48 protein-coding genes and 1 riboswitch are annotated in these 48,211 nt (G+C 59.3%); of the genes, 35 read left to right on the forward strand and 13 right to left on the reverse strand.

Translation table 11 applies throughout. The features are described from left to right. Positions 1-715 (reverse strand): IS110 family transposase (locus ABHT90_RS07395; protein ID WP_346982094.1); only part of this gene is annotated, 715 nt, incomplete at its 3' end. A 440-nt stretch (positions 716-1,155) separates the two neighbouring features. Here ABHT90_RS07395 and ABHT90_RS07400 point away from each other — a divergent pair. Then, positions 1,156-1,890: a 3'-5' exonuclease gene (locus tag ABHT90_RS07400; protein ID WP_346982096.1), complete on the forward strand. Its 735-nt coding sequence runs from the start codon at positions 1,156-1,158 to the stop codon at positions 1,888-1,890. Positions 1,891-2,116: 226 nt separating this feature from the next. Here ABHT90_RS07400 and ABHT90_RS07405 read toward each other — a convergent pair whose 3' ends face one another. The 5 genes from ABHT90_RS07405 to ABHT90_RS07425 are packed head-to-tail and all read right to left on the reverse strand — an operon-like array spanning position 2,117 to position 9,133. After that, a complete protein-coding gene (locus ABHT90_RS07405) occupies positions 2,117-5,029 on the reverse strand; it encodes a type I restriction endonuclease subunit R (RefSeq protein ID WP_346982097.1) in 2,913 nt (970 codons plus the stop codon). Beyond that, a complete protein-coding gene (locus ABHT90_RS07410) occupies positions 5,022-6,152 on the reverse strand; it encodes a restriction endonuclease subunit S domain-containing protein (protein ID WP_346982098.1) in 1,131 nt (376 codons plus the stop codon). Before ABHT90_RS07410 ends, ABHT90_RS07405 begins: the two co-directional genes overlap by 8 nt. A gap of 1 nt (position 6,153) precedes the next feature. Beyond that, on the reverse strand, positions 6,154-7,644 hold the full coding sequence (locus ABHT90_RS07415) for a type I restriction-modification system subunit M (protein ID WP_346982099.1): 1,491 nt from the start codon (positions 7,642-7,644) through the stop codon (positions 6,154-6,156). Then, positions 7,634-7,903 carry a hypothetical protein gene (locus tag ABHT90_RS07420; protein ID WP_346982101.1) on the reverse strand — a complete coding sequence of 90 codons (270 nt, stop codon included), beginning with the start codon at positions 7,901-7,903 and terminating at the stop codon, positions 7,634-7,636. Before ABHT90_RS07420 ends, ABHT90_RS07415 begins: the two co-directional genes overlap by 11 nt. Positions 7,904-7,915: 12 nt before the next feature. Then, on the reverse strand, positions 7,916-9,133 hold the full coding sequence (locus ABHT90_RS07425) for a type I restriction-modification system subunit M (RefSeq protein ID WP_346982102.1): 1,218 nt from the start codon (positions 9,131-9,133) through the stop codon (positions 7,916-7,918). Between the two features lie 156 nt (positions 9,134-9,289). Here ABHT90_RS07425 and ABHT90_RS07430 point away from each other — a divergent pair, with 156 nt between their 5' ends. Continuing rightward, on the forward strand, positions 9,290-10,402 hold the full coding sequence (locus tag ABHT90_RS07430; protein WP_346982103.1) for a restriction endonuclease subunit S: 1,113 nt from the start codon (positions 9,290-9,292) through the stop codon (positions 10,400-10,402). On the opposite strand, the gene xerA is transcribed toward ABHT90_RS07430, so the two are convergent. Continuing rightward, positions 10,371-11,354, reverse strand: a complete 984-nt coding sequence (gene xerA / locus ABHT90_RS07435; protein ID WP_346982105.1) for a site-specific tyrosine recombinase/integron integrase — start codon at positions 11,352-11,354, stop codon at positions 10,371-10,373. The genes ABHT90_RS07430 and xerA overlap by 32 nt on opposite strands. 424 nt (positions 11,355-11,778) lie before the next feature. Next, the gene (locus ABHT90_RS07440) at positions 11,779-13,293 is read right to left on the reverse strand and encodes a serine/threonine-protein kinase (RefSeq protein ID WP_161194460.1); all 1,515 of its coding nucleotides are present in this window, start codon (positions 13,291-13,293) and stop codon (positions 11,779-11,781) included. Between the two features lie 294 nt (positions 13,294-13,587). Between ABHT90_RS07440 and ABHT90_RS07445 the strand changes: the two genes are divergently transcribed. After that, positions 13,588-14,229, forward strand: coding sequence for a hypothetical protein (locus ABHT90_RS07445; protein ID WP_346982106.1), 642 nt, complete (start codon positions 13,588-13,590; stop codon positions 14,227-14,229). Positions 14,230-14,293: 64 nt separating this feature from the next. Here ABHT90_RS07445 and ABHT90_RS07450 read toward each other — a convergent pair whose 3' ends face one another. The 3 genes from ABHT90_RS07450 to ABHT90_RS07460 form a co-directional block, all read right to left on the reverse strand. Beyond that, positions 14,294-14,716: a hypothetical protein gene (locus ABHT90_RS07450; RefSeq protein ID WP_346982107.1), complete on the reverse strand. Its 423-nt coding sequence runs from the start codon at positions 14,714-14,716 to the stop codon at positions 14,294-14,296. 8 nt (positions 14,717-14,724) lie between these two features. Continuing rightward, a riboswitch (SAM riboswitch) is annotated at positions 14,725-14,815 on the reverse strand. Between the two features lie 297 nt (positions 14,816-15,112). After that, positions 15,113-16,081 carry a hypothetical protein gene (locus tag ABHT90_RS07455; RefSeq protein WP_346982108.1) on the reverse strand — a complete coding sequence of 323 codons (969 nt, stop codon included), beginning with the start codon at positions 16,079-16,081 and terminating at the stop codon, positions 15,113-15,115. A gap of 123 nt (positions 16,082-16,204) precedes the next feature. Continuing rightward, entirely contained in the window at positions 16,205-16,858 is a 654-nt protein-coding gene (locus tag ABHT90_RS07460) for a helix-turn-helix transcriptional regulator (RefSeq protein ID WP_022094290.1), read from the reverse strand. A 277-nt stretch (positions 16,859-17,135) separates the two neighbouring features. On the opposite strand from ABHT90_RS07460, the gene dpaL reads away from it, so the two are divergent. The 5 genes from dpaL (at position 17,136) to hydA (ending at position 23,520) form a co-directional block, all read left to right on the forward strand. Next, entirely contained in the window at positions 17,136-18,350 is a 1,215-nt protein-coding gene (dpaL, locus tag ABHT90_RS07465) for a diaminopropionate ammonia-lyase (RefSeq protein ID WP_346982109.1), read from the forward strand. 238 nt (positions 18,351-18,588) lie between these two features. Beyond that, on the forward strand, positions 18,589-19,974 hold the full coding sequence (locus tag ABHT90_RS07470; protein WP_099432046.1) for a YgeY family selenium metabolism-linked hydrolase: 1,386 nt from the start codon (positions 18,589-18,591) through the stop codon (positions 19,972-19,974). Positions 19,975-20,175: 201 nt separating this feature from the next. Then, positions 20,176-21,378: a knotted carbamoyltransferase YgeW gene (gene ygeW / locus ABHT90_RS07475; protein ID WP_346982110.1), complete on the forward strand. Its 1,203-nt coding sequence runs from the start codon at positions 20,176-20,178 to the stop codon at positions 21,376-21,378. A 150-nt stretch (positions 21,379-21,528) separates the two neighbouring features. Beyond that, a complete protein-coding gene (locus tag ABHT90_RS07480) occupies positions 21,529-22,143 on the forward strand; it encodes a nucleotidyltransferase family protein (protein WP_158551151.1) in 615 nt (204 codons plus the stop codon). A gap of 9 nt (positions 22,144-22,152) precedes the next feature. Beyond that, positions 22,153-23,520 carry a dihydropyrimidinase gene (hydA, locus tag ABHT90_RS07485; protein WP_346982112.1) on the forward strand — a complete coding sequence of 456 codons (1,368 nt, stop codon included), beginning with the start codon at positions 22,153-22,155 and terminating at the stop codon, positions 23,518-23,520. 118 nt (positions 23,521-23,638) lie between these two features. Here hydA and yqeC read toward each other — a convergent pair whose 3' ends face one another. After that, complete coding sequence (gene yqeC / locus ABHT90_RS07490) at positions 23,639-24,373, reverse strand: selenium cofactor biosynthesis protein YqeC (protein ID WP_346982113.1); 735 nt, start codon at positions 24,371-24,373, stop codon at positions 23,639-23,641. A 102-nt stretch (positions 24,374-24,475) separates the two neighbouring features. Between yqeC and yqeB the strand changes: the two genes are divergently transcribed. The 23 genes from yqeB to ABHT90_RS07605 all read left to right on the forward strand — a co-directional run bounded on the left by yqeB (position 24,476) and on the right by ABHT90_RS07605 (position 39,048). Beyond that, entirely contained in the window at positions 24,476-25,270 is a 795-nt protein-coding gene (yqeB, locus tag ABHT90_RS07495; RefSeq protein WP_346982114.1) for a selenium-dependent molybdenum cofactor biosynthesis protein YqeB, read from the forward strand. Positions 25,271-25,279: 9 nt separating this feature from the next. After that, the gene (locus ABHT90_RS07500; RefSeq protein WP_270225378.1) at positions 25,280-26,323 is read left to right on the forward strand and encodes an XdhC family protein; all 1,044 of its coding nucleotides are present in this window, start codon (positions 25,280-25,282) and stop codon (positions 26,321-26,323) included. 311 nt (positions 26,324-26,634) lie between these two features. After that, positions 26,635-27,192: a 50S ribosomal protein L5 gene (gene rplE, locus ABHT90_RS07505; RefSeq protein WP_006235260.1), complete on the forward strand. Its 558-nt coding sequence runs from the start codon at positions 26,635-26,637 to the stop codon at positions 27,190-27,192. Between the two features lie 79 nt (positions 27,193-27,271). Continuing rightward, complete coding sequence (locus tag ABHT90_RS07510; protein ID WP_022094280.1) at positions 27,272-27,457, forward strand: type Z 30S ribosomal protein S14; 186 nt, start codon at positions 27,272-27,274, stop codon at positions 27,455-27,457. A gap of 119 nt (positions 27,458-27,576) precedes the next feature. After that, positions 27,577-27,975 carry a 30S ribosomal protein S8 gene (rpsH, locus tag ABHT90_RS07515; RefSeq protein WP_006235262.1) on the forward strand — a complete coding sequence of 133 codons (399 nt, stop codon included), beginning with the start codon at positions 27,577-27,579 and terminating at the stop codon, positions 27,973-27,975. Between the two features lie 33 nt (positions 27,976-28,008). Then, the gene (gene rplF, locus ABHT90_RS07520) at positions 28,009-28,545 is read left to right on the forward strand and encodes a 50S ribosomal protein L6 (protein WP_006235263.1); all 537 of its coding nucleotides are present in this window, start codon (positions 28,009-28,011) and stop codon (positions 28,543-28,545) included. A 75-nt stretch (positions 28,546-28,620) separates the two neighbouring features. Further along, positions 28,621-28,989 (forward strand): 50S ribosomal protein L18, encoded by a 369-nt coding sequence (gene rplR / locus ABHT90_RS07525; RefSeq protein WP_006235264.1) that lies wholly within the window; start codon positions 28,621-28,623, stop codon positions 28,987-28,989. A gap of 14 nt (positions 28,990-29,003) precedes the next feature. Then, on the forward strand, positions 29,004-29,528 hold the full coding sequence (rpsE, locus tag ABHT90_RS07530; RefSeq protein ID WP_006235265.1) for a 30S ribosomal protein S5: 525 nt from the start codon (positions 29,004-29,006) through the stop codon (positions 29,526-29,528). A gap of 2 nt (positions 29,529-29,530) precedes the next feature. Then, a complete protein-coding gene (gene rpmD / locus ABHT90_RS07535; protein WP_006235266.1) occupies positions 29,531-29,713 on the forward strand; it encodes a 50S ribosomal protein L30 in 183 nt (60 codons plus the stop codon). Positions 29,714-29,716: 3 nt separating this feature from the next. After that, positions 29,717-30,166, forward strand: a complete 450-nt coding sequence (gene rplO, locus ABHT90_RS07540; protein ID WP_006235267.1) for a 50S ribosomal protein L15 — start codon at positions 29,717-29,719, stop codon at positions 30,164-30,166. Further along, complete coding sequence (secY, locus tag ABHT90_RS07545) at positions 30,160-31,446, forward strand: preprotein translocase subunit SecY (protein ID WP_346982115.1); 1,287 nt, start codon at positions 30,160-30,162, stop codon at positions 31,444-31,446. The genes rplO and secY overlap by 7 nt, the downstream gene beginning before the upstream one ends. A gap of 18 nt (positions 31,447-31,464) precedes the next feature. Continuing rightward, a complete protein-coding gene (locus tag ABHT90_RS07550; RefSeq protein ID WP_006235269.1) occupies positions 31,465-32,091 on the forward strand; it encodes an adenylate kinase in 627 nt (208 codons plus the stop codon). Beyond that, positions 32,088-32,876, forward strand: coding sequence for a type I methionyl aminopeptidase (gene map / locus ABHT90_RS07555; protein ID WP_329738298.1), 789 nt, complete (start codon positions 32,088-32,090; stop codon positions 32,874-32,876). Before ABHT90_RS07550 ends, map begins: the two co-directional genes overlap by 4 nt. Positions 32,877-32,980: 104 nt before the next feature. Beyond that, entirely contained in the window at positions 32,981-33,199 is a 219-nt protein-coding gene (gene infA / locus ABHT90_RS07560; RefSeq protein ID WP_035137443.1) for a translation initiation factor IF-1, read from the forward strand. 150 nt (positions 33,200-33,349) lie between these two features. Next, positions 33,350-33,463, forward strand: a complete 114-nt coding sequence (rpmJ, locus tag ABHT90_RS07565; protein WP_006363204.1) for a 50S ribosomal protein L36 — start codon at positions 33,350-33,352, stop codon at positions 33,461-33,463. A gap of 14 nt (positions 33,464-33,477) precedes the next feature. After that, positions 33,478-33,852 (forward strand): 30S ribosomal protein S13, encoded by a 375-nt coding sequence (gene rpsM / locus ABHT90_RS07570; RefSeq protein WP_022094275.1) that lies wholly within the window; start codon positions 33,478-33,480, stop codon positions 33,850-33,852. A gap of 14 nt (positions 33,853-33,866) precedes the next feature. Next, positions 33,867-34,271, forward strand: a complete 405-nt coding sequence (gene rpsK, locus ABHT90_RS07575) for a 30S ribosomal protein S11 (protein ID WP_006235274.1) — start codon at positions 33,867-33,869, stop codon at positions 34,269-34,271. Positions 34,272-34,290: 19 nt separating this feature from the next. Then, entirely contained in the window at positions 34,291-34,887 is a 597-nt protein-coding gene (rpsD, locus tag ABHT90_RS07580) for a 30S ribosomal protein S4 (RefSeq protein ID WP_006235275.1), read from the forward strand. Between the two features lie 32 nt (positions 34,888-34,919). Continuing rightward, entirely contained in the window at positions 34,920-35,861 is a 942-nt protein-coding gene (locus ABHT90_RS07585; RefSeq protein ID WP_006235276.1) for a DNA-directed RNA polymerase subunit alpha, read from the forward strand. Between the two features lie 30 nt (positions 35,862-35,891). Then, a complete protein-coding gene (gene rplQ, locus ABHT90_RS07590) occupies positions 35,892-36,359 on the forward strand; it encodes a 50S ribosomal protein L17 (RefSeq protein ID WP_055287451.1) in 468 nt (155 codons plus the stop codon). A gap of 92 nt (positions 36,360-36,451) precedes the next feature. Beyond that, positions 36,452-37,276, forward strand: coding sequence for a tRNA pseudouridine(38-40) synthase TruA (gene truA, locus ABHT90_RS07595; RefSeq protein WP_346982117.1), 825 nt, complete (start codon positions 36,452-36,454; stop codon positions 37,274-37,276). Positions 37,277-37,479: 203 nt separating this feature from the next. After that, a complete protein-coding gene (locus ABHT90_RS07600; RefSeq protein ID WP_346982118.1) occupies positions 37,480-38,478 on the forward strand; it encodes a glycosyltransferase family 2 protein in 999 nt (332 codons plus the stop codon). A 132-nt stretch (positions 38,479-38,610) separates the two neighbouring features. Further along, positions 38,611-39,048, forward strand: coding sequence for an arginine repressor (locus ABHT90_RS07605; protein WP_006235280.1), 438 nt, complete (start codon positions 38,611-38,613; stop codon positions 39,046-39,048). 189 nt (positions 39,049-39,237) lie between these two features. Here ABHT90_RS07605 and ABHT90_RS07610 read toward each other — a convergent pair whose 3' ends face one another. Then, positions 39,238-41,442 carry a transglycosylase domain-containing protein gene (locus ABHT90_RS07610; protein ID WP_346982119.1) on the reverse strand — a complete coding sequence of 735 codons (2,205 nt, stop codon included), beginning with the start codon at positions 41,440-41,442 and terminating at the stop codon, positions 39,238-39,240. 162 nt (positions 41,443-41,604) lie between these two features. On the opposite strand from ABHT90_RS07610, the gene ABHT90_RS07615 reads away from it, so the two are divergent. The 4 genes from ABHT90_RS07615 (at position 41,605) to ABHT90_RS07630 (ending at position 48,060) form a co-directional block, all read left to right on the forward strand. Beyond that, complete coding sequence (locus ABHT90_RS07615; protein WP_346982121.1) at positions 41,605-43,563, forward strand: U32 family peptidase; 1,959 nt, start codon at positions 41,605-41,607, stop codon at positions 43,561-43,563. A 97-nt stretch (positions 43,564-43,660) separates the two neighbouring features. Then, complete coding sequence (gene tyrS, locus ABHT90_RS07620) at positions 43,661-44,872, forward strand: tyrosine--tRNA ligase (RefSeq protein ID WP_118256634.1); 1,212 nt, start codon at positions 43,661-43,663, stop codon at positions 44,870-44,872. Between the two features lie 366 nt (positions 44,873-45,238). Then, the gene (locus tag ABHT90_RS07625; RefSeq protein WP_346982122.1) at positions 45,239-47,059 is read left to right on the forward strand and encodes an adenine deaminase; all 1,821 of its coding nucleotides are present in this window, start codon (positions 45,239-45,241) and stop codon (positions 47,057-47,059) included. A 206-nt stretch (positions 47,060-47,265) separates the two neighbouring features. Beyond that, complete coding sequence (locus ABHT90_RS07630) at positions 47,266-48,060, forward strand: Cof-type HAD-IIB family hydrolase (RefSeq protein WP_346982123.1); 795 nt, start codon at positions 47,266-47,268, stop codon at positions 48,058-48,060. The last annotated feature ends 151 nt before the right edge of the window (positions 48,061-48,211 follow it).

A 48,211-nucleotide genomic window follows, 5' to 3' on the forward strand; every position in this document is an offset into this window, starting at 1 on the left:
TGAAGGCCGTCAGGGTGTCGATTCCCTTGATGCAGGAGAGCGCCTCGACGGCCGGGCGCCACCGGTCGGTCCGGGCGAGGGCGAACACCTTCTTCTCGAGCTGCCGGCGGTCCGACTCCGCGCACCTCGCGGCCGTGACGTAGTACTCGAGCACGTCGCGCTGGGGCCCCTCGAGCCTGATCCCGGATATCCACCTCCAGTGGGCGCGCGTCCAGGACCCCTTCCTCGTCCCGTCGGCGTTGCGCTCGTCCCAGACGTGGCCCAGCCTGATCAGGAACATGTTGAGTCGCTGCCTGGCGCGGCGGTACTCCGCCGTGGCGTCGTCGAGGGCGCGGTCGAGGTCCCGGGCGGCCTCGACGGCCGCATCGGGCAGCGGGACCTCCACGATGTTGTGGGTGGCGAGCATGCGGGCGATGAACTCGGCGTCGCGCCGGTCGTTCTTGCGGCGCGCGTCCGCCGCCGGCCTCTGCATCTTGGAGACGGCGGCCACGGCGCAGTCGAGGCCGAGCGCGCGCAGCTCGCGCGCCATGTGGAAGCCGGTGGGGCCACTCTCGTAGCAGGCCCTGGGCTCCTCGAACCCGAGGGCCCACTCCGCGATCTCGGCGGCGTCCGTCCCGAAGTCACGGTGCACCACCTCGCCGGTGAAGGGGTTGAACGCCGCGGCGGCGACCGATCGCGCGTGGACGTCCAGGCCGATGGAGGTAACATGGGGCATGGGAAGCCTCCTCCCCGCAGGTGCGGTAAGGGCTACCGCACGGGCCGATACTCAAAGCCCATTGTGGCATCCCGAGCCCGCGGAAAGAAGCTGCGCCGCGGGGGAGGCGGCCCAAATGGCTTTCTCATATCGTCTTTTTATGCTTCGAATGCTGCTTGAGTGCCTCGGAAAGTTCGATAAGCGCCGTGAAGAGCGAGACCAAAGCAACCAAGAGCTCTACGAGCTCTGATGGGCCCGGGATGACCTCTGATTCAAGTCACCGGGCCTAAATCTTTTTCAGGCATTTGAATAGAGCGGGCGATTCTCTTGGGGCCGTCTGCATGGCGTATGCCTGGCGCGCGTGGCATTGCGTCCCGCTTTTGTGTCCGCACGGGCGCCTATCCTTACGGCAATGTAGCCGCCTATGTAACGAGCGGCAGTTGACGGAGAAAGGCCCAACCGTGTCAGCTGAAAAGACGCCGTGTATCTCGGCTATCGATACGACGAACTTTGCGCGCCAGATCGTGCTGGACTTTGAGTTTGCGCCGGTGCCAAAGCAGCGCCAGCGCCGTGGACTGCGTAACGAGATTATCGAGGTCGGCGCCGTCAAGCTCGATTACCACGGCAACGTTATGGGCGAGTTCTCGCAGTTTGTACAGACGGAATTTACCGAAGGCGTTGCGTTCCCCGTCCGCGAGCTCACAGGGATATCGGCCGTGGGCACCGCGATGGCCGATCCGCTCTACATGATGATCAAAAGGCTCGGCGATTGGATCGGGCGCTACTCCGCCCAGGTGGTCTGTTGGAGCGGGGCGGATCGTCGACAGCTTTTGATCGAGTGCCAAGCAAAGCACATCGATCTTTCCGCATTTCCTACGGACTGGGCCGACCTGCAGGCGTTTTACACCTCGATCATGGACATGAGCAGCCACGGTTGCGTCTCTTTGAGTGACGCAGCGACGTGGTTTGGCATCGAGTTCGACGAGTCGACGGGTCACGCCCACAGCGCCCTAGCCGATGTGCGCGTGACCGTCAAGCTGCTCAAGCAGATGATGGAGGGGGACTATCACGTGAGTCCGCGCGCCCAGGAAGTCCGCCAGCGGTGGGGGATGGGCGAGCGACCCCAGACGCGCCTTTCCAGCAAGTGCCCCGAGCTGGGCGATCTGCTGCTGAAGCTGAAGGCGGAGGGGAGGTAGGCGGAGCGGACAATATTGTCGTTTTCGCCTGCGAAGAAAGAATCAATTAACTTCAAAGTGTGGCTGGCTTCTAGTGAAGACTTAAACACCAGGCTATGAAAGGGTTATCGAGCCATTGAGACTGCAACATTCGTCCATCGCAAGACGTTACTCGTTCAAATTGAGACGCTCCACATCCTATGAAATGGTTAATGCGGAGCGTCCCTAGAAGTCTGTCTTCTGTTACCTAATAGTAGAGTTCGATATACGAATATGCCTTATCAAAAAGAGCCTGGTCTTTGAGCTTGTAGCGCATCCATAGAATGGCACGGAGCTGTTTTTTAACCTCTTTCACGCCAGCTGTGGTAGCTTGCCAGCCGTCGAAGCGAGTTATCTTAACGATCTCGTCAATGTCATTGACGATGTTCTCGACGATGATAGGCGTGTCGCCGTTCTTGATGCCGTTAAAGAGCTCAGTGAGAGCAGCCTTTCCCTTGTCCTCCTCTTCCTCGGGCACGACTTCCCTTTCGGCGGCTCGTGCTTCTTTGGCGAGGTCGATGAGCATCTTGAGGAACTCGACGCTGTTGATGAGACCTTGCTCGTGACGTTCCCTCAGGTCCTCCAGGCGCTCGCCGAGCTTCTGGAACTTGCCATTCTTATCGTGCCTGCGGATTCGGGCGACGAGATCTATCTCCAGCTTACGCGTGATCTTCTCGGTATTGCTCTTGTCGTTGATGAAGTGCTCGATCATGTCCTCGTCGAGTTCAAGGATGTCGTCATCGTCTCGGACTCTCTCGACGGTGATGTTCTCGTGCACGAGCTCGATTGTCTTGGGCCCGAGCGCTGCCCAGATGAGCTTCCCGCGATTGTCTACCGGTCTCACGGAATCGTAGACCTGCGAGAGCCAGATGAAATCGGGCTTGTAGGGATTGAGACATGGGTCGGGCGAAAGCGCTTCCCACGCTCTGTTCAAGACCGAGAAGTCGGCCCCGAACTGGTCCTTCACCTTTGTCGTTGGCAGACATTGCTGGGCTTCGAGAAGGGATTCCCAATCTGCACTGCGGCGATCTTTGACCGTTGAGAAGTACTCGAGGCAGTAATGCATGAGTCTGGGCAGTTCGGCCTTTACCTCGTCGATGTTGGTTATGACCTTCTGCACCTCGGCCTCGTCGAAGTGCAGGGACTTGGCGACGTTGTCGAAGAGGCCGATATAGTCAACGATGAGACCGAATGTCTTCTTGTCGTTGTAGACGCGGTTGGTTCGACAGATTGCCTGCAATAGCGTGTGGTCGCGTAAGGGCTTGTCAAGGTACTGAGTTTGCAGGATGGGTGCATCGAACCCCGTGAGCAGCTTCGCAGTGACGATGAGAATCTTGAGCGGATCGTCCGGGTCGCGGAAACGGTCAAGGAGCTTTTCCTCGGCATCGCGATCGCGACGATATGCCTTGTACCGGTCCTCCTTGTCGTTGTTCGTGTCCATGACGATGGTGACTGCATCAGCGCCCAAGAGCTTGTCGAGCTCCTCCTTATACAGCAGGCAGCACTCTCGGTCGTAGCAGACTACCTGCGCCTTGAAGCCGTCGGGCTCAACCTTTGACTTGAAGTGCTTGGCGATGTGCTCGCATACCTTGTGGATGCGGTCGGGGGCCTTCATGACGGACTCGATCTTGACGCGCCTGGTGAGTTCCGCCTTGTCTTCTTTGCTGAGGTCTCGGGTCATTTCGTCAAAGGCGGCGTTCACGACCTCTTGGTTGACGTGGAGCTCGACGGGAACGGTTTCAAAATGGAGCGGCAATGTGGCGTGGTCGCGGATGGAGTCGGCGAAGGAATAGCGGCTCATGTAGCCGGACTTGTCCTCTTTGGCACCGAAGGTGTGGAACGTGTTCTTGTCGGTTCGGTTGATGGGCGTGCCGGTCAAGCCGAAGAAGAAGGCGTTTGGCAAGGCGAGGCGCATCTTCTCGCCGAGGTCGCCCTCTTGGGTGCGGTGCGCCTCGTCGACCATGAGGATGATGTTCTCGCGCTCGTTGAGCGTCCCCGCAACCTCGCCGAATTTGAAGATGGTGGTGATGAGGATCTTTCTCATGTCCTGCTTGAAGAAGGACTCAAGCTCCTCCTTGCTGCCGGCGCTTGCGAGGTTGGGGATATCGGATGCGTTGAAGGTCCCCGTGATCTGGGTCTCAAGGTCGATTCGGTCATCCACGATGACGACGGTCGGGTTCTTGAGTTCAGGGACCATGCGCAGCTTCTGGGCGGCGAATACCATGAGCAGTGACTTTCCTGAGCCCTGGAAATGCCAAATGAGGCCACGCTTCGGGTACCCTGCGCGGACGCGGTCCACGATGAGGTTCGCGCCCTCGAACTGTTGGTAGCGACAGATCAGCTTGATGCGTCGATGCTTCTTGTCGGTGGCGAAGAGCGTGAAGAACTGGAAGATGTCCATGACGTTCGAGGGGGTTAGCATGGACGCCATGCTTCTCTTGACGTCGGCAAGTGTACCCTCGCTCTTCTTGTCGCCCTCATGCCAGGGCCCCCACATCTCGGGAGGCATGTTCACCGACCCGTAGCGATAGCATTTTCCTTCGCTGGCGAAGTTGATGGCGCTACAGACGAACATCTGCGGGATGCTCTTCTCATATTTAGCGATGTCGCCAGCGCCGTCGAGCCAGGTTATCGAATCGCGCACCGGCGTCTTGAACTCGCCGATGACGAGCGGAAATCCATTGACAAGAAGGACGAGGTCGAGGCGCTTGCCGCTCTGCTCCTGGGGGTAGACCCACTGGTTGGTGACGATGTACTCGTTTTTGTCAAGATCGCCGTCCGCCGCTGTGCCAAAGAAGCGGATGGGGACCATGCGGCCGTCTTTGCCGTAGGGGAATGAGTTCTCCTCGATGACGAGCTTTTTGAACCGCTCGTTGGTGGAGACCAGGTTTTGCGGACTTGTGGACTGAATGAGGGCCCTGAGTCGGTAGATGATCTCGTCGGCGCGATCGGGGTCTTCTGCGATCTCCGGGTTAAGCCTGATGAGGGCGTCCTTGACCATGGGCTCGACCATGACGTCGGCATGGCGGCGCGGGAGGTCTTCGGCAGCCACGTATCTCCAGCCAAGGCTGGCAAGCGCCTCGACGCTCATTTGCTCGATGGTGTTGTCCTCGTTAAACATCTCCGAGTCCTAACTCCTGGTTCAAGATTTTCTTCGTCGTGGCGTTTAGCTCATCGAGGGCTTTTTGTACGGCAAATTTCGATTTGTCGACCGAGGCGGCGAAGTCGGCGAACTCCTGCTGGAGCTCGAGAGGCGGAACAAGAAGCTTGATATTGCCGAGAGCCGTTTGGTTGATCTTGAACGTTCCGTTGGTGGTTTTCGCCGATGCCTCGATTTGCTTGCGAGTCGAAGGCTGATTCCAAGCACACCGTAAATAAGGCAAGATGATTTGCTCTTGTTTAATCCTTGCCGCGATCATTGTGTCAGGGAAAACCATATCTTTCATTAGTACATTTGAGTATTCGCCTGTTCCAACCAGATGCTTGTTTCCATTGCCCCGGCAAACATAGAAATCTTCATTAGAGACGCGCTTATCGGCAGGAGGTTCCTCCGTAAAGAAGCCGTCTTTCCACGCTGACGAGTCGAAGTGCCCCTGGGTTATGGCGGATAGAGTAAGAACTTTCGAACGATGCGATCCTGACTTCGATGGAGACAGGCCGTTTCTCATCGACGACACGAGAGTCGATAGGCAGCTGCTCGGATATTCCTTGCCCTCGAACATCTCGACAAATTGTGATTTGACGACATCGTCGCAGGTGGCGAGGAGCCGTTTGTAGCGTCGCTTTGTCTCCTGGGCTGCCCAGAGGACGTCGGCAAGCCCCTCCTGTGCCTGGATGCACGGGAGCTCGATCTCGAAGTCGGCGAGCCCTTGCCACTTTACGCGCGGCGAAAGGGAGCCCGCCGACTTCTCGACGGCGTGCTTGAACAGGGCATCGTTCTGGATGATGAACGGCAGGAGCCTCGGCGAGAGCCCGTCTCCGGCGGCTATAACGGTGATGTCGCCCGAGCAGACCCCGTTGAACGGCGCGACGACCGCCTTGTGCAGATAGGCCCTGCGGCGGCCGAACAATACCTGACCCTTCTCGAACCCCTTTGTGAAGGTCGTCTCCACGCCCTCGTCCCAGCGCGTCAGCTCGACCTCACAGGGATCTAGGTGCTCGAGGCCAACCGTTGGAAGGTCGGAGCCCTCGAGGGTCCTCTTTCTTACCTCGCGGGCGACGTCGCCCAGACGAACTCGTGCCATTTTATTCACCGTCGCTTTCGCGGAGTTTAGCTGCTACGTCGCCGAGTAGGCCTGCCGCCCTCGCAGCCGCGGATTGCCAGCCGCAGACGACCTCGCTGATGCTGCGGTCATCCGACTCCGCGTCGCCGGCCTTCTTTACGTACAGGGGTATGGAGAGCGAGGACGCGTTGTCCTCGATCTCGTCGATCGTCGCGTAGGCCGAGAAATCGTCGTTGCCCTCGTCTGAGCGGTATGCGCCGACTATTTTCTCGATGTGGGCGTCCTCGAGGTAACTCTGGGCGTTCTTGCGTGTGACCTCGGACGAGGCGTCGACAAACAGGATGCGCCCGCGCCTCTTCGGCGCCTTCATACTGCGACAGATGAGGATGCACGCCTCCATCGGCGAGTTGAAGAAGAGGTTGGGGCCGAGTCCGATGACGGCCTCGATGAGGTCGCTCCTGACGAGCCTCTCGCGCATTTCGGACTCCTCGTTGCGGAAGAGTACGCCATGGGGAAGAAGAATGGCGCACCTTCCGCTCCTCGGGTCCATGCTCTTGAGGATATGCTGTATGAAGGCATAGTCGGCCCGCCCCTGCGGCGGGGTGCCGAGGAAGTTGCGGCCGTAGGGGTCCGACGCGAACGCCTCGCGGTCCCATTGCTTGATCGAGTAGGGAGGGTTGGCGAGCACCATATCGAAGGTGCGTAGCTTTCCCGCCTCGAGGAAGGCTGGGTGCCGCAGTGTGTCGTCGTTTGCGATTTCGAAGTCCTCGACGCCGTGCAAGAATAGGTTCATGCGTCCGATGGCGGAGGATAACTGGTTGATCTCCTGTCCGTAGGCGTGAACATTGCGCCATTCCTCTCCGTGCAGTTTGAGGTGGGCAATGGAGGAGATGAGCATGCCGGCGCTGCCGCAGGTAGGGTCGTAGATGGACTCGCCCGGTTTGGGTTGGAGGATCTCGGTCATCAGATGGACGACCGTGCGGTTGGTGTAGAACTCCTGTGCCGTGTGCCCTGAGTCGTCTGCGAACTTCTTGATGAGGTACTCGTAGCCCTGGCCGAGTTCGTCCTCGGGGCAATTGGCGATGGAGAGCGTTATGGCGCTGAAGTGCTCGATGAGGTCCTTGAGCAGGCGGTCGGGAAGTCGTTTCTTGTTAGTCCAGGCGGCATCGCCGAAGATGCCGCGAAGCTTGGAGTCATTGGCCGCCTCGATGGCGCGGAAGGCGTCGACAATGGTCTTGCCGACGTTCTCCGTGGACTCTCTGACATCGCTCCAGCGGGCACCGTTGGGGATGGCGAAGCTATGGTTTTCGGGTAGGGCTGCGAACTCCGCATCTCCGCCGGAGGCCTCCAACGCTTCGGCGGTCTCCTCGTCGTAGACGTCGGAGAGGCGCTTGAAGAACAGCAGCGGGAAGATGTGCTGCTTGTACGACCCGGCATCGATGTAGGTACGCAGCAGAACGGCCGCGTTCCATAGATGGTTGTTTAGCTCTTCCTGGGGGATTCTACTCTCCATCGACATAGCCTCCCTTCGTTAGCAGATCGAGGAGCCTCTCCTCGGATTCCTTCGTTTGCTGGAGGAGGTCGTAGAAGCGTTTTCTTGTCTCCGTCGGCGGCTCGACCTTCTCGCGTTTTCTTTCGACGTAGTTGTTCGCCGAGAGCACGTATCCCTCGCGTTCGATGTCAGCGAGCGTTGCTATGGCGCATTTCTCGATGACAGGCTCGTAGGAACGATAGAGGGAAAGCATCTCTTGCGCGTTCTTTTCTGAGATCACATTTTGCGCGCGCTAGGCGGTGAAGATCTTGCTGCCGTCGATGATGCAAATGCGTTCTTGATGATCGGCAGGCTTGTCATTACTGAGGAACAACACGCAGGCCGAGACGCCCGTGCTGTAGAAGACGCCGCTTGCGAGCGCGATTACGGCTTCGACCCTGTCAGACCTGATTAGCTCCTTGCGTATGGCGCCTTCTTTGCCGCTGTGGAACAACGCTCCTTGGGGTAGCACCACGGCGCAGCGACCGTTCTTTTTGTCCATGGAGCGGACCATGTGCTGGACCCAGGCGAAGTCTGCCGACTTGTCCGTGGGGGTGCCCCAGATATTGCGGCCCCACGGATCCGAGGAGAACTCGTCAGAGCCCCAGTTCTTAAGGGAGAACGGAGGGTTCGCAAGGACGCAGTCGAAGGTTTTGAGTGCATTGCCGTCGCGGAAGGCGGGCTCGCGCAAGGTGTCGCCCTGGGCGACGCGGAAGTCCTTCGCGCCGTGAAGGTAGAGGTTCATTCGCGCTATAGCGGACGTGCTGAGGTTCTTCTCCTGGCCGTAGAGCTTGCCGTAGGCGAGTTTTGAGTTGTCCATTTGCCGGACGGCCTCGATGAGCATGCCGCCCGTGCCGCATGCCGGGTCGTAGACGGTCTCGCCGGGCTTCGGCTCAAGCAGGGAGACCATCATCTTGACGATCTCGCGTGGGGTATAGAACTCGCCGGCGTTCTTCTTCTGCATATCGGCGAACTTCTTGATCAGGTATTCGTAGGCATCGCCCATCATGTCGGCGCTGTAGTTTTTGTTGCCGAACCTCTTTGCCGAGAAGTGCTCGACGAGGTCCTTCAGCCGCTCGTCGGAGAGCTTGCCCTTGTCTGTCCAGCTCGCGTCGTCGAAGCTGCTGAAGAGGCCGCGTAGGGTATCGGGGTTAGCGCGCTCGATACCCATCATGGCGTCAACGATTGCTTTGCCGACGTTCGCGCCGGTATTGCGGACGTCCTGCCAATGACAGCCTTCCGGCACCTCGAAGCTGTGATTCTCGGGCAGTGCGGCGAAGTCCTTGTCGCCATCCGAAAGCTCCAATGCCCCGACGGTTTCCTCGTCGTAGACGTCGGAGATCCGCTTGAAGAAGAGCAGCGGCGTGATGTAGCTCTTGTACTCGTCTTGGTTGATGGGGCCTCGCAGGATGTCGCAGGCCCCGAGCAGGTGGTTTCCCAGCTCGGATTTGCTTATTGGTTCTTCTGGCATTCAGGTACCTATGAGCTCAAAAAATGAAATTACAGCTCTAGTGATTATACCGTCATATTTGTCGCGGTAAATCTCCTGCGCATCGTCGTTCAATCAGGCGGTTTGAGCGACGGTCTGAGCTTGTAAATCACAATTTGGTTGCCGGGGGTGCGCGGCATGACGAAGTATCTATTCGGCGACCTCGTGCGTAACTGCAAAGAAAAGGTCGATCGAGACAACAACCCATACGAGTATTTTGTTGCCGGCGACCACATGGAAACAGAAAGGCCCAAACTTACGATGAGGGGGCGATTTGATGAATCCGACGTCGGCCCTGCCTTCATCAGAATGTTCAAGCCAGGGCAAGTCCTGTATGGATCTAGGCGTACTTATCTCAAGAAAGTTTCCGTTGCCGATTTCGAGGGCGTGACGTCCAACGTGACGTTCGTTCTTGAGACCAAGGATGAGTCCATTCTTCCTCAGAGGCTTCTTCCGTTCCTGCTGCTCTCCGATCGTTTCACTAGCTACTCGACTGGCAAATCAAAAGGTTCCACCAACCCTTACGTCCTGTTCTCCGATCTTGCGGACTTTGAGATAGACCTTCCAGCACCGAAAACAGTCGCCGAGATTGCCGACATTATGTGCACTGCCGAGCGGCTTAAGGAAGACTATCGTTCGCTAATTGCAACCTGCGATGACGTTGTCAAATCACAATTTGTCGAGATGTTTGGTGGACCCGATCCAACAGAAAGCGATTGTCCTCCAGTTACAATCGGGGAGCTCGCGGCTGATATACGGTACGGGACTTCAAAGAAGGCTTCTGATAGTGGCGAATTTAAGTACCTCCGCATGAACAATATGACCGACGATGGAAGGCTTGATCTCTCCGATCTTAAGTACATCGATCTTTCGGGTGCGGAGCTTGAGAACGCAAAAGTTGTAAGAGGAGATTTGCTTTTCAATAGGACAAATAGCCGCAAAAAGGTAGGCAAGACCTGCGTATTCAATAAGAACGAGCCCATGGTAATCGCAGGATATATTGTCAGGGTTAGATTCGATGATCGTGTAGAGCCCGGCTATGTGTCGGCGTTCTTGAACAGCAACTACGGCAAAGGTCTTCTTCGCAAGATGGCCAAAGGAGCCGTTGGTCAGGCCAACATTAGCGCAAAAGAAATGGCCAAAATCGAACTTCCCTTGCCGCCGATTGAGCTTCAACGTTCCTTCCTAGACTTCGCCGCCTCGGTCGACAAATCGAAATTTAAGTTAGGTATCTGCGGTGGGATGCTTTGACGTTGCGCTGGTCGACCATTGCGTACCTTAATGTGGTGTCTATTTTTTTATGGCCAAGGAGCACCTGGACTTGTTCGATGGGCATTCCTTTGTCGATTGCCTTTGTAGCAAGCGTTCTTCTGAACTTATGAGGGTGGACCCTTCCTAAATCAAGCTCGCGCCCCAGTTTTCTAAACAGCGCCTCGACGCCGCCAATTTGTAGCCTCTCGTGTGGTGCCTTGCTCGACACGAAGAGTGCTTCAGAGCTGTCCATTCGGGTTGACAGGTAATTCTCAATATGGACTTTAGTCTTTGCGTCAAAATAGACGATGCGGTCCTTATTCCCCTTGCCGTGTACGATGCACTCACGATTGATGGTGTCGATGGAGCTCCTGTCCAACGAGACAAGTTCGCCCACACGCATGCCCGTGGAGCGCAACAGGTCGATCAGGGCAAGGTTTCGGGGCGACCCGCAGTTATCGCAGAGAATCTCAACGACTTCATCGCTATACGTTTCCTTTATGGGCTGCGGAGCCTTGACTCTTTTAATGCGTCTTACCGGGCTCTTAATGATATGGTCCTCGTCTTCGAGCCATGAGTAGAAGCTTGAGATGATTCTTCGGACATTGTCGACGGTGACGCGACTGACGCCGGCTTTTTGCTGATAGTCGGAAAGATAGGATCTAGTCTCTTCGGTTCCCAGGTCGCAAGCTGGTGTATCGAATGATTCGAGCATTTTATTGATGGTGGTTTCGTAGTAGGAGATGGTCCTATCCGAGCAGCCTTCGAGGCGTTTTGCGGACAGAAATAGATCTAGGAATGATTCGCTTTCACCGTCGCCGCCGTCTTCAGCTAATTGGCTTTCATCGAAAAGGCAGTGCGATAAAACCTTTTTGAGCTGGCGGTTCTGCTGCGTGGTCAGGTAGGGGAGCATGAGACGGGTAATTTCTCTAGCCGTTTTCGTGAGATCCATGGTGGCGTCCTTCCTTGCGCGGTGGGTGGCGCTATTTCCCTTTGTTTACCCGTGCGTTATGGAAGGGATGCCGGGTGGCACTTCCGCTGGGCCGCGTCAAGGGGGTCCGTGAAAACCCGCACGGACCTCTGCATCACTCCGGTGCGGCTTTGCCCGCAGAGCGAGATGTTCAGAAGCGTTTTATTAACGGGGGACGCTTTTCGGACTCCTTTGATGGGGGTGCGGAAACACTGCTGAGGTTTGCGAATTGAGCAAGAGCGAGGGGTTCACTCGGTGCTCATCGCCTATCGTGTGCGGGTGGATGGTGCTGGCGGTTGTTTGAGATTGCAGTCGCACCGACGGGGTTGGACGGGGTCGGTACAAGGCGAGCACACCCCATGTCGTTTTGGTGGATGCATCTTTGTTGGCAGAGCGCTTGATAAGTCTACGCAGGAGCGCGGAGAAGATCCTCCAGCATCGGGTCTATTCCGGCTGCGATTATGCCCTCGATCAAGTGCTGGGCGTGGAATCGACCAACTGTCCATGCGATATATGAAAGCGTCTGACAGGCGCGCTCCTTGACATCGAATTTGGCTTTGCTCAGAACGACTGCCTCTGCGATGTCGGCAAATGCGTCGTGATCTCCCCATGTCTCACAGGCTTGTATCATGCCCTGGTCGATAGCATCCATAACAAAGGCGGCGTTGGTACTGTCGAGTCTTGCAAATTCGGCAACCGTGTTGGCGAACGCGGGAATTGAAACTATCCGTGTGCATAACTGCTCGTCAGTCATATCGAGAACCCATTCCGTAACATCTTCGTCGAGGATCCCCCGCGTCGCCTTATCTGCTAGATTCGCTTCTCGGTCCGCATCTGCCAGCAATGCTAGCTTTCGCCTTATAGCATTCAATAATTCTGCTGCGTCTTGGTATCTTTTCGACGGATCGTCTGCGGTTGCTTTCTCCGCAAGCGGACGAAGACGATGATTTGTTTTTACCGGATGCCCCGCGAGCACGAAGTTGATTATTCTTCCCAGGGAAAAGACATCGCTCCTCTTATCTCCGTCTCTTAGATAGACGAGTTGCTCGGGTGAACAGTAGAACCACTGCCCGTAATTGTTTGTGTTCGTGGTCTGGTAAGAGGAAATTGTGTTCAAGTTTTTTCCGAGTCCGAAATCGGCAATCTTTAGCTGCCCACCCAGCAGAAAAATGTTTGTGGGGCTTAAGTCACGGTGAATGTATCCGCGCGAGTGGATGTCGGCCATAGCACTGACTATCTGCTCAATTATGGTCATCTTGATTTCTTCGGATAGAGGGTTGCTCATGAACTCCAGCAGCGTGGTCTCGCCGGCCTCCATTGTGTAGGAGCAATTGCTTTCGTTGAAATCATAAACACGAAGAACCCCCGGCACCTCTGCTAGGTCCCTCATTATCTCGAATTCACGCTTGAAACGATGGCGGCTTCTTGCGTCAAGGGCCACTTCGGGCATGAGCTTCTTCAGGACTTTGCCTGTTGACTTTTGTTTGAACGCTTCGGCAAAGCCGCCTTTCCCGATCGGGATTAGATCTGAATCGACCGCGATGAGCTTCATCTCGCCATCTGTTCCAACTACCTCAAGCTCATCGGAGATTAGTACGCGGTTGAACTGCTTCCTTGCTTTGTCTGCCTTTTCCCGGGCTTCTATTTCATCGCAATTAAATGCACTGACCATGTACCTGAATCCAAGAACGATTGAGAAAAAACGGTCAATCCTGCCGCTCGATGCAACGCTGGCTATCTTTTCGGCGGCGTATCGCCATCTAGTGGGGGCGTTGCCGCTTTGATAAATGTCCCGGAAGCCGAAATTGTCATTAAAAAACGTTACTATTTGCGGTCCTGTCAAGTAACAGAACAATTCTTGTTCGTCACCTATGAATATTTTTGCGATAGATTCGACTGATCGTTCACTGAGCGACGGCATCAAGTTCTCCCCGTATTGTTGTCGCTATCCAATCCATTTTGCTATGTTAAGCCATCCGTGCTTCTCTTTTTTGCTTGGTATGAGGCGTTATCGGGACATGTAAATCACGGCAAAAGTGGCTTGCTATGCGTGCGGATATATATGGGCTAGCATACCTCCAGCTTTTAGTTTTTCATATCAAGTACAAGCCGCGTGAGGCGGTCCTTATAGATTGAAGACTAGTGAGATTGTTGCGCCACGTCTGGTGCAATGCGACAATTCGAGTAAAGACCAGTTGACAGGGGAGAGCGCGCCATGGGCGCTCATTACGGATGGGTTAACGTTACGAAAATGGAGTATCTGGGCAATGCGCCATTCGCGATTTCCGTTGGGATTATGGAAAACTGTCGCTTCCCCAACGACCGCACTGATGTCGCCCTCACTCTGCTCGCCGGTCGCTGGCATGGTGATCTCGTCGCCTACGTGAGCGACTATACCAACCTTGAGGCGCTCGAGGGTGAGGGCTTTCGACGCATGGCGGAACTTATCCCCGAGAACCCGTGCGATTACATCGAAGACAATGGAACCGACGTCGGCGGCTTGTTCTCGTGCTTTATGGGCGCGGAAAGGTATTGCTCGACAGACGATGACCCCGGTGCCGATTTCATGCATCCCTATCAGGGGCCATTCGACGAGGAGCCTGTATTCTATCGTTATGTGGTCAACGAGACACGCAAGGAGTACATCGACCGCATGGGCGGCCAATATCTCTGCACGGTTGAAGGGAAAGACATTCTGGAGGACGTGACCCCAGCGATCCTGGGAGACACCAACCGTTTGGATTACCGGGGGCAGGAGGTCTTGGAAGGGCCTTGGGTGGGCGATGATATTACGCCCACCAACGACCGACCGGGCCCTGATTATACTGACGTGACACCTGATTACACCATCTGGTAGCAAGTCGAGCTGCAGACGGTCACATTTGGGTTTGTGTACCTGGGTTTAATATAGATATATTCGTCTACGTCCCCGCTATTCCGCGCGCCGCGCTCAGCAGCTCGTACTCCTTCTGGCTCCACTGGCGCAGTTCGGCCGCGTCGACGGCATTGCGGCACAGGTCCAGGAATACCTCGGCTCCCTCGCAGAAGCACTCGCGGGCAAAGGCGCCGGATCCGTCCGCAACGCATACGCCGTCAGCAAAGAGCTTCCAGCTAGACGGCTCGCGAGAGTCGTCTCCAAGCAGCTTGATCTGCAGCACGTGCGGGCTGCCGGCGGCGCAGAGTTCTTCCTCGAGCACCTGCACCGTAAAGCGCATCTGGTGGGAGAGGCTGCTCTTGATCATGGCCGAGGCGTAGCCATTTGGCTTATCCAGAAGATGCATGTGATTCGGTTTGACGATCAGGTTGTGGAAGTTACGCTCGCTGCGCACAGAGAAATTGTCCATACGGACTCCTTTCATCGATGTTGGCAGGGCCACCGTGCCTCTTGGCCGGTTGGCGTCGGGATCGTGGAGCCAACTCTCTACCCCGACTCTGGATAAAACGCGCCCGCTCCTTGCAGGCACGATGGAGTCTATCAACGTGTATGGATAGAAACCAACGCCATCCGCGAAATGACCGCGGATGGCGTTGGTTTCCCAAGTGATCATTCGGCTTTCATCCGGAAAAGTGTCGAAATCAGCCGTGTAAAAGTACGGAAAAGTGTCGAAATAGGCACCTTAAAACTTCGGAAAAGTGTCAAATTCGATAGGCAAATTATCCGGAAAAGTGTAGCTGGATGACAAAACAGCACTTAGAAGCCGGTGCTGGATGCGGGATCTTGCGGTCGCCTTCAGTTCTCGCTACTCATCGTCTCCGTCGTTGGGGTCGCCCTTGAGGGTGTTGATGTCCAGGTACTCGTCATCGTTCTCTTTTTGCTGGGTCTCCGACTCCGCTTGGGTGGGGCCGCGGAACAGCTGGAATCCCTCAAACGCAATGACACCGAGCAGGGCAATGACAATGGCGATAAAGGCAACCTTGACTGCCTGCGGAAATTCCGAAAAACGCAGCGCCTTTTCCTCGGCGTAATAATCGGCGAAGCGCTCTTCGCCCGTGCTTTTGGTATACGCCGGTGCGGACGCGGCCTCCGGGTCATATTCCGGTGCAGGCGTGGCAGCGTACGGATCGTTGAGATAATCGCTCGATGTGGTGCCATAATCCTCGGTCTCGATGCGACCGGCGTCAGCATGGCCATCGGAATAATCGGAATATGCCGCACCGCCCTCATAGCCCGCGGCGCTCGTGTTGGCGGCAAAAAGCGGGTTAACTGGAACGTCGAGCGCCGGCATGCCGGTAGAGGTCTCATCCAGATCGGCTGCAGCCCAGGAATCGTAGGCAACCTGATGGGCAACGGGCTCATCGAGCCTTGTGACCGGAGGCTTGCGTGCCGCAGGAACAGGCAACTGCTGGGCGCTGTACATAACGGTGCTGTCGGCCGATTTGCCCTGCGTCGCTGCAGCGAGAAATGCCGCCGTCTCGGACGGGTCGCTTGCGGGGCGGGGAGTGGGTGTGGGCGCAGACGCGGGCGTCGAAACAGGCGACTGCGCAGGAGCCGGCGCAGATGCGGGCTTAGGCGCAAGTGCGGGATTGGGGCTTGACGGGCGAGCCCCGCCGCCCATGAGTTCGTCGGCGGTCCACGGGCGATCATCCATCACGTCGTCAAGGCTCAGCGAAAACAAGTCGTCTTCACCCTCATCGAACATGCGGTGCACATGTCCACCAATTGCCGGAATCAATCCGCGACCGGTGCACGATGCCTTGCTCAACGCCATTCTGTTCCACCCTTTCGAAATACTAATGACATCGATTATATGGAACTTCCCAAGCGGCTCGGTCTTGGATTCATGCTTTCCAGAACTCGCGCCCAAAAGGGGAGGGGCAATCCAGGTGAGTGCCTACTTGTCGCCTGCTGCCGCCTTGGCCTCATTGAGGTAGCTATAGAAGCTGTATTTGGAGATGCCAAAGAACTCGCAGGCGCGCTCGCTCGACTTGGAAATGAGGAAGGCGCCGCGACGGTCGAGGTAGCCGATGGCACGAATGCGCTCGTCTTTGGTCATGAGCGCCGCGGGCTTGCCCACAAACTGCTCGCACTCGTGCAGCAGGTCCTCGAGCAGGTCGCCGATGTTCTTGGTAATGGGCTCGGGCTCGGTGTAGCCCGTGCCGCCGGTGCCGGTAAAGGCATCGAGCGAGCGCTCAAAAGCCTTCATGAGCGTAATGTCAAAGTTAATGCCCAAAATGCCGACGGGCTTGCCCTCGTCGTTGCGGATAAAGATGGTCGAGGACTTGAGCAGCTTGCCGTCGGTGGTCTTGGTGAGGTATGGCTCGCGGTCGTGCACGTCGGTGGTGCCCTCGTGCATGGACTCAAACACAATATGGCTGGGGCCGTCACCCAGTTTGCGCCCGCTGACGTGGCCGTTTTCGATCACTACGATGGAGTGGTCCACGTCCTCGGTCTCCAGGTCGTGGACGACGACTTCGCAGTTGGGGCCAAATTGGAGCGCCAGGCCGTGTGCAAGGCGCTTGTAAAACTCAATCTGTGCGGGGGTCATGGGTGCCTTCCTAAAAATTAGTTTGGGCACACTTTGCCATAAACCACACTTGTTCGCAAATAACGAAAGCGTCGCTGCGTTATGTGACCGTTCGGCGGCGAAAAGGTACCGATTACGGCAACAAACAATTTGTTAGGTTTACCAATCAAAAAGTGTGATAGAACAGTGCTGACAAACTTTTTGTTTGGCATCCACATAAAAGTTCAGTCGCATGAATGGGAATGGGCTGAAACGCGTATGCGGGGGCCGGCAAGAGAGGACTTAAGGAGTTCACCGTATGGCCGATAAGATCCAGTGGGCGGGCAACACGATGCCCAAGAGCGATGACAAGCACTTGGGAATCATGAGCCTCGACCACGTGAAGAAGGCCCGCGCCTTCCACCAGTCGTTCCCCCAGTACACCGTCACTCCGCTTGCCCGCCTGGATGGTCAGGCTGCGCGCCTGGGCCTTTCCAACCTGTGCGTTAAGGACGAGAGCTATCGCTTTGGCCTCAACGCCTTTAAGGTCCTGGGCGGTTCGTTTGCCATGGCCAACTACATTGCCGAGGAGACCGGCAAGGACGTTGCCGAGTGCACCTTCGATTACCTGACCTCCGATCAGCTTGCCAAGGACTTTGGCCAGGCCACCTTCTTTACTGCCACCGACGGCAACCATGGCCGCGGCGTGGCATGGGCTGCCAACAAGCTGGGCCAGAAGGCTGTCGTGCACATGCCCAAGGGTTCCACCAAGCCCCGCTTCGATAACATTGCCGCCGAGGGCGCCACGGTGACCATCGAAGAGGTCAACTACGACGAGTGCGTGCGCATGGCCGCCGCCGAGGCCGACGCCTGCGAGCGCGGCGTCATCGTTCAGGATACCGCCTGGGAGGGCTACGAGAAGATCCCGTCCTGGATCATGGAGGGCTACGGCACCATGGCTTCCGAGGCTGCCGAGCAGCTGCGCGAGATGGCCATCAACCGCCCGACGCACGTCTTTGTCCAGGCTGGCGTGGGCTCGCTCGCCGGCGCCGTGGTGGGCTACTTCACCAACCTGTATCCCGATAACCCGCCCACCTTCGTCGTGGTCGAGTGCGCGCCTGCCGCCTGCCTGTACAAGGGCGCTGCCGCCGGCGACGGCGATCCGCGCATCGTGGACGGCGACATGCCCTCCATCATGGCCGGCCTGTGCTGCGGCGAGCCCAACATCCTGGGTTGGGATATCCTGCGCAACCACACCACCGCCTTCGTGTCCTGCCCCGACTGGGTCACCGCTCGCGGCATGCGCACCCTGGGCGCTCCCGAGAAGGGCGACCCGCGCGTCATCTCCGGCGAGTCCGGCGCTGTGACCACCGGTCTGGTCGAGACTCTCATGCTCGATCCCGAGTACGCCGAGCTCAAGGAACTCATCGGTCTGGACAAGACGAGCTCCGTGCTCTGCTTCTCCACCGAGGGCGACACCGATCCGGATCAGTACCGTCGCATCGTCTGGGAGGGCGAGTACCCGACTTGCTAGCGGGTCTGACCTGTCCGGAGGCAGCCGGAGGACTTTACTCCCTGCTCGGACAGTCCTGCTCGCACGGAGAGCACATTAAGTGCTCTCCGGCTCGTGCGGAACTCGCGACGGAGCAAAGTCCTCCGTCCGCCTCCTATGGTTACTTGCTTGTGGGGTGCTCAACCTCACGCTGCTTGGCACAAGTGATCTATCTGAGATATCTACCTGTAGGTAAACCCTTGTAGAAAGGTTGACTGTTATGACTAAAGAACTCGATTTTGATGCCATTAAGGCTGCGGCTGAGTCTCATCGTGCTGATATGACGCGTTTTCTTCGCGCAATGATTAGCCACCCCTCTGAGTCCTGCGAGGAGGGCGAGGTTGTCGCTTGCATCAAGGCCGAGATGGAGAGCCTTGGCTATGACGAGGTCAAGGTCGACGGCCTGGGCAACGTTATGGGCTTTATGGGCGAGGGCGACAAGATCATCGCCATCGACTCCCATATCGACACCGTCGGCATCGGCAACATCGAGAACTGGGATGCCGATCCCTATGAGGGCTACGAGACCGACGAGATCATCTACGGCCGCGGCGGCTCTGACCAGGAGGGCGGCATGGCTTCTGCTACCTATGCTGCCAAGATGATGAAGGACATGGGCCTCATCCCCGAGGGCTACAAGATCATGGTCGTCGGCACCGTCCAGGAAGAGGACTGCGACGGCATGTGCTGGCAGTACATCTACAACAAGGACGGCATTAAGCCCGAGTTCGTCATTTCCACCGAGCCCACCGACGGCGGCATCTATCGCGGTCACCGCGGCCGCATGGAGATCCGCGTCGACGTTCACGGCACCTCCTGCCACGGCTCCGCTCCCGACCGCGGCGACAACGCCATCTACAAGATGGCCGACATCATCGCCGACGTCCGCGCCCTCAACAACAACGGCTGCGACGAGTCGACCGACATCAAGGGCCTCGTCAAGATGCTCGACCCCAAGTACAACCCCGAGCACTTCGAGGACGCCCGCTTCCTGGGCCGCGGCACCTGCACCGTCAGCCAGATCTTCTACACCAGCCCCAGCCGCTGCGCTGTCGCTGACTCCTGCGCCATCTCCATCGACCGTCGCATGACCGCCGGTGAGACCTGGGAGTCCTGCCTGGACGAGATCCGTAACCTGCCGGCCGCCAAGAAGTACGGCGACGACGTGAAGGTCTCCATGTACATGTACGACCGTCCGTCCTGGACCGGCGAGGTCTACGAGACCGAGGCTTACTTCCCCACGTGGATCAACAAGGAGACCGCTCCGCACGTCAAGGCCCTCGTCGACGCCCACAAGGCCATGTTCGGTGACGAGCGCATCGGCTGCGAGCCCAGCATGGACAAGCGCACCGGTCGCCCGCTGTGCGACAAGTGGACCTTCTCCACGAACTGCGTTTCCATCCAGGGCCGCTATGGCATCCCCTGCGTCGGCTTCGGCCCGGGTGCCGAGTCTCAGGCTCACGCTCCCAACGAGGTCACCTACAAGGACGACCTGGTCACCGCTGCCGCCATGTATGTGGCTGCCCTGAACCTCTACGATCCGAGCCAGGCCGATGGCGACGCCACCGTGTTCCGCGCCGGTCTGACCAACAACAAGATCGATTAGTCCCATTCCTCGATCTTGTTGAGCCGGGGACAGCTCGTGTCCCCGGCACCCCCTGTTGACTTGGGGCCCGCGGTCGTTATCTCCCATGCTTCCTCAACGGTAGCGGGTCCTCGTCATAGTGCTCTGCATGTTCTAGCCACACGCGCATGCCGGAGCACATTTACTCATTGCAATCGTTTCATCTTTGGAAAGGATATTTACATGGACGCCAAGTTTACCGAGCTCGTCGAGCAGCTGAACGGCCTCGATTTTAAGGGCATGTACGGCAGCGACTTCCTGCACACCTGGGATAAGACCACCGATGAGCTCAAGGCGCTCTACATCGTCGCCGACGCCCTGCGCGCGCTGCGCGAGAACAACGTTTCGTCCAAGATCTTCGATTCGGGTCTGGCCGTCTCCCTGTTCCGTGACAACTCCACCCGTACGCGCTTCTCCTTCTCTAAGGCAGCCAACCTGCTCGGTCTTGAGCTGCAGGACCTGGACGAGAAGAAGTCCCAGATCGCTCACGGCGAGACCGTCCGCGAGACCGCTACCATGATCTCCTTCATGGCCGACGTCATCGGCATCCGCGACGACATGTACATCGGCAAGGGCGACGCCTACATGGCCGAGGTCTCCGAGTCCGTACAGCAGGCCTACGAGGACGGCGTTCTGGATCACCGTCCCACGCTCATCTCCCTGCAGTCCGACTCCGATCACCCCACGCAGTCCTCTGCCGACATGCTCTACCTCATCAACGAGTTTGGCGGTCTTGAGAACCTCAAGGGCAAAAAGGTTGCCGTCACCTGGGCCTACTCGCCCTCTTACGGCAAGCCGCTGTCCTGCCCGCAGTCGCTGATCAGCCTGCTGCCCCGTTTTGGCATGGACGTCACCTTGGCCCACCCCGAGGGCTACGACCTCATGCCCGAGGTCGTCGAGCGCGCCAAGGGTTATGCCGCCGAGTCCGGCACCACCTTTAAGCAGGTCAACACCATGGCCGAGGCCTTCGAGGGCGCCGACATCGTGATCCCGAAGAGCTGGGCTCCGTTTGCCGCCATGGAGAAGCGCACCAACCTGTACGCCGAGGGCGACGACGCCGGCATCGCTGCACTCGAGAAGGAGCTGCTCGCTCAGAACGCTACGCATCAGGATTGGTGCTCCACGACCGAGCTCATGGAGAAGACCGCCAACGGCCAGGACACCATCTTTATGCATCCGCTGCCCGCCGACATCTCCGGTGTCTCTTGCGAGCACGGCGAGGTCAACGCCGACGTCTTCGACATGCACCGCGTGGGCATGTACAAGGAGGCCAGCTACAAGCCGTACGCCATCGCAGCCATGATGTTCCTGCAGAAGGTTGCCGATCCCGCCGCTACCCTCAAGGCCCTCGACGAGCGCAACACCGCCCGTTGGTTCCAGGCCTAAAGCTGGGTTGAGGTAAGCCATGTAAAGGGGGCGCTCTGCCAACCGGCGGGGTGCCCCTTTTTGCATCGTGGGCGTGCGGGATAAGCGCTTTCGATGTAGATGCCCCGCGACGCGAGTTATGGGTACGATGGTTTCAGGGGAGGTATCGCCATGAAACTTGGTTGTGTCATTATGGCTTCGGGCGAGGGCAAGCGGTTTGGCTCTAACAAGATGCTCGCCGATATCTATGGCGAGCCGCTGATTGCCCGGACCATTGATTCGGTTCCCCGGGGCTTTGACGTTGTGGTTTCGACGCGTTGGCCCGAGGTCGCTCAGATTTGTGATGACAAGCATTGCCCGTGCGTGCTGCACGATGGCGAGCTGCGCAGCGAAAGCGTCCGTGCGGGCCTTTCGTGGGGAGTCGAACGCAACTGGAAAGGTTGCCTCTTTTTGCCGGGCGACCAGCCGCTCGTGAGTTCGGATTCTTTTGAGGCTATGGTTCGTGCATTTGACGAGCGTGGCCGCAAGCATCCGGTGCGTCTTGCGTGCAACGGTGAGCCTTCGAGCCCGGTGCTCTTTCCGGCGGAACTGTTCGATGCACTTATGTGTCTTGAGGGTAAGGACGGCGGCGGTTCGATCCTCAAGGACCGTACCGACGTGGTGCTGGTCGAGGCGCGTGCCTACGAGCTGTGGGACGTCGATACCGTCAAGGGACAGCGACGCATAACGGAGCATATCGCCGCCTGCTCGTATTTTGATCGCGTGGCCAACTGCATCAATCAATAAGGAGCAATTATGATCATCATCAAAAACGGCGCACTCGTGACGCCCCAGGGGCTTCGCCGCGCCGATCTTGCCATGGATGGCGATAAGATCGTGCGGATTGCCGCGGCGATTGAGCCGGCCGAGGGCGATACCGTCGAGGATGCTGCGGGCTGCTGGGTGTTCCCGGGCTTTATCGATGGGCACACGCACATGCAGTGCTGGACCGGCATGGATTGGACAGCCGATAGCTTTGAGACCGGCACGCGCGCGGCTGCCTGCGGCGGCACGACGACCATTGTGGACTACGCGACGGCCGATCGCGGCGTGACCATGCCCGATGCCTTGGTCGAGTGGCATCATCGCGCCGACGGCACCTGCACCGCCAACTATGCCTTCCATATGGCGCTTGCCGAGTGGAATGAGCGCAACCGCGCCGATCTTTCGGCCATGCGCGAGGCGGGCGTGTCGTCGTTTAAGACCTACTTTGCCTACGACCATCTGCGCCTGGACGATGCCGAGACGCTCGAGGTGCTGGAGGAGCTCAAGCGCGTGGGCGGTATCCTGTGCGTGCATTGCGAGAACGGCACGTTGGTCAACGCGCTGCAGAAGCGCGTGTTTGAGCAGGGTATCCACGGGCCCGAGGGCCATGCGCTCAGCCGTCCGGACGTGTGTGAGGCCGAGGCCGTGAGCCGCCTGCTGTATCTGGCGCACTTGGCCGGGGACGCTCCGGTCAACGTGGTGCACCTTTCGACCAAGCTGGGGCTCGAGGCCATTCGCGCTGCCAAAGCGCGCGGGCAGAAGAACATCTATGTCGAGACATGCCCTCAGTATCTGATGCTCGACGACACCTGCTATCTGGAGCAGGGCGAGGACGGCTTTGCGGGCGCCAAGTACGTGATGAGCCCGCCGCTGCGCCATGCCGGTGACCGTGCCGCGCTGCGCGAGGCGCTTGTGGCTGGCGAGATCGATACTATTGCGACCGATCATTGCAGCTTTAACCTGCACGGGCAAAAGGACCGAGGACGCGATGATTTCCGCGCGATTCCCAACGGCGGACCCGGCGTGGAGCATCGCCCCGTCGCGATCGCTACGAGCTTTGAGGGACAGCTGGGTCCCGAGGATCTGTGCCGCCTGATGAGCGAGAACCCGGCGCGCGTCTTTGGCATGTATCCGCACAAGGGCTGTCTTGCCGAGGGCGCCGATGCCGACGTGTGCGTGTGGGATCCCAAGGCGCGCTGGACGATTAGCGCCGCGACGCAGCATCAGGCCGTGGACTACACGCCGCTCGAGGGCTTTGAGGCGCACGGCCGCGCCAAGGCCGTGTTTGTGAACGGCGTACTGGCTGCGCGCGACGGCGAGCCCACCGGAGCCCAACCCGGCCGCTACGTCCCCCGCTAACAGGAAGGATGCCGGATTCCCTTCGCAGTTGCGGTGAAATAGTTCCTGTTTAGCCGCCAAATAGGCCGTTTCAGGAACTATTCCACCGCAACTTATATGTCTGGTGGGGCAGCGCCGGCTATTTGAGGCTGGTGGCGATGAGGGGGCGGCCGAGGGCTGCCTCGAAGCGATCTGCCATTGTTGGGTCGGCAAGCGTGTCGACTTGGTTGAGCATGATGTGGGCATTGTTGAGGTTCAGCATCTGCAGCTCGGCATTGAGCACCTGGGCGACGCGCTCTGGGGTGGCAGCGTCGGTGGGCTCGCAGCCGCAGCGCTCGCAGAAGAGCTCGGGGCGGTGGACAACCTCGGCGACGGGCTTGCCCAGCCCCGAGGCGCCGACGACCCAGACAACGTTTGTCGCGGCGGCGGGAATTACCGGCTCCCAGGCGGCATGCGCCTTGAGCGGGAGTCGCTTGCTGCCATCTGCCTCGGCCAACACATAGTCAAAGCGCTGCGCCAGCTCGTTGGGCGGCTCGGCGGGGGCGGAGAGCTTGCCTGTCTCCGGGTCCAAAACACCCGCCTGGCAGATGCTTCCGCGGCTCATGCCAGCGCATACCTTGCAGGTGTAGCCGGGGGCATTCGCGGCACCCGGCTTCCAAGGCGCGGCATCCAGGCGACGGTTTGACCCGTCCCACGGCACGCCGGCGACGGGAAACATGTGCGTGGTGGTGCAGAGGAGCACGCGGCCGCCAGCGCGCATGAGCTCGAGACCCAGCGTCTTTAGCAAGGTCGACTTGCCACCGCTGCCGATAATTGCGGTAATGCCCGGCTCGATCTTGAGCGCGGAGGCAAGGTTTCCGCTCGTCGTTTCCATCTGTTCACCGCCGTATAATACTGTGATAATAAATAATCATCAGAGTAGCGGCCGAACCGCTTTTGCTCTGCTCAAACCGTAGCACAGGGAGGTGCCCCGGGAATGCTCGTTTATGTTCGCGGCGCCGGCGATATCGCCACGGGCGTCGCCGCTCGCTTGGTGCGCGCCGGCGTTTCGGTCGTTATGGCCGATATCGCGGTTCCCACGTGCATCCGCCGCACAATCTGTTTTTGCGAGGCCATTCGCCTGGGCGAGGTCGAGGTCGAAGGCATTCGCGCTCGCTTGGCACGGACGCCGGCTGAGGCGCTTGAGATTACCGAGGCTGGAGACGTCGCCGTTGTGGTGGACCCTCAGGCCAAGATGCTCGATGAGCTTAAACCCGCGGCTGTGGTCGACGCGATTTTGGCTAAGCGCAACTTGGGCACCACGCGCGACATGGCGCCTGCCGTCATCGCTGTGGGGCCGGGCTTTACCGCGCCGGTCGATTGCGACGCCGTGGTCGAGACCATGCGCGGGCATTTTCTCGGCCGTGTCATTACCCAAGGTTCGCCCCAGCCCAACACGGGCGTGCCGGGCATTATCGCCGGCTATGGCAAGGAACGTGTTATCCACAGCCCCGCCGCCGGCGTGTTTAGGTCCGACCATGTGATCGGCGACATCGTGAGCGCCGGAGACGTGATTGGCTACGCGGGCGATACGCCCATGTGCACGCAGATCGATGGCTGCTTGCGCGGCCTTTTGGCCGACGGCGTGCAGGTGACTGAGGGCTTTAAATGCGCCGATGTCGATCCGCGCGGCGATGCCAGCTATATCAACTACATTTCGGACAAGGCGACGTCGGTCGGCGGCGGCGTGCTCGAGGCACTTGCTATGCTCACCGGTGTATTCCAGGGATAGGAAATTGCAATGGAAAAGCTCGATGTGGTGAATGCTGCGCTTGATGCACTGAAGGCCGGTAAGACGTGCGAGCTGGTGGTCGTGGCCGGTACGGCGGGGTCGTCACCGCGCGGTGTGGGCGCCTGGATGACTGTCTTTGCCGACGGTAGCCAAGCGGGCACCATCGGTGGCGGCAAGATCGAGCTCTTTGCGCTCGATGAGGCGCGCGAGCTGCTGGCCGCGGGGCAGTCGCGTCTGGTCCGCTACACCATGGGCGGCGAGAACTCCGATACCGGCATGATCTGCGGCGGAGCCATCTGCCTGTGCTATCTGCATCTGGACGCGACCAAGGCACCGTTGTTCCAGTCGGTTGCCGACGTCTTGGCGTATCGACGCATCGGCGACTTCGTCATCGACTTTGAGCCGTTTATCGCAAGCGCGCTCGAAGGCGATGTTGCCGAATATCATGGCGAGGCATCGCGCCATACCATTGCCGGCTGCCCCGAGCTTTCGCTGGTGGAGGAGGGGAGTAAGGTCACCTACACCAACGCCGCCTCCGAGATTCCCCCGGCGCACATCGAGACGCTCTGCCCCGAGGGCCTAACCTATATCTTTGGCTGCGGCCACGTGGGCGCTGCGACGGCACGGGTGCTCACGGCGGCGGGCTTTGCCGTCGTGGCGTGCGATGACCGCCCCGGCACGCTGACGCCCGAATGGGTGCCCGGTGTCTACGACCGTCGCCTGGTCGATTACAAGAATCTGGGCGAGCAGTGCCCCATCGGTCCGCGCGACTTGGTGGTCGTGGCCACGGCGGGTCACAAGTCCGATATCGACGTGGTGATTCAGGCCATGCGCGCCAAGCCTGCCTACCTGGGCTGTCTGGGTTCGCGCCGCAAGACGGCCTTTGTGCGTGCCCGCCTGGAGCAGGAAGGCTTTACGCAGGACCAGATTGACGAGCTGCACCTTCCGATCGGCGTTGCCATCGAGGCCGAGGACCCCGAGGAGATCGCCATCTCCATTGCCGCCGAGATGATCCACCTGCGCCGCACCAAACTCGTTCCCCGCAAGCGCTAATCGCATCCCCACCAATAAGTTGCGGTGAAATACGGACTGTTTAAGCCTGTTAGGCCGCCAAACAGTCCCTATTTCACCGCAACTGCTTTTTGGGATCCATTTGTGCGGGGGAGTTGTGGAGTTGTGCAGGCAGACGAGGTTTTTCTGGAAATACGCTCCCGATGCGCGTATAGTACCGATTGTTTTGTCGGCTCCTGCTGCGTCGAGTCCAAACCGCAAAATGCCATGAGCGGCGCGGATGCAGCCAGGAGGCACGAGGACAACCCATCGTGGCCACGCCCCGTGCTTAAAACCCCAAGAAGGAGTGAACAATGGCAGAAGAGAAGTATGTGCCGCGTCTGAAGACCAAGTACAACAACGAGGTCAAGCAGCAGCTTCAGGACAAGTTCCAGTACGAGAACGTCATGATGATCCCCAAGTTTGAGAAGATCGTCGTGAACATGGGTGTCGGCGAGGCCGCTACCGATTCCAAGGCCATCGACGGTGCCGTGCGCGACCTGCGCGCCATCACCGGCCAGCAGCCGATGATCACCCGTGCCCGCAAGTCCATCGCTACCTTCCGCCTGCGCGCTGGTATGCCGATCGGCTGCAAGGTTACCCTGCGTGGCGACCGTATGTGGGAGTTCTTCGATCGTCTGACCTCCGTCGCGATCCCCCGTATCCGCGACTTCCGCGGCATCTCCGCCAAGAGCTTCGACGGCCGTGGTAACTTCTCCATGGGCGTCACCGAGCAGCTCATCTTCCCCGAGATCGACTTCGACTCCGTCGATCACCAGCGTGGTATGGACATCACTTTCGTGACCACCGCCAACACCGATGAGGAGGCCAAGGCCCTTCTGGACGCCTTCGGTTTCCCGTTCAAGAAATAGGTTCACCTGCCCTATAAGCGCCGTTCCCACAAGGGGGCGGCGCTTGGGGCGAACAATACTCTATGTGAGGAGGATATAAGTGGCTAAGACATCGATGATCGTCAAGTGCAATCGCAAGCAGAAGTTCTCTACTCGTGAGTACACGCGCTGCCAGCGCTGCGGCCGTCCGCACTCTGTGTACCGCAAGTTCGGCCTGTGCCGTGTCTGCTTCCGCGAGCTTGCACTCAAGGGCGAGCTTCCCGGCGTTAAGAAGGCCAGCTGGTAAGTCACTACCAGCGTTTCAAGCATCAGTTTGGAACAGGGAAAACGCGCTAAAAAGGCTTTGCCGTTAAGGGCGGCGAAGAACCAAGAGCACGTGTTCATCAAGAACGAAGGAGAATCTGTATGAACCTTACAGACCCGATCGCAGATATGCTTACGCGCATCCGTAACGCTAACTCTGTGAACAAGGCCACGGTCTCCATGCCGAGCAGCAAGAAGCTCGTCGAGATCGCTCGTGTTCTGCACGAGGAGGGCTACATCGAGGGCTACGATGTCGAGGACACCGTTCCCCAGAAGACTCTGCACATCACGCTTAAGTATGGTCCCAAGAAGGCTAAGGTCATCAACGGCATCCGCCGCATTTCCAAGCCGGGCCTCCGTAAGTACACCGGCGTTGCCGACATGCCCCGCGTCCGCGGTGGCCTTGGTACCGCCATTATTTCCACCAGCCATGGCGTCATGACCGACCGCGATGCTCGCAAGCACAACGTCGGCGGCGAGATCATCGCTTACGTCTGGTAATTCGCTCGGTAGGTAGAAGGAAAGGAGATCACCGTGTCTCGTATCGGTAATAAGCCTGTCCAGATTCCCGCCGGAGTCGAAGTGGCAGTCAACGGCAACAACGTTGTCGTCAAGGGCCCCAAGGGCCAGCTCGAGCTCGATGTCTTTGAGAAGCTCGCTATCAACGTCGAGGACAACGTCCTCACCGTTTCCCGTCCCGACGACGAGCGTGAGACCCGTGCCCGCCACGGCCTCACCCGCGCCCTCATCCACAACATGGTTGTTGGCGTTTCCGAGGGCTTCGAGAAGAAGCTCGAGCTCGCCGGCGTCGGTTACCGCGTGCAGCAGAAGGGCAAGAACCTCGAGTTCTCCCTGGGCTTCTCGCACCCCGTGATCGTCGAGGCTCCCGAGGGCATCACCTTCGAGGTTCCCGACAACACCCACGTGAACGTCAAGGGTATCAACAAGCAGCAGGTCGGTCAGATCGCCGCTGAGATCCGCGGCCATCGTCCTCCCGAGCCTTACAAGGGCAAGGGTATCCACTACGTTGGCGAGCACATCCGCCGCAAGCTGGGTAAGGCCGCCAAGTAGTCGTAACCGACTCACTCGCATAAGACCAGCACCCCGTCAGGTGCTGGCAAGATCAACCTTTTTAGGAGTTTACGTATGAACAAGCATAAGGCGAAGCTGGAAGGCCTCAAGCGTCGTCAGCGTCGTGTTCGCGGCAAGGTCTCGGGTACCTCCGAGCGTCCGCGTCTTCGCGTGACCCGTACTAACGCCAACATCTATGCCCAGATCATCGACGACAGCAAGGGCTCCAGTCTGACGCTCGTCTCTGCCTCGACCCTCGAGGCCGAGTTCAAGGGCACCCACACCTCGAACAAGGAGGCTGCGGAGAAGGTCGGTCAGCTCGTTGGCAAGCGCGCCATCGAGGCCGGCATCACCAAGGTCGCCTTCGATCGCGGTGGCCGTATCTACCATGGCCGCGTCAAGGCCCTCGCCGACGGTGCTCGTGCCGCCGGTCTCGAGTTCTAGGAGGTATGTAGCACATGGCTCGTAATCAGAAGCAGCAGCGCGAGGCCTCCGAGTTCGAGGAGCGCGTCGTTTACATCAACCGCGTGTCGAAGACCGTCAAGGGTGGTCGTCGCATGAGCCTCGTCGCTCTCGTCGTCGTTGGCGACGGCAAGGGCAACGTCGGCGTTGGCATGGGCAAGTCCGCTGAGGTGCCCATGGCCATCTCCAAGGCATCTCTCGATGCCAAGAAGAATATGTTCCACGTGCCGGTGACCGAGCAGGGCACCATCCCGCACGAGGTTCTCGGCCACTTTGGTGCCGGCCGCATCATCATCAAGCCCGCTGTCGAGGGTACCGGCGTTATCGCCGGCGGCGCTGTGCGTCCCCTCTTTGAGCTTGCTGGCATCAAGAACGTCCTGTCCAAGTCCCTCGGTACCGACAACGGCCTCAACATCATCAAGGCTGCCGTCGAGGGCCTCAAGGAGCTCTCCAGCCCTGAGGACGTCGCGGCTCGCCGTGGCCTGACGGTCTCCGAGATGTTCGTCGGTAAGGAGAACTAAGCATGGCTGACACCATCAAGATCAAGCAGGTCCGCAGCACCAACGGTTGCAAGCAGGACCAGGTCCGTACTGTCCGTGCCCTCGGTCTCCACAGGATCCGCGAGGTTCGCGAGATTGCTGACAACGAGTCCGTCCGCGGCATGATCTTCAAGGTCAAGCACCTTGTCGAGATTGTAGAGGAGTAGCAAATGCAGCTTCACGATCTTACTCCCGCGCCCGGTTCCACCAAGAACCGCAAGCGCGTCGGCCGTGGCAATTCTTCGGGTCACGGCACCACTTCTGGCCGCGGTCAGAAGGGCCAGGGTTCCCGCTCTGGTGGCACCAAGGGTGCCGGCTTCGAGGGTGGCCAGACTCCGCTGGCTATGCGCCTGCCCAAGCTTCCGGGCTTCCGCAACCCCCGTCGTATCGAGTACACCGCTGTTAACGTTGAGCGTCTCGAGCGTAAGTTCGAGGACGGCGCTGTGATCGACGGTGCCGCTCTTAAGGCCGCTCGCATCACCAAGAGCGAGTTCGAGCCCGTCAAGGTGCTCGGCAATGGTGAGCTCACCAAGAAGTTCACGGTCAAGGTCGACAAGGTCAGCGCTTCTGCGCAGGCCAAGATCGAGGCCGCCGGCGGAAAGGTCGAGCTGCCGTGCTAAATGGTCTTAAGAATGCTTTCCGCATCAAAGAATTGCGCGAAAAGATTCTTTTTACCATAGCTATGCTCGTCGTGTACCGCATTGGTGCGCACGTTCCTGTGCCCGGCATTCCCTTCCAGGGGATGCTGGGCCTTTTCTCGACCGATAACAATTCGGTCGCCGCAGGTGCTATGGCCCTCCTGAATCTTTTCTCTGGCGGCGCGTTGAGCTATGTGTCGGTGTTTTCGCTGGGCATCATGCCTTACATCACCAGCTCGATCATCCTCCAGATGCTCCAGGCCGTCGTGCCTTCCCTGCATGAGCTTGCCCGCGAGGGCGAGGTCGGTCAGACCAAGATTACGCAGCATTCGCGTTACCTCACCCTGGCTCTGGCAATCCTCAACTCCGTGGGTTACCTCTTCCTCTTTAAGAGCTTCGGCATCAGCTTCAATGGCGCCGGCGCTCCCGAGATCATCTTCGACCTCATGATCGTCGGCACGCTCACCGCGGGCGCCATGCTGATCATGTGGATTGGTGAGCTCATCACCCAGCGCGGTATCGGCAATGGCATGTCGCTGATTATCTTTGCGAACATCATGGCCGGTCTGCCGCAGGCTATCTTCTCCAGCACCGAGGGCAATGCCGGTGGCATCATCACCATGGTGATCATCTGCGCCATCATCCTGCTGGTTATCCCGCTGATTGTTTTCCTTGAGCGCGGCCAGCGCCGCATCCCGGTCTCCTACGCTAAGCGCGTCGTGGGCCGTCGCATGATGGGTGGCCAGACCACCTACCTGCCCATCAAGGTCAACACCGCGGGTGTCGTGCCGATCATCTTCGCTTCGGCGCTGCTGTACTTCCCGGCTCAGATTGCCGTGTTCTTCCCCGGCATCGGCTGGATTCAGGCAGTTGCCTCCGCGCTTTCGACCGGTTGGCTCAACTGGGTGCTTAACGTTGTCCTCATCGTGTTCTTCGCGTACTTCTACACCTCCATGGTGTTCAACCCCGATGACACGGCCGATAACCTTAAGAAGCAGGGCGGCTTTATTCCGGGCGTGCGTCCGGGTAGGGCTACCGCGGCCTACATCAAGAACGCGCTCAACAAGATCACGCTTCCCAGCGCTGTCTTTTTGGCGCTCATCGCCATCGTGCCTTCGATCATCTTCTCCTTCACGGGTAACCATCTGATCCAGGCATTTGGCGGCACGTCCATCCTCATCATGGTCGGCGTCGTGCTCGACACGGTCGATAAGCTCGAAGGCCAGATCAAGATGTATGATTACGATGGATTCTTTAAATAGGCTAGAGGAGGATTGCTCATGAACCTCGTATTGCTCGGAGCACCGGGTGCCGGTAAGGGCACCGTCGCACAGGAGCTCGTCGCCGAGTTTGGCGTCGCCCACATTTCCACGGGCGACCTGCTGCGTGCTGCCGTCAAGGGTGGCACCGAGCTTGGTATTCAGGCTAAGAAGTACATGGACGCTGGCGAGCTCGTTCCCGACCAGCTCGTGATCGACCTTGTCAAGGAGCGCCTTGCCGCCGATGACGCCCAGCAGGGCTTCATCCTCGACGGCTTCCCGCGCAACACCGCCCAGGCTGTGACGCTCGATTCCGAGCTCTCCGCCATGGGTCGCGAGATCGACTGCGCCCTTCTGGTCGATGTGGCCCCCGAGGTCATTATCGATCGTCTGTCTTCGCGTCGCACCTGCCGCGCATGCGGTTACACCGGCACCGCTGCCGATGCTACCTGCCCCAAGTGTGGCGGCGAGATGTATCAGCGCGACGACGACAAGCCCGAGACCATCAAGAACCGTCTCGACGTCTACGAGAAGTCCACGAGCCCGCTCGTCGACTACTATCGTGGCCAGGGTCTGCTCAAGTCGGTCAACGGTGACCAGGCTCGCGAGACCGTGTACGGGGATGTCAAAGAGGCTCTCGGTCTATGATCAAGATTAAGTCTGCAACGCAAATCGAGCAGATGAAGAAGGCAGGAGCGCTATCTAAGATGGCGCTCCGCCACGTTGGAGCCATGGTGCGCCCCGGCGTTTCGACTTTTGAGCTTGATCAGCTCGCGGAGCAGATTATCCGCATGCATGGTGGCACCCCAGCCTTTAAGGGTTACGGCGGGTTTCCCGGAACCATTTGCGCATCGATCAACGATGCCGTGGTACACGGTATTCCCAACCCCGACATGATCCTGCGCGATGGCGATATCATCTCCATCGATACGGGAGCCGTTGTCGACGGTTGGGTCGGCGATAACGCTTGGACGTTTTTCGTCGGCACCCCCACGCCCGAAGCCAAGGCTTTGTGTGAGGTCACGCGCGATTGCCTTAAGGCTGCCATCGAGCAGGCTGTTCCCGGTAACCATATCGGGGACGTCGGTTATGCCGTTCAGTCCCTCGCCGAGTCTCACGGTTACGGCGTGCTTCGTGATTATGTTGGCCATGGCATTGGACGCGTGATGCACGAGGACCCCAACGTTCCTAACTATGGAAAGAAGGGGAGGGGCGTTCGCCTCCAGGCCGGCATGGTCATTGCCATCGAGCCGATGGTTACGATGGGTTCCAACCATGTGAGCACGGGCTCCGACGGTTGGATTGTTACGACCAACGACCACCTGCCTGCCGCGCACTACGAGAACACCGTCGCCATTACCAATGACGGTCCGGTGATTCTCACCACGGATGCCCAAGGTTCTTGGTGCTCGCTCCAAGGCGGAGAAATGTAACAAGTTCCACTTAGTTGTGGAGCCATTACGAAGTTATTACGATGCGTGCATACGTGTTGTAGAATACTCAATCGCTGTCGTTTTCTAGAGAAAGATGATTGCTTGTGAAGAAGGAAGACGCAATTGAGCTCGAGGGTACGGTAAAGGAACCGCTGCCCAATGCCATGTTTAAGGTCGAGCTCGAGAACGGTCATTCGGTTCTGTGCAACATTTCTGGCAAGATCCGAATGAATTACATCCGTATTCTCCCCGGTGATAGGGTTGTCGTGGAGCTTTCCCCGTACGACCTGACCCGCGGCCGCATCACCTATCGCTACAAATAGCGGCACGCATACACGCACTCCATTTCCGACTGCAGGCTTAGCTCAACCTACGGTCGGATTGTGTGTGAAGACCAGCCATAGTTTTAAACGCCTGCGGCTGGGCGAGTAGATAGTAGGGAAGTAGTTTGAGCGCTACCGAAAGGAAGAACGATGAAGGTACGTCCTTCGGTCAAGAAGATGTGCGATAAGTGCAAAATCATTAGGCGCCATGGCAAGGTCCTCGTCATTTGCGAGAACCCCCGTCATAAGCAGCGTCAGGGTTAAGAGAGGAGACTACGTTGGCCCGTATTAATGGTGTCGACCTCCCGCGTGAGAAGCGCGTTGAGATCGGTCTGACCTACATTTACGGCATCGGCCGCACCACTGCGACGAAGATTTGCGTCGAGTGCAACGTTAACGTGGATACGCGCGTTAAGGACCTCACCGAGGATGAGGTTAACGCCATCCGCGATTATATCGATAAGAACCAGATCATGGTTGAGGGCGACCTCCGCCGTGAGCGCAACCAGAACGTCAAGCGCCTTATGGACATCGGCTGCAACCGCGGCCTTCGTCACCGCAAGGGCCTCCCGGTCCGCGGCCAGCGCACCCACACTAACGCTCGTACCCGCAAGGGCCCGAAGCGTCAGATCGGTGCTAAGAAGAAGAAATAAGGAGCGCTAGATAGATGGCTACTGCTAAGAAGAACGTTCGCGCTGCCCGTCTGAAGCGCGCGGACCGTAAGAACATTTCCGTGGGCCAGGCTCACATTCGTTCTACGTTCAACAACACGATCGTTTCGATCACCGATCCCCAGGGCAACGTCATTTCCTGGAAGTCGGCTGGCCAGGTGGGCTTCAAGGGCTCCCGTAAGTCCACGCCGTTCGCTGCCCAGATGGCTGCCGAGGCTGCTGCCAAGCAGGCCATGGAGCACGGTATGAAGAAGGTTTCCGTCTTCGTCAAGGGCCCCGGCTCCGGTCGTGAGACCGCCATCCGCTCCCTCCAGGCTGCTGGCCTCGAGGTCTCGAGCATCCAGGACAAGACCCCCATTCCGCACAACGGCTGCCGCCCCAAGAAGCGTCGCCGCGTGTAACTGAAAGGATCGTATCAATATGGCAATCGACAGGACTCCTGTTCTTAAGCGCTGCCGTCAGCTCGGGATCGATCCCGCTGAGCTCGGTTACAGCAGCAAGAAGGAATCTATCCGTCAGCCCAAGCGCCGTCGCAAGGAATCTGAGTACGGCATGCAGCTGCGCGAGAAGCAGAAGGTCAAGTTCATCTATGGCGTTCTGGAGAAGCAGTTCCACGGCTACTTCAACAAGGCCCGTAAGATGAACGGCGTCACCGGTGAGAACCTCATGATCATTCTTGAGTCTCGCCTCGACAACGTCGTCTTCCGTCTTGGCTTCGCCCGCACCCGCAAAGAGGCTCGTCAGTCCGTCCGTCACGGTCACTTCACCGTGAACGGCAAGCGCGTGGACATCCCGTCCTACCGCGTCAAGGCCGGCGACGTCGTCGCTGTCGGCGAGAAGTTCCGTGACCTCCTCCCCATCAAGGAGGCCCTGATTTCCTCCGAGCGCTTTGAGGTCCCTGGCTGGCTCGAGGTCGATATCGAGAAGCTGTCTGGTAACGTGCTCGCTCTGCCGACGCGTGAGCAGATCAGCGGTGATATCAACGAGCAGCTCATCGTCGAGCTCTACTCTAAGTAGTCCATCCGGGCTGCTGAGGCTGGAGGTAATACATGTCAGAATTCATTAGGCCTCAGGTTCAGGTCGAAGAGATCAACGAGACGTCTGCTCGTGTCTCCGTCGAGCCGCTCGAGCGTGGTTACGGCGATACGCTGGGTAACTCCCTTCGTCGCGTTCTTCTGTCCTCGCTCGAGGGTGCCGCCGTCGAGGCTATTCAGATCGATGGTGCGCAGCACGAGTTCATGACCATCCCTAACATGGTCGAGGATGTCACCGACATCGTCCTGAATGTCAAGGGTCTTGTCTTCAGGGCTCTCGGCACGACCGACGAGGCGACCGCCACCATCTCGGTTGACGGCCCCTGCGAGGTCACCGGTGCGGACTTCTTTATTCCGTCCGAGTTTGAGCTGGTCAACCCCGAGCAGCACATTGCTACGCTCACCGAGGGTGGCCATCTCACCATGAGCATGCGCATCGGCTATGGCCGCGGCTATGTTTCTGGCGAGGCCAACAAGCGCGACAACGATCCCATCGGTGTGATCCACGTCGACTCGCTGTACTCGCCGGTTTCCCGTTGCGCCAAGCTCGTTGAGGCTTGCCGTGTCGGTCAGCACACCGACTACGACCGCCTTGTCCTCGAGATCGAGACCAACGGCTCCATCGCCCCGCGCGACGCCGTGGTCCAGGCTGCCAATATCATCAACCAGCATATGGCCGCCTTTATGAACCTTGCCGAGACCCCCGAGGTCGAGGAGGAGGCTTCGATCTTCGCTCCCGAGGTCACCAACGACAACGCCGAGCTGGACAAGCAGATCGAGGATCTGGACCTTTCCGTCCGTTCCTACAACTGCCTTAAGCGCGCCAGCATTCACTCGGTCCGTCAGCTCGTTGAGTTCTCGGAGAACGATCTGCTCAACATCCGTAACTTCGGTGTTAAGTCGATCGAGGAAGTGAAGGACAAGCTTGAGTCCATGGGCCTGAGCCTGAAGGCTTAATGCTTCGCATATTTGAGGAGAAACTAGACCATGCGTCACAACGTTAAGAAGGGCCTGAAGCTCGGCACCGATGCGAGCCACACCAAGGCCATGAAGAAGAGCCTTGCTAAGGCCCTCTTCGAGAACGACCGCATCAAGACCACCGAGACTCGCGCTAAGGCGCTGCGTTCGGTCGTCGATCCGATCATCACTTGGGCCAAGAAGGGCGACCTGCACTCTCGTCGTCTGGCTATCGCCAAGCTCGGCGATAAGCAGCTCGTTGCCGAGATCTTCGACAAGGCTGCCCAGGGTATGTGGCAGGATCGCAACGGCGGTTATACCCGCATCATGAAGCTCGGTAACCGCAAGGGCGACAACGCTCCCATCGTTATCATGGAGCTCGTCACCGAGCCTTGCACGCCTAAGGCCAAGAAGGCTGCTCCGGCCCCCAAGAAGGCCGCTGCTCCCAAGAAGGTCGAGGCTGCCGAGGAGGCTCCTGCTGAGGAGACCGCTGAGTAGACAATCCGTCTGCATAGGCTATATTCGAGGGGTACGTTCGCGTACCCCTCTTTTTTTGTCGAAATGCCATTGCCTGTTTGTTGGGAGCGCCCATGACCGCGCCGTCTGATTTCAATTCGATTCCAGAGCTCGATGCCACGCTCGTTTTCCGCGTGGCATACGATGGCTCGTCCTATAGCGGCTTTGCCGAGCAGCCGGGACAGACGACGGTTGCGGGTGAGCTGCGTCGAGCCATCGAGACGCTGCTTCGCCGTCCGATCGATCTGACGTGCGCGGGTCGCACCGATGCCGGCGTGCATGCCGTGGCTCAGTACATCAGCGTGCCCGTAACGGACGCTGAGCTCGCCCTAACGCGCCGTAGGTGGCTGCGGGCTATGGATGCCCTGCTGCCCAAAGATATCGCCATCAACGAGGTCTACAAGGCCCGTAAAGGCTTTTCTGCACGTTTTGACGCGCGTTCCCGTACGTATACGTACCGTATTGCTGATCGAGATGCGCGCCCCGTGCTGTCCCGCGGTGCGGTGTGGTGGCATCGCTATCCCTTGGATGTTGAGGCTATGTCTGCTGCCTGCCCCGCGCTGCTGGGCGAGCAGGACTTTAAAAGCTTTTGCAAGGTTGCTTCTGCCGTGGGCAAACCTACGCACCGCTGCGTAATGCGCGCCGAGTTTTGCCATGAGGTTGCGTTTGGCGAGGACATCCTGACGTTTACCATCGAGGGCAATGCGTTTCTGCATTCGATGGTCCGTACGATCGTTGGCACGCTTGTCGCGATTGGCATGCATCGCCGTGAACCCGAGTGGATGCGCGAGGTCATCGATGCTTGCGACCGTACCGCTGCGGGCCCCACGGCTCCTGCCTGCGGCCTTACGTTTATGGGCGTGGATTACGATCCCGCCGAGCTCGTCGTGCTCGACTAGGGGAGGGCTCGACGCGTCGTGCGTCGACACCCATTATCTGTGGGCTGCGCGTGTGCAACATCTGTTCTTGGCGTGCAATACAACCGGTGTCTCATTGCTTTTATTGCCGGGGTGTACCATGAACCACGGTTTGATTCATTGCTGTCGAGAGGACGGATAACTTGGTTCGACGTGGCTCGCATCCGCGACTTTCGGTGATCCTTGTGGTAGAAGGTTCGCCCAGCTATGCGATGCGTGCGCTCGAGAGTATCCAGAACCAAGACCTCTACGATTTGCAGATTGTCGTTGTTTGCCGCGATGCTGCGCCCGGTGTGCGCCATTCGCTTCAAGTTGCTGCCGACAGGGACATCCATATTGATTTGATTGACGTCGAGGACGCGAAGCGCGGCGCTTGCCTTCGTGCCGGTTTTGCTGTCTCGCGCGGCTCTCAAATCATCGCTATGAACGCCGATGAGTGGTTTGCTCCGCAGTCCCTTTCCAAGATGGTCGATATCGCGTGCGATACTGCGGCAGACATAGTGTTCCCCACGGTGTCGCTCGACCGCTATGATGCACATCGAGAACGCCATTCGCGCGTCTTGGATGCTGCCTCTATTGCCATAGAAGACGAGTCTTCTATGGTGACTGGGCTGCCCCAGTTGATTTTGGGCGGCCTAGTCGCTCAGACCTCTGGCGTGATGTATAGCCGTCCGCTGTTTGAGGCATGCCTGTCGCGCGGCAAGGCGTACCGTACGGTTGAGTTTATGGCTTATGCGCTCTCGCAGGCACGATTCGTGTCCGGCTGCGGCGACGCTTGTTTCCACGCGGTGGCACCTAAGCTTACAGATGCCTTTGATCCCACCATGTATGCCAGGATATCCGATGACACTCGAGCGCTCGACGAGCTTGCGGACTCACTCTCGGAAGCAGATAGCGGTGGTCGGCTCAAGCTGGCAAGCCAAAAGTTCTACTTTGCCGGACTGGTCGCCTGCATCGAGAATTTGTGTCTTAGCCCGCATGGAGTGTCGTCAATCGAGCGTTCCGCCCGCATGCGTGATATGCTCGAGACGCCTCGAACCCGTCAGATGGTCGCCGCGCTCAAGGATAACCATCGGGGACTCGGTTTGTTGTTTGGGCCGATCGCCAGCGCCAAGCCCGCGCGCTGCGTGATGTGTACGCATCTGGCAGCTTTTCTTAACCGGACGGGCGCAAAAACCGCCTAAACGGCTCATTTCGAAACAAATTTGCATAGAATTGTTTCGAAATGCGTTCTTATACACAAAAGCCTTCAAATAGCGTTAAACTATTCAGTCACTGATTGATTGTCTCCGCCATCTTTTGGAGAGAGGGTTTGTATGGCTAAAAAACGCAATGGGCGCCAGGATGCCATTAGAGATATTGTGCGCAATAAGGACGTCCGCACGCAGCGCGTGCTGGTCGATGAGCTCCGCGCTATGGGCTTTGATTGCACGCAGGCGACTGTCTCTCGCGATATTGCCGATATGGGGCTGCGTAAGCTCCCCGAGGGTATCTATGTTCTGGCAGAGGACCTGCACCTGCAGCGTATGGTTTCCGAGCTCGTAACGGGCGTTCTGCGCACCGATAATCTGGTTATGATCAAGGCTCAGCCTGGTACGGCTTCCGGCATCGCCGCCGCCGTTGATGCGGCAGAGTTGCCCGATGTGCTTGGCTCGCTTGCCGGCAACGATACGATTTTGGTTATTGCCCAGACGGCCGAGGACGGCGAGCGTCTCGAGGCGCTGATCAATAAGCTGAGCAATTCTCGCAAGTAGGCGTGCGGGTCGTGCGCTCGGCACTGTGTGCGTGACATGGTGGCTTGTAAGGGGGTATCGACGTTGGTCGGTACCCCCTATATTGTTTGCCGGTATAAAGGCCGTCCACCAGGTCGCTTTAAACTAAAAGGCCCCCGAGCACTTTAATAAGCTGCTCGGGGGCCTTGTTGCTAATGGCCGGATGAATTTCTAGCCAACCGTATCGTCAGGCGTGGGCGAGGGGTCGGGAGTGGGTGTAGGCGTAGGCGTAGGCGTAGGCGTGCCGCCATCGCCGCCGGTCGAACCACCAGTGGAGCCGCCCGTCGAGCCACCGGTCGTACCGGTGCCGCCGGTGGTGTCGCCGCCCGTGGTCTCGGTGGTCGTGGTCGTCGTGGTAGTCGTTGTGGTGGTTTCCTCTTCGTCCTCGTTCTCGTCCTTGTCGTCGTTCTCCGTCTTCTTGGTGTTGTTGGTGCCGTAGAACTTCCAGACGCTGTTGTTCTTGTAGGTGGGCGCCGTTCCGGTCGCAAACTCCTCGCGCTCGGTACCGGTCAGAACGGTGTTCATAAACCGCTTAAAGACAGGCAGGTTGGTGCTGTCGCCCAGCAGGTCTGTGCCGTATTTTTGGATGGGAATCTCGCCCGCGGAATAGCCGGTCCACAGGGCGCACGCCAGCTGCGGGGTATAGCCGCAGAACCACAGGTTGGTGGTGTTGTCGGTGGTGCCCGTCTTGCCGGCATAGGGCTGGTTGACGCTCAGGGCGCCGGCAGCACCCGTACCGCCGCCCTTCATGACGCCGGACAGAACATCGGTGACCGCGGCGGCCTCGCCCTCGGTAAGTACCTGTGAGGGATTGTCGGTGTGCTGGTACAGCACCGAACCGGTACGAGAGTCAATCTCGGTGATGGCGATCGGCTGGCGATAGTAGCCGCCGTTGGCAAACGTCGCGTAGGCGGCGGCCATCTCGAGCGGCGAGATCGAGCCGGTGCCGAGCGTCATGACGGGAACGTCCTCGATGTTGTCCTTGGCGGGATCGATGCCGAGCTTTTTGACGAGTGAGATGATCTTGCTGTTGCCGACGGCTTCCGCCACCTGGATGTAGCCGGTGTTGGAGGAGTATGCCGTTGCCTGCTTAAGCGTGATGTTGCCATAGCTATGGTTGGCGTAGTTTTGGACCTCGGTCGTGGTGCCCTTGGCCTTGAGTGGCGAGTTGCAGTTGAGGGTGACGTTGGGGTTCATGCCGTTTTGGATGGCAGTTGCCAGCGTAAAGGCCTTGAAGGTGGAGCCGACGGGACGCTTGGCCGTGGCATGGTTTACGTGGTTCTCGTCGGCGTTGTAGTCGTAGCCGCCCACCATGCACTTGATGTAGCCGGTCTTGGGGTCGACGACGACCATGCCCATGTCCAGGCCGTCAAGCGAGAGCGTGTCGAGCTGCTCGCGGACGGCATTCTCTGCCACCTGCTGCATCGTGGGGTCGATGGTGGTCTTGACGGTCAGGCCGCCCTTAAAGAGCACGTCGGTCGAGAACTCCTGCTCCAGTAGCTGCTTGACGTAGGAGACAAAGTAGGGCTGCGAGTATACGTCGACGCCGCTGCCCGAGATTTCGGTCACGTTGAGGGTGATGGGCTCGGCCCGTGCGGCATCGTGCTCCTCCTGGGTGATGTGGCCCAGGCGCAGCATGTTGTCGAGAACCTTGTTGCGGCGAGACAGTGCCAGATCGGGGTTGACCGTGGGGTCGTACTGCGAAGGCGAGTTGGGAAGGCCGATGAGCAGCGCGGCCTCGCTGAGGGTGAGGTCGGCGGCGCTCTTGGACAGATAGGTCTCGGCTGCGGCCTCGATGCCGTAGGCGCCGTGGCCGTAATAGATGGTGTTGAGGTACATCATGAGGATCTCGTCTTTGGAGTACATGTCCTCCATCTTGATGGCGATGTAGGCCTCGCGCACCTTACGCTCAATGGTCGAGTCGAACTGCTCCTCCTGCAGGATGGTGTTGCGCACAAGCTGCTGGGTGATAGTCGAGGCGCCTTCGTGCCCGCCACCGAGGGTTGCCACCGCAGCACGCGCGATACCCCACAGGTCGATACCGCCGTGCTCGTAGAAGCGCTCGTCCTCGACGTCAACGGTGCCCTGCAGCACGTAGGGGGAGACCTCGTCCTTGGTGATAGACTTGCGGTTTTGCGTGTAGAAGCTCGCGATCTTGTTGCCGTTGCAGTCGACGATCTCGGTGGGCTCGCTCACCAGATACGCGTTGGCGTCGGTGTAGTCGGGCAGATCGGACAGCCAGCGGTTGACGTTGCCGACCATGCCGATGCCAAATGCCACGCCCGCAATCAGCAGAAAGCCCAAAAACGAGAGCAGGATTATGGGCAGAGCATGCGTCTTTGAACGGCTGCGTCCCTGTCGTTGGCGAGGACCCATATATTGACCTCCAGGTATGTCGTGCCGGACGGTGGATGTGCCGTCGGGGCAGGATGGACATAAGTTATTACACGATAAACCAAACGGGGCGCGCGAGGCCTCGTGTATGCTGGAAGACGGCATTTTTCAGAGTGAATGCATACCTTGGTAAGGAGTTTGTCGATGGCGATTCGGACGATGGGGCCGAGCGGACAATACGAGACTGGATTGGATGCTGCCGGTGCGGCGCTGCCCGAGCTGCTGGCGCCGGCGGGCGGACTCGACCAGATGCTTGCGGCCATCGCCGCGGGTGCCGATGCCATCTATGCGGGGTTGGGCGGCTTTAACGCCCGTGTGAGCGCCCATGGCTTTACGGATAACGAGTTTGCGCGCGGCTGCGCCGTGGCGCATGCCCATGGCGTGCGTGTGTACGTAACGCTCAACGTGTTCGTGTTTGACGATGAGTTGTCCGACGCGGTGGCGTTGGGAGCTCATGCACTGGAGCTGGGCGCCGATGCTCTGATTGTCGCCGATGCCGGGTTGGCCTGCGCGCTGCGCGCGGCGATTCCCGGGGTCGAGATTCACCTGTCCACGCAGGCGGGCGCTCATAGCGAGGGTGCCGTGCGGCTTGCCGCCGATGAGCTGGGGGTCGAGCGCGTGACGACGGCACGCGAGCTGACGGTCGACGAGATTGCGGCGCTATGTGCCACGGGCGTGCCCATCGAGGTATTCTGCCACGGTGCGATTTGCATCGGCTATTCGGGGGCGTGCGAGTTCTCGGCCTTGCGGCGTGGGCGCTCGGCGATGCGCGGCGACTGCACGCAGCCGTGCCGTCTGGCGTACGACCTAGTGGACGAGGCGGGGCAGAGTGTTGTTGCCGTCGAGGGAGACCGCCTGCTTTGTCCGCGTGACTATCTGGGTATCGCGCACCTGCCCGAGCTTGTTGCCACCGGCGTGGCATCGCTCAAGATCGAGGGACGCATGAAGAATCCCGATTACGTATTCAACGTGGTGAGGGTGTGGCGTCGGGCACTCGATATGCTGTGCGACGGCGCGTGGGACTCCGGTGCCGTGGAAGAGCTTGAACGCGAGCTGGGAAGGTCGTTTAACCGTGGGTTTACCGATGCTTACCTGCGGGGTCGTTCGGGTGCCGAGCTCATGAGCTTTGAGCGCGCGATCAACCAGGGCGTGCGCGTGGGCCACTTGGTGGCGGTGGGTCACGAAGAGGTGACGGTTGAGCTTGATGCCGCCGTGGCGGCGGGCGATACGCTCGAAATCCGATTTTACCCGGGTGCCGACGCGCGTCCCGATGTGCCCAAGCGCTGGCCACAGGTGCCTTGCCCCGTGGATGCCGCTGCGGGGGAGCGCATCGTCGTGCATTGCAAACGTAAGGTGGACGCGGGCTGCGAGGTCTATCTGATTCGCAGCGCCGGCGTGTTGGATCAGACGGCGGCGGTGTTGGAGCGCATGCGGGCCGAGGCGGATGCGATTGCGCCCGTTGCGCGTGCCGTTGAGGTGCTGCCCTTTGAGGGCGCTGCGGTGGATGGCGGTGCGTCGACGGAGTTGGTGGAGTGCGCGGTTCCCACTCGCGTGGTTTTTGCTTGGCAGCTGATGGATGCCGACCCGCGCGGAGAACTCGATTTGTCCGACGCCGTTGTGGTGCTTGACGAGGTGTTCCGCACGGGTGACGCTGACCGGACCTGCTCACTGATGCAGCGTGCCGGGCGCGTCGTCTGCCGCAATCTGGGACAAGTGGCGATGGCCCGCGAGCTGGGCACAACGTTTGACGTGGCGGCGCCGGTGTTCTGTGCCAATCGGGCCACGCTTACCTGGCTGCGCGGACTCGGTGCGGGGCGGGTGTGCTTGTCGGCCGAGTTGCTCGGCAATGATGCGGAGCGTGTTGCCGAACTTGCCGCTTGCCCCGGTGTCTTGGGGCCTGTCGATGCCGACCGTCCCGAGCTCATGGTGTGCGAGCACTGCTTGCTGACTGCCGAGGGCGCCTGCGCCACGGATGCAACGGGGCAGGTCCGTTGCCGTGACTGCTCGCGCCGTCAGCAGGCGCGCTTTTTGGTCGAACGTGACGGCACGCGTTTGCCGGTCGTTATCGACGCGTGCGGCAGGACGAGGATTTTCCTGTCGTAGGTGCCGCGTCGCGCTGTTTTGGTTATTATTAGTGGGTTTATGAACTTCCAGCACCGCCGTATCCGGTGAGGGTGCTATAGCAAAAGGAGGATACCCAATGCTGTCTGTTGACGAGCAAATGCGTATCATCACCTCGGGTGCAGCGCAGATCGTCCCCGAGGCCGACCTTCGCAAGAAGCTTGAGAAGGGCGAGCCCCTCAACATCAAGCTCGGCGTCGATCCCACCAGCCCCGACCTGCACCTGGGCCATGCCGTGCCCCTGCGCAAGATGCGTCAGTTCCAGGACCTGGGCCACAACGTCACCCTTATCATCGGCAACGGCACTGCGCTGATCGGCGACCCCTCGGGCAAGAACTCCACCCGCCCGCAGCTTTCGCAGGAGCAGATCGAGGCCAACGCCGAGACCTACGTGAGCCAGGCCATGAAGATCCTGGACCCCGAGAAGACCACCATCGTGCACAACGGCGACTGGATCCTTTCGATGGACCTGGCCGGCCTGCTGCAGGTGTGCTCCAAGTTCACCGTCGCCCGCATCCTTGAGCGCGACGACTTTACCAAGCGCTACCAGTCCCAGACGCCGATTGCCCTGCACGAGTTTCTGTACCCCGTGATGCAGGCCTTCGACTCCGTTCAGATCAAGGCCGACGTCGAGATGGGCGGCACCGACCAGCTCTTCAACCTGCTCGCCGGCCGCGAGCTCATGGAGAAGATGGGCATGGAGCCGCAGATCGCGCTTACCATGCCGCTGCTCGAGGGCACCGACGGCGTGCGCAAGATGTCCAAGTCCTATGGCAACTACATCGGCCTGACCGACGCTCCCAAGGATATGTTCGGCAAGACCATGTCCATCCCCGACGAGATGATCGGCAAGTACTATCGTCTGGCCAGCTCGCTCGCCCCGGCCGAGGTCGACAAGATCGATGCCGCCCTGGCCGATGGCTCCGCCGACCCCTACGAGCTCAAGCGCGCTCTAGGCCGCGACCTGTGCGACACCTACCACGGTGCTGGCGCCGGCGACGAGGCTCAGGCCGAGTTCGACCGTGTGTTCAAGGAGGGCCAGCTTGCCGACTTCCCCGAGAAGCACGTTGAGCTGACCGTCAACGACGAGGGCCAGATTTACCTCGCTGGCCTGCTCAAGGACCTGGGCCTTTCGGCCAGCGCCGGTCAGGCCCGCCGCGACATCGACGGCGGCGGCGTCAAGATCAACGGCAAGGCTGTGGCTTCCAAGAGCTACAACATCGATCCGAGCGCCCTCAAGCTGGGCGACACCCTCTCCGTGGGCAAGCGCAAGGGCTTCAAGTTGATTTAGTTCCGCCGTTCTACCGAACGGCGGACCGGCCGACGCTGCGCGGGCCGCATTTGGACAATCTGACGTTCAACTTCAAGGGCGCGACCAGAAGGTCAGCGCCCTTTCGTTTCACGTCACCTTGTCTCAAATGCGGCCCGCTCGCTGTCGTTGCCAAAACATCGGCTTTGCCTTGGTCGCAAGTAGTCATTGGGGACGTTCTTTAATGACTAGTCGTTTAAGAACGTCCCCAACGACTACTTTTGGACGCTTACCGTTAAGCGGAAGGGGCGTTAGCGGGACTTTCTTTTGGGCATACAATGGCTATTGGCTTGCTGCGGTGAAGGCCTGTCCGCTCCGCAGCTGTTTTCTACGGTTAAAGGAGAATGTATGTCCGTTGAGGTCATGAGGTCTGTGATCGAGGCCGCCGAGGGCCGCGTGCCCGTCGACACGCTGTTTACCAATGCGCAGATCGTCGACGTGTATGGCCAGCGTGTGGCGCCCGGTAGCGTTGCCGTCAAGGACGGTGTGATCGTCGGCGTGCTCTACGATGGTCGCGACGATGCCGCTGGCACCTACGAGGCAACTGAGGTCGTCGACTGCCAGGGTCGCTATCTCGCTCCCGGCTTTATTGACGGGCATCTGCACATTGAGTCCTCGAACATCCGTCCCGCCGAGTATGCTCGCATGGCCGCGACGCGCGGTACTACCACCGCCATTGCCGACAGCCACGAGATTGCCAATGTTGCCGGTCTCGACGGCCTGCGCTTTATGATCGAGGATGGTCGTCGTGCGCCCATTTCCATCAAGTACATGATGCCTTCGTGCGTGCCCGCACTGCCCGACGAGCAAGCGGGCGCTGTGATTACCGCCGCTGACATGCAGGCGTTTTTTGCCGAGCATCCGGGCGATGTCTTTGGTCTGGGCGAAATGATGAACCTGCCGGGCGTCTTTATGGCCGACCCCGAGACCTGTGCCCGCATCGATGCTGCCAACCAGACGCCGTCCAAGCAGGTTGACGGCCACGCGCCGCTCGTTGCCGGTATGGACCTCAACGCCTATGCCGCAGCGGGCATTATCGCCGACCACGAGTCGACGATTCCCGAGGAGGCGCTCGACAAGCTGTCCCGCGGCATGTATGTGATGCTGCGTGAGGGCACGTGCAGCCACGACCTGGCCAATTTGTCTCCGATGCTGCTGGAGAACCCTGCCCGCGCCCGCCGCTGCTGCTTTGCGACCGACGACCGCGCTCCCTCCGATGCTCTTTCGACCGGCATGATCGACAATGCCTGCCGCGTGGCCATCGAGGCCGGCATCGACCCGGTGGCCGCCATCTCCATGGCGTCCCTTTCCACGGCTGAGGCATTTGGCCTGGACCACGGCTGTCGCGACCCGCATGAGCTCCGTGGCGCGATCGCCCCGGGCAAACGCGCCGACCTGCTGTTGCTCGATGACCTGACGTTTGCCAAGGCTCCGCATCGCGTATATGCCGCCGGTGCTCTGGTGGCGCAGGACGGCACCTTTGTGGGCGAGATCGCACCCGAGATGGCCGAGGTTGCGGCCCTTGCCGATGAGCTGCGCGCCTCCGTTAAGCTGCCGAAGCTTTCGCTCGACGTGTTTGACTATGCCTTTAAGCCGGGCGAGGTCGTGATTGACGTGGTACCGGGTAAGGCCATCACGGGCATGGCTCGCCCCGAGAGCGCCGAGGGCCTGCGCCGCATTATGCTGATCGAGCGCCACGGCCGCGGCGTGTCACTGCAGGCCGAGGGCGCCGACGGTGATGGTCCTGCGGGCCTGGGTCTCGTTGGCAAGCACATTGGTCGCGGCTGGGTGCGCGGCTTTACCATCACGGGCGGTGCCATCGCCTCGACGATTGGCCACGATTCGCACAACGTGTGCGTGGTGGGCGACAACGCGGCCGACATGATGGCTGCCGTCGAGGCTGTTGGCCAGGGCGGCCACGTGCTGGTACGCGATGGCGAGGTCGTAGCGCGCATCCCGCTGGCGCTCGGTGGCCTGATGAGCGAGGGCACGGCCGAGGATGTCGCCGCGCAGCACGACGACTTTATGGTCAAGGCGCGCGCCATGGGCATCGAGCCGCCGCTCGACCCCATCATGGGCATCATCTTCCTGCCCCTGCCGGTGATCCCGACGCTCCGCATCCGCCCCGAGGGCATGTTCGACGTCACCACCTTCACCTACGCCGACTAGTCATCGGGGACGTTCTTAAACGACTAGTCGTCGGGGACACTCTTCCTTGTGTCGCCTGCCGCCGCGGTCGTGGGCTCTCTGGCACGCGTGAGCTATTTGCCAGGTCTATGTAACGTTTACGCCCGCGGAGTCTTATTTGAGCTCCCTTTGGGTACGTTGGAATCGGATACACGTTCGATTCCAACAAGCCCGAAGGGAGCTTTTCTATGTTTAAACTGATTGCATCCGATATGGACGGCACACTGCTTGACGAAAACGGCCAGGTGCCTCCCGAGACCTACGAACTGATTCTGGCGCTACACGAGCATGGCGTGCATTTCGCCGCATCGTCAGGTCGTCGCTACGATCGCCTGTGCGAGTTCTTTGCGCCCGTTCGCGACAAGATGGACTTTGTCGCCGCTAACGGCGCCCAAGTCTACGCCGACGGTAAGATGGTAGACCGTGAGGTGTATTCCCACCTGGCGATTCGAAGGCTCGCCCAAGCCGTCAGGACGTTTCCCAATCTGCATCTTGCGCTCTTTGACCGAACCAAGTCCTTCCTGCTCGATGACGAGTGCAAGTTCGTGCGTGAGGTCGATAAGGACCTTCCCAATGCCGAGCGTATTTGGGAGCTGCCCGATCCCAGCGTAAATATCATCAAAGCGAGTATCTTTTGCGACGACAGTGCGGTTATGGACAGTGCGTACGTGCTACAGCGCGAACTTGGTCAGCTCTTTACTTTTGCGCCTTCGGGCAACGCGTGGATCGATGCCATGCAGCCCGGTGTGTCGAAGGCCTCGGGTATCGCGCAGCTCGCGGAGCATTACGGCATTGGTCGCGACGAGGTCATGGCGTTTGGCGACTCGATGAACGACTACGAGATCATTCGCTTTGTCGGCACGGGCTGCGCGATGGAAAACGCGCGTCCTGCGCTCAAGGCGGTTGCCGACCGCATCGTGGGCTGCAACCGTGACCACGCCGTCCAGCAGGAACTCCGCCACGTGCTGGAGAGCCTCGCCTAATCCGGCAGTTAGGGACGTTCCCTTTCTGCCGGCAGTTGGGGACACTCCTTGCGGTTTTCCGGGGGTAGCTAAAATAGCCCCATTACAGTTTGAGTTGTCCGAAAGGGCGGCTCTTTTCCGTTGCACGGCTATACGATTGAGCCGTACCGGT

It is taken from the genome of Collinsella aerofaciens, assembly GCF_039758815.1.
Taxonomy (GTDB): Bacteria; Actinomycetota; Coriobacteriia; order Coriobacteriales; family Coriobacteriaceae; genus Collinsella; species Collinsella aerofaciens_BP.

Coding starts and splice junctions, on each gene's coding strand:
- ABHT90_RS07405 (WP_346982097.1), bottom strand. CDS start 5,029: ATGTTTAACGAGGACAACACCATCGAGCAAATGAGCGTCGAGGCGCTT.
- ABHT90_RS07410 (WP_346982098.1), bottom strand. CDS start 6,152: ATGGCACGAGTTCGTCTGGGCGACGTCGCCCGCGAGGTAAGAAAGAGG.
- ABHT90_RS07415 (WP_346982099.1), bottom strand. CDS start 7,644: ATGGAGAGTAGAATCCCCCAGGAAGAGCTAAACAACCATCTATGGAAC.
- ABHT90_RS07425 (WP_346982102.1), bottom strand. CDS start 9,133: ATGCCAGAAGAACCAATAAGCAAATCCGAGCTGGGAAACCACCTGCTC.
- ABHT90_RS07430 (WP_346982103.1), top strand. CDS start 9,290: ATGACGAAGTATCTATTCGGCGACCTCGTGCGTAACTGCAAAGAAAAG.
- xerA (WP_346982105.1), bottom strand. CDS start 11,354: ATGGATCTCACGAAAACGGCTAGAGAAATTACCCGTCTCATGCTCCCC.
- ABHT90_RS07440 (WP_161194460.1), bottom strand. CDS start 13,293: ATGCCGTCGCTCAGTGAACGATCAGTCGAATCTATCGCAAAAATATTC.
- ABHT90_RS07445 (WP_346982106.1), top strand. CDS start 13,588: ATGGGCGCTCATTACGGATGGGTTAACGTTACGAAAATGGAGTATCTG.
- ABHT90_RS07450 (WP_346982107.1), bottom strand. CDS start 14,716: ATGGACAATTTCTCTGTGCGCAGCGAGCGTAACTTCCACAACCTGATC.
- ABHT90_RS07455 (WP_346982108.1), bottom strand. CDS start 16,081: ATGGCGTTGAGCAAGGCATCGTGCACCGGTCGCGGATTGATTCCGGCA.
- ABHT90_RS07460 (WP_022094290.1), bottom strand. CDS start 16,858: ATGACCCCCGCACAGATTGAGTTTTACAAGCGCCTTGCACACGGCCTG.
- dpaL (WP_346982109.1), top strand. CDS start 17,136: ATGGCCGATAAGATCCAGTGGGCGGGCAACACGATGCCCAAGAGCGAT.
- ABHT90_RS07470 (WP_099432046.1), top strand. CDS start 18,589: ATGACTAAAGAACTCGATTTTGATGCCATTAAGGCTGCGGCTGAGTCT.
- ygeW (WP_346982110.1), top strand. CDS start 20,176: ATGGACGCCAAGTTTACCGAGCTCGTCGAGCAGCTGAACGGCCTCGAT.
- ABHT90_RS07480 (WP_158551151.1), top strand. CDS start 21,529: ATGAAACTTGGTTGTGTCATTATGGCTTCGGGCGAGGGCAAGCGGTTT.
- hydA (WP_346982112.1), top strand. CDS start 22,153: ATGATCATCATCAAAAACGGCGCACTCGTGACGCCCCAGGGGCTTCGC.
- yqeC (WP_346982113.1), bottom strand. CDS start 24,373: ATGGAAACGACGAGCGGAAACCTTGCCTCCGCGCTCAAGATCGAGCCG.
- yqeB (WP_346982114.1), top strand. CDS start 24,476: ATGCTCGTTTATGTTCGCGGCGCCGGCGATATCGCCACGGGCGTCGCC.
- ABHT90_RS07500 (WP_270225378.1), top strand. CDS start 25,280: ATGGAAAAGCTCGATGTGGTGAATGCTGCGCTTGATGCACTGAAGGCC.
- rplE (WP_006235260.1), top strand. CDS start 26,635: ATGGCAGAAGAGAAGTATGTGCCGCGTCTGAAGACCAAGTACAACAAC.
- rpsH (WP_006235262.1), top strand. CDS start 27,577: ATGAACCTTACAGACCCGATCGCAGATATGCTTACGCGCATCCGTAAC.
- rplR (WP_006235264.1), top strand. CDS start 28,621: ATGAACAAGCATAAGGCGAAGCTGGAAGGCCTCAAGCGTCGTCAGCGT.
- rpsE (WP_006235265.1), top strand. CDS start 29,004: ATGGCTCGTAATCAGAAGCAGCAGCGCGAGGCCTCCGAGTTCGAGGAG.
- rpmD (WP_006235266.1), top strand. CDS start 29,531: ATGGCTGACACCATCAAGATCAAGCAGGTCCGCAGCACCAACGGTTGC.
- rplO (WP_006235267.1), top strand. CDS start 29,717: ATGCAGCTTCACGATCTTACTCCCGCGCCCGGTTCCACCAAGAACCGC.
- ABHT90_RS07550 (WP_006235269.1), top strand. CDS start 31,465: ATGAACCTCGTATTGCTCGGAGCACCGGGTGCCGGTAAGGGCACCGTC.
- map (WP_329738298.1), top strand. CDS start 32,088: ATGATCAAGATTAAGTCTGCAACGCAAATCGAGCAGATGAAGAAGGCA.
- rpmJ (WP_006363204.1), top strand. CDS start 33,350: ATGAAGGTACGTCCTTCGGTCAAGAAGATGTGCGATAAGTGCAAAATC.
- rpsK (WP_006235274.1), top strand. CDS start 33,867: ATGGCTACTGCTAAGAAGAACGTTCGCGCTGCCCGTCTGAAGCGCGCG.
- rpsD (WP_006235275.1), top strand. CDS start 34,291: ATGGCAATCGACAGGACTCCTGTTCTTAAGCGCTGCCGTCAGCTCGGG.
- ABHT90_RS07585 (WP_006235276.1), top strand. CDS start 34,920: ATGTCAGAATTCATTAGGCCTCAGGTTCAGGTCGAAGAGATCAACGAG.
- rplQ (WP_055287451.1), top strand. CDS start 35,892: ATGCGTCACAACGTTAAGAAGGGCCTGAAGCTCGGCACCGATGCGAGC.
- truA (WP_346982117.1), top strand. CDS start 36,452: ATGACCGCGCCGTCTGATTTCAATTCGATTCCAGAGCTCGATGCCACG.
- ABHT90_RS07605 (WP_006235280.1), top strand. CDS start 38,611: ATGGCTAAAAAACGCAATGGGCGCCAGGATGCCATTAGAGATATTGTG.
- ABHT90_RS07610 (WP_346982119.1), bottom strand. CDS start 41,442: ATGGGTCCTCGCCAACGACAGGGACGCAGCCGTTCAAAGACGCATGCT.
- ABHT90_RS07615 (WP_346982121.1), top strand. CDS start 41,605: ATGGCGATTCGGACGATGGGGCCGAGCGGACAATACGAGACTGGATTG.
- tyrS (WP_118256634.1), top strand. CDS start 43,661: ATGCTGTCTGTTGACGAGCAAATGCGTATCATCACCTCGGGTGCAGCG.
- ABHT90_RS07625 (WP_346982122.1), top strand. CDS start 45,239: ATGTCCGTTGAGGTCATGAGGTCTGTGATCGAGGCCGCCGAGGGCCGC.
- ABHT90_RS07630 (WP_346982123.1), top strand. CDS start 47,266: ATGTTTAAACTGATTGCATCCGATATGGACGGCACACTGCTTGACGAA.